56 protein-coding genes (1 of these 56 cut by a window edge) are annotated in these 55789 nt (G+C 61.1%); 23 read left to right on the top strand and 33 right to left on the bottom strand.

Annotation, left to right across the window (positions count from 1 at the left end):
* Positions 1–1350: the 3' portion of a sulfatase-like hydrolase/transferase gene (locus M2360_RS10390; protein WP_280775044.1), read on the top strand. 345 nt of this gene lie to the left of the window's left edge; only the last 1350 of its 1695 coding nucleotides appear in the window; the start codon falls outside the window, past its left edge; its stop codon occupies positions 1348–1350.
* Between the two features lie 6 nt (positions 1351–1356).
* Here the strand turns inward: M2360_RS10390 and speB are convergent, their stop codons facing one another.
* Both speB and M2360_RS10380 read right to left on the bottom strand, forming a co-directional pair.
* A complete protein-coding gene (speB, locus tag M2360_RS10385; protein ID WP_280775043.1) occupies positions 1357–2304 on the bottom strand; it encodes an agmatinase in 948 nt (315 codons plus the stop codon).
* A 54-nt stretch (positions 2305–2358) separates the two neighbouring features.
* Positions 2359–2712 (bottom strand): antibiotic biosynthesis monooxygenase, encoded by a 354-nt coding sequence (locus M2360_RS10380; protein WP_280775042.1) that lies wholly within the window; start codon positions 2710–2712, stop codon positions 2359–2361.
* Between the two features lie 169 nt (positions 2713–2881).
* Between M2360_RS10380 and M2360_RS10375 the strand changes: the two genes are divergently transcribed.
* Positions 2882–3184, top strand: a complete 303-nt coding sequence (locus tag M2360_RS10375) for a DUF982 domain-containing protein (RefSeq protein ID WP_280775040.1) — start codon at positions 2882–2884, stop codon at positions 3182–3184.
* A gap of 72 nt (positions 3185–3256) precedes the next feature.
* Here M2360_RS10375 and rpsI read toward each other — a convergent pair whose 3' ends face one another.
* Together rpsI and rplM are read right to left on the bottom strand one after the other, a co-directional pair.
* Positions 3257–3724 carry a 30S ribosomal protein S9 gene (gene rpsI / locus M2360_RS10370; protein WP_280775039.1) on the bottom strand — a complete coding sequence of 156 codons (468 nt, stop codon included), beginning with the start codon at positions 3722–3724 and terminating at the stop codon, positions 3257–3259.
* Positions 3725–3726: 2 nt separating this feature from the next.
* A complete protein-coding gene (rplM, locus tag M2360_RS10365; RefSeq protein ID WP_280775038.1) occupies positions 3727–4191 on the bottom strand; it encodes a 50S ribosomal protein L13 in 465 nt (154 codons plus the stop codon).
* Positions 4192–4629: 438 nt separating this feature from the next.
* Between rplM and M2360_RS10360 the strand changes: the two genes are divergently transcribed.
* On the top strand, positions 4630–6807 hold the full coding sequence (locus M2360_RS10360) for a TonB-dependent siderophore receptor (RefSeq protein WP_280775037.1): 2178 nt from the start codon (positions 4630–4632) through the stop codon (positions 6805–6807).
* 29 nt (positions 6808–6836) lie between these two features.
* On the opposite strand, the gene M2360_RS10355 is transcribed toward M2360_RS10360, so the two are convergent.
* From M2360_RS10355 to M2360_RS10345, 3 genes are all read right to left on the bottom strand, one after another.
* Positions 6837–7679 (bottom strand): DMT family transporter, encoded by an 843-nt coding sequence (locus M2360_RS10355; RefSeq protein ID WP_280775036.1) that lies wholly within the window; start codon positions 7677–7679, stop codon positions 6837–6839.
* Between the two features lie 216 nt (positions 7680–7895).
* The gene (locus M2360_RS10350) at positions 7896–8444 is read right to left on the bottom strand and encodes a DUF924 family protein (RefSeq protein WP_280775034.1); all 549 of its coding nucleotides are present in this window, start codon (positions 8442–8444) and stop codon (positions 7896–7898) included.
* A gap of 8 nt (positions 8445–8452) precedes the next feature.
* Positions 8453–11059 carry a PAS domain-containing sensor histidine kinase gene (locus M2360_RS10345; protein WP_280775032.1) on the bottom strand — a complete coding sequence of 869 codons (2607 nt, stop codon included), beginning with the start codon at positions 11057–11059 and terminating at the stop codon, positions 8453–8455.
* Positions 11060–11325: 266 nt separating this feature from the next.
* On the opposite strand from M2360_RS10345, the gene M2360_RS10340 reads away from it, so the two are divergent.
* The 3 genes from M2360_RS10340 (at position 11326) to M2360_RS10330 (ending at position 14039) form a co-directional block, all read left to right on the top strand.
* The gene (locus M2360_RS10340) at positions 11326–12471 is read left to right on the top strand and encodes a flagellar biosynthetic protein FliO (protein WP_280775030.1); all 1146 of its coding nucleotides are present in this window, start codon (positions 11326–11328) and stop codon (positions 12469–12471) included.
* 94 nt (positions 12472–12565) lie between these two features.
* Positions 12566–13519 carry a TIM barrel protein gene (locus tag M2360_RS10335; RefSeq protein WP_280775236.1) on the top strand — a complete coding sequence of 318 codons (954 nt, stop codon included), beginning with the start codon at positions 12566–12568 and terminating at the stop codon, positions 13517–13519.
* Between the two features lie 97 nt (positions 13520–13616).
* Complete coding sequence (locus M2360_RS10330) at positions 13617–14039, top strand: DUF6455 family protein (protein WP_280775029.1); 423 nt, start codon at positions 13617–13619, stop codon at positions 14037–14039.
* 22 nt (positions 14040–14061) lie between these two features.
* On the opposite strand, the gene M2360_RS10325 is transcribed toward M2360_RS10330, so the two are convergent.
* Positions 14062–14490 (bottom strand): CoA-binding protein, encoded by a 429-nt coding sequence (locus M2360_RS10325; protein ID WP_280775027.1) that lies wholly within the window; start codon positions 14488–14490, stop codon positions 14062–14064.
* Positions 14491–14555: 65 nt separating this feature from the next.
* Here M2360_RS10325 and M2360_RS10320 point away from each other — a divergent pair, with 65 nt between their 5' ends.
* Positions 14556–14873, top strand: a complete 318-nt coding sequence (locus M2360_RS10320) for a hypothetical protein (RefSeq protein ID WP_280775025.1) — start codon at positions 14556–14558, stop codon at positions 14871–14873.
* Positions 14874–14886: 13 nt separating this feature from the next.
* Here M2360_RS10320 and M2360_RS10315 read toward each other — a convergent pair whose 3' ends face one another.
* The 3 genes from M2360_RS10315 to M2360_RS10305 form a co-directional block, all read right to left on the bottom strand.
* On the bottom strand, positions 14887–15318 hold the full coding sequence (locus tag M2360_RS10315) for a VOC family protein (protein ID WP_280775023.1): 432 nt from the start codon (positions 15316–15318) through the stop codon (positions 14887–14889).
* A gap of 151 nt (positions 15319–15469) precedes the next feature.
* Positions 15470–16387, bottom strand: coding sequence for a pseudouridine-5'-phosphate glycosidase (locus M2360_RS10310; protein ID WP_280775021.1), 918 nt, complete (start codon positions 16385–16387; stop codon positions 15470–15472).
* Positions 16388–16417: 30 nt separating this feature from the next.
* Positions 16418–17359: a carbohydrate kinase family protein gene (locus M2360_RS10305; RefSeq protein WP_280775020.1), complete on the bottom strand. Its 942-nt coding sequence runs from the start codon at positions 17357–17359 to the stop codon at positions 16418–16420.
* Positions 17360–17581: 222 nt separating this feature from the next.
* On the opposite strand from M2360_RS10305, the gene recA reads away from it, so the two are divergent.
* The 3 genes from recA to M2360_RS10290 all read left to right on the top strand — a co-directional run bounded on the left by recA (position 17582) and on the right by M2360_RS10290 (position 22879).
* Positions 17582–18670 carry a recombinase RecA gene (recA, locus tag M2360_RS10300; protein WP_280775018.1) on the top strand — a complete coding sequence of 363 codons (1089 nt, stop codon included), beginning with the start codon at positions 17582–17584 and terminating at the stop codon, positions 18668–18670.
* A gap of 148 nt (positions 18671–18818) precedes the next feature.
* Complete coding sequence (alaS, locus tag M2360_RS10295) at positions 18819–21473, top strand: alanine--tRNA ligase (RefSeq protein WP_280775014.1); 2655 nt, start codon at positions 18819–18821, stop codon at positions 21471–21473.
* 143 nt (positions 21474–21616) lie between these two features.
* Complete coding sequence (locus tag M2360_RS10290; RefSeq protein ID WP_280775012.1) at positions 21617–22879, top strand: GGDEF domain-containing protein; 1263 nt, start codon at positions 21617–21619, stop codon at positions 22877–22879.
* A 7-nt stretch (positions 22880–22886) separates the two neighbouring features.
* On the opposite strand, the gene M2360_RS10285 is transcribed toward M2360_RS10290, so the two are convergent.
* From M2360_RS10285 to M2360_RS10250, 8 genes are all read right to left on the bottom strand, one after another.
* Positions 22887–24548: a SulP family inorganic anion transporter gene (locus M2360_RS10285; RefSeq protein WP_280775010.1), complete on the bottom strand. Its 1662-nt coding sequence runs from the start codon at positions 24546–24548 to the stop codon at positions 22887–22889.
* A gap of 99 nt (positions 24549–24647) precedes the next feature.
* Positions 24648–25412 (bottom strand): EAL domain-containing protein, encoded by a 765-nt coding sequence (locus M2360_RS10280; RefSeq protein ID WP_280775008.1) that lies wholly within the window; start codon positions 25410–25412, stop codon positions 24648–24650.
* 129 nt (positions 25413–25541) lie between these two features.
* On the bottom strand, positions 25542–25790 hold the full coding sequence (locus M2360_RS10275) for a hypothetical protein (protein WP_280775006.1): 249 nt from the start codon (positions 25788–25790) through the stop codon (positions 25542–25544).
* Between the two features lie 357 nt (positions 25791–26147).
* Entirely contained in the window at positions 26148–26939 is a 792-nt protein-coding gene (murI, locus tag M2360_RS10270; protein ID WP_280775004.1) for a glutamate racemase, read from the bottom strand.
* Complete coding sequence (locus M2360_RS10265) at positions 26932–27735, bottom strand: RNA methyltransferase (protein WP_280775002.1); 804 nt, start codon at positions 27733–27735, stop codon at positions 26932–26934. Before M2360_RS10265 ends, murI begins: the two co-directional genes overlap by 8 nt.
* A gap of 74 nt (positions 27736–27809) precedes the next feature.
* Positions 27810–28439, bottom strand: coding sequence for a hypothetical protein (locus M2360_RS10260; RefSeq protein ID WP_280775000.1), 630 nt, complete (start codon positions 28437–28439; stop codon positions 27810–27812).
* 155 nt (positions 28440–28594) lie between these two features.
* Positions 28595–29164, bottom strand: coding sequence for a hypothetical protein (locus tag M2360_RS10255; protein ID WP_280774998.1), 570 nt, complete (start codon positions 29162–29164; stop codon positions 28595–28597).
* Positions 29165–29247: 83 nt separating this feature from the next.
* Complete coding sequence (locus tag M2360_RS10250; protein WP_280774996.1) at positions 29248–30255, bottom strand: hypothetical protein; 1008 nt, start codon at positions 30253–30255, stop codon at positions 29248–29250.
* 253 nt (positions 30256–30508) lie between these two features.
* Between M2360_RS10250 and M2360_RS10245 the strand changes: the two genes are divergently transcribed.
* Both M2360_RS10245 and M2360_RS10240 read left to right on the top strand, forming a co-directional pair.
* Positions 30509–31723, top strand: a complete 1215-nt coding sequence (locus tag M2360_RS10245; RefSeq protein WP_280774994.1) for an NADP-dependent isocitrate dehydrogenase — start codon at positions 30509–30511, stop codon at positions 31721–31723.
* Between the two features lie 86 nt (positions 31724–31809).
* On the top strand, positions 31810–32250 hold the full coding sequence (locus tag M2360_RS10240) for a hypothetical protein (protein ID WP_280774992.1): 441 nt from the start codon (positions 31810–31812) through the stop codon (positions 32248–32250).
* Positions 32251–32264: 14 nt separating this feature from the next.
* Here the strand turns inward: M2360_RS10240 and M2360_RS10235 are convergent, their stop codons facing one another.
* The 3 genes from M2360_RS10235 to M2360_RS10225 form a co-directional block, all read right to left on the bottom strand.
* Complete coding sequence (locus tag M2360_RS10235; protein WP_280774990.1) at positions 32265–33221, bottom strand: flagellin; 957 nt, start codon at positions 33219–33221, stop codon at positions 32265–32267.
* Between the two features lie 173 nt (positions 33222–33394).
* On the bottom strand, positions 33395–33922 hold the full coding sequence (locus tag M2360_RS10230; protein ID WP_280774988.1) for a flavodoxin domain-containing protein: 528 nt from the start codon (positions 33920–33922) through the stop codon (positions 33395–33397).
* A 59-nt stretch (positions 33923–33981) separates the two neighbouring features.
* Positions 33982–34443 carry a hypothetical protein gene (locus M2360_RS10225; RefSeq protein WP_280774986.1) on the bottom strand — a complete coding sequence of 154 codons (462 nt, stop codon included), beginning with the start codon at positions 34441–34443 and terminating at the stop codon, positions 33982–33984.
* A gap of 164 nt (positions 34444–34607) precedes the next feature.
* Between M2360_RS10225 and M2360_RS10220 the strand changes: the two genes are divergently transcribed.
* Entirely contained in the window at positions 34608–36119 is a 1512-nt protein-coding gene (locus M2360_RS10220; protein WP_280774984.1) for an ATP-binding protein, read from the top strand.
* Between the two features lie 6 nt (positions 36120–36125).
* Here the strand turns inward: M2360_RS10220 and M2360_RS10215 are convergent, their stop codons facing one another.
* On the bottom strand, positions 36126–37058 hold the full coding sequence (locus M2360_RS10215) for a DMT family transporter (protein WP_280774982.1): 933 nt from the start codon (positions 37056–37058) through the stop codon (positions 36126–36128).
* 113 nt (positions 37059–37171) lie between these two features.
* Here M2360_RS10215 and M2360_RS10210 point away from each other — a divergent pair, with 113 nt between their 5' ends.
* A complete protein-coding gene (locus tag M2360_RS10210) occupies positions 37172–37627 on the top strand; it encodes an Lrp/AsnC family transcriptional regulator (protein ID WP_280774980.1) in 456 nt (151 codons plus the stop codon).
* 567 nt (positions 37628–38194) lie between these two features.
* On the opposite strand, the gene M2360_RS10205 is transcribed toward M2360_RS10210, so the two are convergent.
* Positions 38195–39133 (bottom strand): phosphatase PAP2 family protein, encoded by a 939-nt coding sequence (locus M2360_RS10205; protein WP_280774978.1) that lies wholly within the window; start codon positions 39131–39133, stop codon positions 38195–38197.
* An 87-nt stretch (positions 39134–39220) separates the two neighbouring features.
* Here M2360_RS10205 and M2360_RS10200 point away from each other — a divergent pair, with 87 nt between their 5' ends.
* Together M2360_RS10200 and M2360_RS10195 are read left to right on the top strand one after the other, a co-directional pair.
* Complete coding sequence (locus M2360_RS10200; RefSeq protein ID WP_280774976.1) at positions 39221–39934, top strand: response regulator transcription factor; 714 nt, start codon at positions 39221–39223, stop codon at positions 39932–39934.
* Positions 39931–41253 (top strand): ATP-binding protein, encoded by a 1323-nt coding sequence (locus M2360_RS10195; protein ID WP_280774974.1) that lies wholly within the window; start codon positions 39931–39933, stop codon positions 41251–41253. Before M2360_RS10200 ends, M2360_RS10195 begins: the two co-directional genes overlap by 4 nt.
* A 121-nt stretch (positions 41254–41374) precedes the next feature.
* Here the strand turns inward: M2360_RS10195 and M2360_RS10190 are convergent, their stop codons facing one another.
* Positions 41375–42358 (bottom strand): TerC family protein, encoded by a 984-nt coding sequence (locus M2360_RS10190; RefSeq protein ID WP_280774972.1) that lies wholly within the window; start codon positions 42356–42358, stop codon positions 41375–41377.
* 373 nt (positions 42359–42731) lie between these two features.
* Here M2360_RS10190 and rpsD point away from each other — a divergent pair, with 373 nt between their 5' ends.
* The 5 genes from rpsD (at position 42732) to M2360_RS10165 (ending at position 46255) form a co-directional block, all read left to right on the top strand.
* Entirely contained in the window at positions 42732–43349 is a 618-nt protein-coding gene (gene rpsD, locus M2360_RS10185) for a 30S ribosomal protein S4 (protein WP_280774970.1), read from the top strand.
* 81 nt (positions 43350–43430) lie between these two features.
* Positions 43431–43574 carry a hypothetical protein gene (locus M2360_RS10180; protein WP_280774969.1) on the top strand — a complete coding sequence of 48 codons (144 nt, stop codon included), beginning with the start codon at positions 43431–43433 and terminating at the stop codon, positions 43572–43574.
* Positions 43575–43709: 135 nt separating this feature from the next.
* On the top strand, positions 43710–44510 hold the full coding sequence (gene ttcA / locus M2360_RS10175; RefSeq protein ID WP_280775235.1) for a tRNA 2-thiocytidine(32) synthetase TtcA: 801 nt from the start codon (positions 43710–43712) through the stop codon (positions 44508–44510).
* On the top strand, positions 44507–45340 hold the full coding sequence (locus M2360_RS10170) for an inositol monophosphatase (protein WP_280774967.1): 834 nt from the start codon (positions 44507–44509) through the stop codon (positions 45338–45340). The genes ttcA and M2360_RS10170 overlap by 4 nt, the downstream gene beginning before the upstream one ends.
* Before the next feature lie 93 nt (positions 45341–45433).
* Positions 45434–46255: an inositol monophosphatase family protein gene (locus M2360_RS10165; RefSeq protein WP_280774965.1), complete on the top strand. Its 822-nt coding sequence runs from the start codon at positions 45434–45436 to the stop codon at positions 46253–46255.
* Between the two features lie 37 nt (positions 46256–46292).
* Here the strand turns inward: M2360_RS10165 and M2360_RS10160 are convergent, their stop codons facing one another.
* From M2360_RS10160 to grxD, 3 genes are all read right to left on the bottom strand, one after another.
* On the bottom strand, positions 46293–47519 hold the full coding sequence (locus tag M2360_RS10160) for a multidrug effflux MFS transporter (protein ID WP_280774963.1): 1227 nt from the start codon (positions 47517–47519) through the stop codon (positions 46293–46295).
* Between the two features lie 19 nt (positions 47520–47538).
* Positions 47539–48792, bottom strand: a complete 1254-nt coding sequence (locus M2360_RS10155) for a multidrug effflux MFS transporter (protein WP_280774961.1) — start codon at positions 48790–48792, stop codon at positions 47539–47541.
* 120 nt (positions 48793–48912) lie between these two features.
* Positions 48913–49251, bottom strand: a complete 339-nt coding sequence (grxD, locus tag M2360_RS10150; RefSeq protein WP_280774959.1) for a Grx4 family monothiol glutaredoxin — start codon at positions 49249–49251, stop codon at positions 48913–48915.
* Positions 49252–49380: 129 nt separating this feature from the next.
* Between grxD and M2360_RS10145 the strand changes: the two genes are divergently transcribed.
* Positions 49381–49827: an NUDIX domain-containing protein gene (locus M2360_RS10145; RefSeq protein WP_280774957.1), complete on the top strand. Its 447-nt coding sequence runs from the start codon at positions 49381–49383 to the stop codon at positions 49825–49827.
* A gap of 11 nt (positions 49828–49838) precedes the next feature.
* Here the strand turns inward: M2360_RS10145 and M2360_RS10140 are convergent, their stop codons facing one another.
* From M2360_RS10140 to purL, 4 genes are read right to left on the bottom strand one after another with little or no spacing between them, the layout of a single operon-like run.
* Positions 49839–50387, bottom strand: coding sequence for a hypothetical protein (locus M2360_RS10140; protein WP_280774955.1), 549 nt, complete (start codon positions 50385–50387; stop codon positions 49839–49841).
* Positions 50388–50399: 12 nt separating this feature from the next.
* The gene (locus M2360_RS10135; protein WP_280774953.1) at positions 50400–50681 is read right to left on the bottom strand and encodes a hypothetical protein; all 282 of its coding nucleotides are present in this window, start codon (positions 50679–50681) and stop codon (positions 50400–50402) included.
* Positions 50682–50704: 23 nt separating this feature from the next.
* A complete protein-coding gene (locus M2360_RS10130; protein ID WP_280774951.1) occupies positions 50705–50938 on the bottom strand; it encodes a BolA family transcriptional regulator in 234 nt (77 codons plus the stop codon).
* A gap of 14 nt (positions 50939–50952) precedes the next feature.
* On the bottom strand, positions 50953–53184 hold the full coding sequence (gene purL, locus M2360_RS10125; RefSeq protein ID WP_280774950.1) for a phosphoribosylformylglycinamidine synthase subunit PurL: 2232 nt from the start codon (positions 53182–53184) through the stop codon (positions 50953–50955).
* A gap of 236 nt (positions 53185–53420) precedes the next feature.
* On the opposite strand from purL, the gene M2360_RS10120 reads away from it, so the two are divergent.
* Positions 53421–53612 (top strand): CsbD family protein, encoded by a 192-nt coding sequence (locus tag M2360_RS10120; RefSeq protein ID WP_280774948.1) that lies wholly within the window; start codon positions 53421–53423, stop codon positions 53610–53612.
* A 57-nt stretch (positions 53613–53669) separates the two neighbouring features.
* On the opposite strand, the gene M2360_RS10115 is transcribed toward M2360_RS10120, so the two are convergent.
* On the bottom strand, positions 53670–55085 hold the full coding sequence (locus M2360_RS10115; protein ID WP_280774946.1) for a PLP-dependent aminotransferase family protein: 1416 nt from the start codon (positions 55083–55085) through the stop codon (positions 53670–53672).
* Positions 55086–55789: the final 704 nt, after the last annotated feature.

Genomic DNA, 55789 nt, shown 5'->3' with positions numbered 1-55789 from the left:
ATGCTCGGATTGGCTGCCCTTGTGGCGATCGGCTTGGCCGTCACAGGGCTCGTTGTCATCTACAGGCTGGAAAGGCCCGTTTGGATGGCGCCGCCGCTGCGTCTTTCGCTGCTGCCGCTTGCTATCGCCTTGAGTTCGGCCACCTATCCAAGGGCGCAGACCTTCGATTCCGATTATCTTCCCTTCACAGCGGGCTACAATGCCTCGGCGCTTTATTTTTCCCTGGGGCATATCCGCAACTTGACGGGGCCTGCGCCAATCCGGGAACATTTCATGTCGACCAAGCCGACGGAAGATCTCGCGGCAGCGCCTGTTTGCGGGCGTACCGACGACAAGTCTGACCTCTTCCTGGTCCTCTCCGAAAGCCAGGCTCCCGCAGCAATCGGTCCTGAAATTGCCCTTCCGGACGATGTGCGCGCCTCTTTCCGCTCCGGCGACGGGCGGGTTCGCGCGCTCCATGTCGAGACTTTCGGCGCTGGCACCTGGATGACCAATTTCTCCGTGCTGACGGGCCTTTCCACCGCCGACTTCGGCTGGCAGGCGCCTTATGTGAACGCCTTCATGGAAGGCCGCGTGCGGCATTCCCTGCCGCGTTTGCTTGCCGATTGCGGCTATCGCACAGTAGCGCTGATGACGCTGAAGTACCGCTCCGTGAACGAAGGCCCCTTTCTCAAATCGCTCGGTTTCGAAACCGTCTACGATGCGGACGCCATGAAGCTCGGCTCGTTCGGCACGCGCGACAGCGACTATTTCAATTTTGTAGAGAAACTGGTGGCGGACCATCGCAAGACCGACGGGCGTCCGTTGTTCGTCGCCATGCAGACCATGTTCACCCATGGGCCGTTCACGGCGCGCCTGCCGGCCGCGCAAGACGTCGGATCGGCGCCGCTGTCTTCAGATGCGGAACTGGATGAATATGCCCGCCGTGTGGTGGTCAGCCGGCGCGATATGACGGCATTTCTGGAGGGACGTCGTCGGGACCACGGTCCACGCGGCGCGATCGTGGCCGAATTCGGCGATCATCAGGCTACCGCCACCAAGCGCTTCGTCGATCCCGACAATCTCGGCCGGGAAACGACCGACTTCCGCGCCAAGATGTATGAGACATTCTTTGCCGTGCATGGCTTTGGCGCTGAGGTCGACTACGCCAAGCTCGGCGATCGGATCGATGCGGCTTATCTTCCCGCGCGGATCCTTGCGGCGACCAATCTGCCGAAATCTGCCGTTTTCGATGATCTCGCCGCGCTCAGTCAGCGCTGCGAGGGGCGCATGCATCTCTGCCTGGAGCGTGGAGCGGTCAATCAGCATCTCGCCGCCCGTCATCAGGCCGGTTTCCTGGTGGTCGACTGAGGCGTTTCAGCCTGCCGCCAGTTTTTCCGCTCTGAGACCCAGCAGATACATGGCGACGCTTGCGCCGGCGATGGCCGTGATCAAACCGTGATCGTAGGGAGGCGACACTTCCACGACGTCGCCGCCCTTGATGTCGAGGGTGGCGAGATTTCGGAGCACCGAGAGCATCTTGGCGCTCGAAGGGCCGCCAGACACCGGCGTCCCCGTACCCGGCGCATAGGCCGGGTCGAGGCAGTCGATGTCGAACGTCAGGTAACAGGGCCGGTCTCCGACGCGGGCGACGATTGCCTCGGCGATCTCGCGCGCCGTCATCTCTTCCACCTCATGGCCATAGACGATCTTTATCCCGCAATCGTCGGGCGCATGGGTGCGGATGCCGATCTGGATGGAATGGTCGACATCGATGATCCCATCGCGGGCGGCGCGGCCGACAAAGGATCCGTGGTCTATCCGTCGGTCCTCGTCGAACCATGTGTCCTGATGGGCGTCGAACTGCACCAGCGCCAGCGGACCATATTTGGCGGCATGCGCCTTGAGAAGCGGCCATGTGACGTAGTGATCGCCGCCGAGCGACAGCAGGAAGGCTCCCGATTTGAGGATCTTGGCGGCTTCCTTCTCGATCGTCGCGGGCGTCTTCTGATGATCGCCATAATCGAGCAGGCAATCGCCGTAATCAATCACCGCCATCGCCTCGAACAGGTCGCGGTGAAACGGATATTGCGGATCGTTGTCGAAGATCGACGACGCCTCGCGGATGGCGCGCGGCCCGAAGCGCGCGCCCGGACGATGCGAGACGGCTGCGTCGAACGGGATGCCCCAGACCACAGCGTCCACGCCCGTGAGGCTCTTGGTGTATTTGCGGCGCATGAAGGACAAAACGCCGGCATAGGTGGGGTCCGAGGCCGCGCCTTTCAGCGATCGGGCGGTGAAGGCGTTGTCGATGGTCTTTTTCACGAGGGGCCCTGGTTTTGAGAGATCGCGGCGACGGGATAAGGGTGGCTTGCCGGATCAGCCGTCAATCCTGGCTTCAAAGGAATAGGAGCGCTCCACCCGGGCGACGCGCACCTCGTAACGTTCATACCAATGTTGGCGTCCCTTGGTCTGGGCGTCGAGATGATCGACGTCGCGTTTCCAGGCCCGGATGCTGTCCTCATTGGCCCAAAAGGAATTGGTGATGCCGAAGCCATCGTCGCCAAGGGCGCTTTCCACGCCGAGATATCCCGGTTGCCGCGCCGCAAGATCCGCCATGCGTTGGGCCATGTCGCCATAGCCATTGTCGCCGGGACAGCGGCGCGACGAAAACATCACCACGAAATAGGGCGGCTTGGGCAGCGATGCGAAGGGGGAGAGCGTGTCGGACATCGGAGAATCTCGCTATGATTTTCTCAATATTGCAGGGAACCAGGCGACGGCCAAGGGGGTTACTGGTCCGCTCGCGCGGGCTGTGGGGATGGTCATCCGGAGAGGCGCGCGCGGCGAAAAAAAGACGATTGCGGCGGCGCGCCGAAAGCGCCTGTTTGGGAGAACAATCATGCAGGCCAACGATATTCCTTGGCGTCAACCGATCACCGTGCAGTTGCAAAACGGCGCGGCCCGGCATTTCTCCGGCGCCTATGACGCGCTGGATTTTCTCGAAAATGAATGGCCCTTGCGCAAGGGACGCCACTATCTGAATGCGCTGACGCAGTGCCGGGCTGCGCTTTGCCGCGCGGCGCCCGCCGAAGTCGCGCGCGAAGCCTTCATCGCCTCCTGCATCGAAGCGGCGCTGGTCTGCCATCCCCAGATCGGGCGCGCGCCCGCCAATGCGAACGGGGCCCCGGCGGAGGCGGCCTGAGGATGGGCCATCACAAACGACAAAGGCCGGGCGAAAGCCCGGCCTTTGCAATTTCCGCCAGTGGCGAAGCGCTTAGCGCTTCGAGAACTGGAACGAACGACGGGCCTTGGCGCGGCCGTACTTCTTGCGCTCGACGACGCGGCTGTCGCGGGTCAGGAAGCCGCCCTTCTTCAGGACCGGGCGCAGGCCAGGTTCGAAGTAGGTCATAGCCTTGGAAATGCCGTGACGCACAGCGCCGGCCTGACCAGACAGACCGCCGCCGGCGACGGTGGCGATGATGTCGAACTGGCCGTCGCGGGCAGCCGCGAAGATCGGCTGGCGAAGGATCATCTGCAGCACCGGACGGGCGAAATACGCCGTGTAGTCCTTGCCGTTGACGACGATCTTGCCGGAGCCGGCCTTGACCCAGACGCGGGCGACAGCGTTCTTGCGCTTGCCGGTCGCGTAGGAGCGGCCGAAGGTGTCGACCTTGCGGACATGAACCGGAGCAGCAGACTCGGAAGGAGTTGCGATGTCCTTGAGGGCGGAAAGGTCAGCCATGATCAGCCTCTTTTCGTGTTCTTGTCGTTCAGCTTGGCGATGTCAAGAACGACCGGCTGCTGAGCTTCGTGCGGATGGGTGGCGCTGGCGTAAACCTTGAGGTTCTTCATCTGGCGACGGCCGAGCGGGCCACGGGGAACCATGCGTTCCACGGCCTTCTCGAGCACGCGTTCCGGAAAACGACCTTCAAGGGTCTGGCGCATGGTGCGCTCCTTGATGCCGCCCGGATAGCCGGTGTGCCAGTAGAACTTCTTGTCGGTGTACTTCTTGCCGGTGAAGACGACCTTGTCGGCATTGATGACGATGACGTTGTCGCCATCATCGACATGCGGAGTGAAGGTCGGCTTATGCTTGCCGCGGAGACGATTGGCGATGATGGAAGCGAGGCGACCGACAACGAGGCCTTCGGCGTCGATGAGGATCCACTTCTTCTCGACGTCTGCCGGCTTCTGAACGAAGGTGGACATTTGTCTTGTCTTTCGTGTTTGATCCCCAATGCCCGAAGGCAAGGGGCGTTTTTTGTTGCTTGGTTTGCGGAAGTTTGGCCCGCAAAGGAAACGTCGCCGGGTTTCGGCGACGTTGGCCGGGCTTATACGGCAGCCATCCGTTGAAATCAAGATGACACATTTGGAAGATTGAAAATATTACCTATTAAAAACAATGGCATAACCATGTGGTAATATGGTGCCGCATCGTTTGTTGGCGCCAAATCGCCAATATGGGCGAAAAATCGTCGAAATTAAGTTGATATGTTGACTCATGTTAGAGTGAGTATCTATCTGGTGGAGGAACTTATGATTTTGTAAATCAACTTTGAAGAAACAGCGATGCGCCCCGCCGACACCCCGCTCTGTCTTTAGCCTCCTTTCCAAGGGAGGCGTTAAAAAAAGAGAAGAAGGGACGTCATGTCTAGAGAAAAATCAGTAGGACGCGGGCTTCGGCTTGCGAGCCGCACCTCCGTCCTGGCGCTGACCGCAGCGCTGGTTGCGCCCACCGCGCAGGCGCAGGATGCGGAGGCGCCGACCGTCCTGAAGAAAATCATCGTGTCGAGCGAAAGCAAGGGACCGCGCGCTGCGGCTGAGGCGCGCGCCAAGGACAATGACACGATTGCGGCGGAGGAGTCCGAGTCCGTCCTCAAGGACAGCGTGCCGCTTGCGCGCACGCCGCGCAGCGTCGCCGTGATCACCCGCAAGGAACTGGACGAGCGCGCCGTCAACGACATGGTCGACGCGGTCAATTACGCCGCCGGCGTGCAGACTGGACAATACGGCTTCGATCCGCGTTTTGACCAGATCAGCATTCGCGGCTACGCCACGGTCACGACAGGCGATTTTCGTGACGGCCTGCGCCAACCCTATATGAATTACGGCACCTTCCGCACCGATGTCTATGGCCTGGATCGTATCGAAGTGATCAAGGGCCCAGTCTCGGTGCTCTATGGTGGTTCCAGCGTCGCGGGCATCGTCAACCGCGTGTCGAAAATGGCCGACGGCCTGGAGCATGGCGAGGTCGAGGCGCAATGGGGCAGCTATGGCCGCACCCAGCTGGCGCTGGATTATGGCGATGTCTCCCAATCCAATGACGCCTTTTCCTGGCGTGTGGTGGGCGTCGCCCGCAGCGGCGACACAAGTTATCAGATCGGCGATGACCGGTTGATGCTGGCCCCGTCGTTCCAGTGGGCGCCCGATGACGCGACGTCGCTGACGGTCTACGCAATCGGCCAGAAAGACGAGACCGACACCAATGTGCAGGGTTTCAAATATAATGGCGAAATCCTGCGCTACAGCGACCCGGACTATGATTATCAAAAGGTCTCGCAGCTTCAGACCGGCTACAAGTTCGAGCATGAATTCGACAATGGGGTGAAGTTCAGCCAGCACCTGCGCTACAGCGTGATGGATCTCGAAAGCCGCTATCTCGAAGTCTTCTCGACCGACGAGGCGACCGGAATCATGAGCCGTTCTCCTGTCGCCGTCACCGATCACATGAATGTCTACCAGGCCGACAACCGGGTTTCCGGCGCGATCGACACCGGCCCGCTTGAGCACAAGCTGACCGCAGGTCTCGACGCCACCTGGATCAATTCCAGCTTCGGTCTCGGCTATGGGGATGTCGACTCGGCTTTCGACCTCGATCTCAACAATCCAACCACCGGCGTGTCGGGACCGACGGCTGAGCTGACGACGCTGAGCGGCAGCGACCAGCGCCAGATCGGCGTCTATGCGCAGGACCAGATCAACTTCGGCGGCTGGAGCGCGGTCCTCGGTCTCCGCAACGACTGGATCAAGCAGACGACCTGGGACGATGCAGCGGGCGTGAAGACCGGCGAGGGCAGCGACAGCGCCCTGTCATACCAGACCGGCCTTCTCTATCGTTTCGACAATGGTCTGGCGCCTTATGTCAGCTATGCGACGTCCTTCGTGCCGCAGTCCTATCGCGATGAAGGCGGCGCGCTGCTGACGCCGATGACCGGCGAACAGTTCGAAGCCGGCGTCAAATTTCGGCCGGACGGCGCCGATTACGCTGTCAATCTCGCCTATTACCATATGGTCCAGTCTGACGCGGCGACCTATGCGGGCTTTAACGACACGGTTGGCTACTACTACCGCGCTCTTGGCGAGGTCACCACCGATGGCGTCGAGATCGAGGCGAAGAAGGCGTTCGGAAACGGGTTCGACCTGATCGCCGGCTACAATTACAACGCCGCCGAAATCACGGAATCGGCCAATGCCGCCGAAGTCGGAAACCGGCCCTCGACCACGCCGCTGCACAGCGCGTCGCTCTGGGCCAATTACACGGTTCAGGAAGGCGACTTCATGGATGGGCTGAGCGGCGGTCTCGGCCTGCGCTATGCCGGAAAATCCTTCAAGGACACCACCAACACCACGGAAAACAGCGAGAGGATTTATCTCGACGCGGCGCTCAATTTCGACATCGGCAAGCAGTTCAAGCGCGCCGACGGATTAAAGGCCTCCTTCAGCGTCAAGAACGTCTTCGACAAGCGAGACGAAGTCTGCACCGACGGCTATTGCTATTACGCCCAGGGCCGCACGGTGCTCGGTTCGTTGAAGTATAGCTGGTAAATCCAATTACGGGATAGGCGGATAGCCGCCTATCCCAATTTCATGATCAGCGCGCCGAGCGCGATCACGCCGCCGGCGATGTAGCGCCAGACGCTCGCTCTCTCCTTGAGAAAAACCACCGAAATCACCAGAGCGAACAGGATCGACGTCTCCCGCAGCGCCGCCACCGCCGCGATCGGCGCTTTTGTCATCGCGTACAGCGCCAAACCATAGGAGGCGACCGAACCCGCGCCGCCAAACAGTCCGCGCCGCCATGTGCGGCGGGCATGATCGACGACCGGCCGCACCCCGCGCACGAAAAAGGCGAAGGAAAACAGCAAAAGCGGCGGCAGAATGCAGATCCAGATCGTATAGGTGATCGGATCGCCGGCCACACGGGCGCCGAGGCCGTCGACATAGGTATAGGCAGCGATGACGAAAGCGTTGAGGATCGCCACGCCCGCCGCCTTCATATTGCCGCTTCGCGCCTCCGCCGCCAGCGTCAGCACGCCGGCTGAAATGGCGATCACACCGGCATACATCATCGGCGACAGCGTTTCGGCAAGGATGGAGCCGCTCGTCGTCGCCACGATCAATGGCGCGACCCCGCGCATCAAGGGATAGACGAGCCCGATATCGCCAAGCCTGTAGGCGGCGCCGACCAGTTGGTAATAGGTGAAATGGATGCAGATCGAAGCGAGAATATACGGCCACGCCTCCGGATGCGGCAGCGTCATCGGCAGAAAGGGCAGGGCGCAAAGCGAGGCGACCGAGGCGCCGAGCGCGATCATGCTGGAATCGAGCTGCTTGTCGGAACCGGATTTGACAAGGGCGTTCCAGGTCGCGTGAAAGGCCGCGCCGACCAGGACGAGAAAGACGACATCCAAAGGCATGATGGGGAAGGGTCCGGTGAGTCTTGTGACGATTTTAAGACACTATCCCTGACCTGCCTCAGGATAAAGCGGATTTGGCGCAAAATATTTAGCGCCAGAGGCGCGTCTTGCGCTTAAAGCGTGGCGCGATCTTTCAGATTCGCTCCTTTCGCTTTATCTCTTTGTTTTGTCACAGCCGTCGTCCCGAAACCGGCGCCAACGTTCGGGCGACATGCTTTAGAACCCCTTATGCTCTTTCAGGAATTCTTGCTCTTCTTCGCTGCTCTCGCGCCCAAGCGTCGCATTGCGATGCGGAAATCGGCCGAAACGCTCGATAATGTCTCGATGCTCACGGGCGAATTTCAGCGCATCCTCATTGTCGATCGCCTCGTAAAGCGCGACGCATGTCTGCTGGTGGCTGGGATCTTCGCTGTGCATCAGGGGAAGGTAGAAAAACTGCCGTTCGCGGTCGGGAAATTCCTGATCCCAGCCCTCCGTCAATGCCGTCATCGTCAGCGACAGCGCCTTGTGGTCCTGGCCGAAGGCGCGTGGCGTGCCGCGATGCAGGTTGCGCGACAACTGGTCTAGCAGGATGACCAGCGCCAGAGCGCCCCGGGGCGCCTGCATCCAGCCATCCAATTCGCCCGCGCAGGCCAGATCATGCAGGACGCCGAACCGGTTTTGGAGCTCCTGGTCAAAATCCGTCCCGCCATTGTACCATTTCGCCTCCATGCCGTCTGAAAACCAGAAGGCGAGAAGATCGTCGATGCGTGCGTCTTGCGTCATGACGTCTCTCAACTGTCGAGCATTTCGCGCACGGTGGTGGCGAGTTGCTTGAGCGAGAAGGGTTTTGGCAGGAAGCCGAACTTCGAGCCTTCCGGAAGGTTCCGCGCAAATGCGTCTTCGGCGAAGCCCGAGACGAACACGAACTTCATGTCGGGCCAGCGAAGCCGAATTTCCTTGAGCAATGTCGGGCCGTCCATTTCCGGCATCACCACGTCGGAGACGACGACGTCGATCTGGCCGTCCAGTTCGTCGAGGATCTCGAGCGCCTCGACGCCGGAGCCGGCCTCATGCACCGTATAGCCGCGCGTTTCCAGCATGCGCTTGCCGCCGCGGCGCACCGCTTCCTCGTCTTCGACGAGCAGGACGACGGCGGAGTTGCCGGTCAGGTCTGGCTCTTCCTGAGGCGGCGGGGGAGGCGCAGCCATGCTGGGCGCCGCCGCTGCGGTGTTGGAGTTGGCCGCCGATTCGGAGAGAGGAACGTCCTGTGGAATATGCCGCGGCAGAAAAATGTGGAAGATCGTGCCTTTGCCGACCTCGGACTCCGGAAACACATAGCCGCCCGATTGCTTGATGATGCCATAGACCATCGACAGGCCGAGGCCGGTGCCCTTACCCACATCCTTGGTGGTGAAGAAGGGCTCGAAGATCTTGTCCATGATATCGGGGGCAATGCCCGTGCCGGTGTCGACCACGTCGATCACCACGTAATCCTCGACCGGCAGGCCGCGGAAAGGCGCGACTGCCGCCTCGGAGGCCGGCATGTTGCGGGTGCGGATCGTCAGTATGCCGCCGCCGGGCATCGCATCGCGGGCATTGACCGACAGGTTGACCATCACCTGTTCGAACTGCGAAAGATCGGTTTTCACCGGCCAGAGATCGCGGCCATAGTCGATCTCCAGCTTCACGTTGGTGCCCGACAGCATGCGCGTGACCAGCATGCGCAGGTCGCCGATGGCGTCCGTGAGATTGATGACAGCGGGCCTGAGCGTCTGCTTGCGCGAGAATGCCAGAAGCTGGCGCACCAGCACGGCGGCGCGATTGGCGTTGCGCTTGATCTCCATGAGATCGGCGAAGGAGGAATCCGATTGCCGCGCCTGCAAGAGAAGGTGATCCGACGACAGCAGGATGGCGGTCAGCACATTGTTGAAGTCATGCGCGATGCCGCCGGCCAGCGTGCCGACCGCATTCATCTTCTGGGTCTGGGCCATCTGGGTTTCCAGCGCCCGCTGCTGGGTGGTTTCCACGGCGTAGACGATGGCCGCCTCTTCCGGCGCTTCGTCCGACTGGTCGATCACGGCGTTGACATAGAAGCGGAAATAGCGGCTCTCGTCGGCCGGATGGCGCGCATCGACGGGTTCGATATCGGCCTTGAAATCCTTGGCTGCCTGCAGCGCTGCGGCCAGTTTGTCGCGTTCGCTTTCCGCCACCACCGAGAACAGGTCCTGACCATCCTCGCCTTCGGGCGTTCTGAGGCCGGCGAACAGCTTCATGAACTGCGTGTTGGTGCGCAGAATCCGGCCTGCGCCATCGACCGAGGCGATCGCCATCGGCGTGTTGTTGAAGAAGCGGTTGAAGCGCTGGGCCGCCGACGAATCCTCGGATGACGCCTCGTCCTGCACGCGCTTGAGCACGATGGTGCGGCTTTCGCCCGGCGCGCCGTCCTTTGCGGACGAGACGCGATGAATAATGCGCACCGGCGCCGTGCGGCCATCGAGCTTGCGGAAATCGAGATCCAGCGTTTCAGTCCGGTTCTGGCCGGGTTCCGGATGAATGGTTTCCAGTCGCGTCAACCCTTCGCCGGCGCAGATGTCGCGGATCGACAGAGAACCGGGGCGGAACCGGGTGAGGTCGATATCCAGCCATTCGGCGAGCGTAGCGTTGAGATAGAGGATCTCGCCCTTGCGGCCGGCCGAAAAGAAGCCGGCGGGCGCATGATCGAGATAGTCGATGGCGTTCTGCAATTCGCGGAAAAATTTTTCCTGTTCGCCGCGTTCGCCGGTCGTATCGGCGATTTCCCACAGGAAGAAAGGGCCGCCGGGCTCGTCGGATATCTCGACGGGTCGTGCTTTCAGCCGATACCACCAGGCGGGTTCATTGTCGGAAACAGTCTGTCCGAGTGGCCGCGCCAGGCGGAAGTCCTCGTAACCCGATTTGCCTTCGACCAGGCCATTGGTCAGCCGGTAGACGGCTTCGGTGGATTCGCGGCTGCGCGACAGAAGATGTTCGATAGTGACGGGCCCCGCCGCCGGATCGGCGCCGGTCAGTCGTCCATAGGCGGCGTTGGCGTAGATGGCCCGGCCTTTGCGGTCGGTGATCAGAACGCCGTCCGGCATGGTGTCCAGAACGGCGCGCGACACTGTATCGGTTCGGTTTTGCGGCATCACCTCGACAAAACCGACGATGCTCGACACCAGGAAAAATATGCCGGCCATGGCGAGAACGCCGAGTATGCCGAGCACCATTTCGTTTTCCAACTGGTCCCGAAACCACACGAAAGCCGCCGCCGCGACCAGCAGCGCAAGCGCCAGCAGCACGAGGCGGAGCGCCGTACCCGGTCGCTGTCCGTTCACCACCACCGGCCTGTATGGGTCGGCCGTCCCGTTCGCTTTTGTCATCCAGTCCTCGATATACGCCCCGGCGGACCGGCCGAGCCTGACAGCGCATTGCGCCGACTCATGTTTATCAAGTTGAAACAGTTCCACAAAGCGCGCACAGGAGTAATTCACCACTCTATTGCATCAGTTGATTGACGCCAGCGCCGTTCTGCCTCGTCTCGGGGTTGGATAAGATGGGATTTGTCTTGCCAAGCCAGAAAAATGCCTTCAATGACCCTTAGTGATATGCTCTTGTCGACATATCTCGGACGAAAAAGGAAAGCATGATGCTGGATGGATTGGCGCCGGATCTCGCGCCGCGACTGGTGATCGCCATTGGCGGCGTCGCCATCGCACTCGTCGCATTCATTGTTGTTCTGATATTTCTCAAGAAGCGTAATTCGCCCTTGTTCATCAAGGGCGGCCGCGCTCGCGAGCATCGCCTGCATGTTCTCGACGCCGCCGCCGTGGACGCCAAGCGCCGGCTGGTGCTGATTCGCCGCGACGATACCGAGCATCTGATCATGATCGGTGGTCCCACCGATATCGTCATCGAAACCGGCATCATTCCCGGCCGCCCCTTGTCAGGCGAAATCGCGCAGATCCCAGCGCCGGCGCCCGTGGCGATCGCCGCAGAGCCAAGGCCCAATCCGCAGATCCCGCCGCCGCAGCCGCAGCCGCAGCGCCGCGTTGAGCCGCCGCGTCAGCCAGAGCCGCCACGCGTCGCGGCCCCCGCCGCTCAGGCGGAGCGACCGCGCGAGACGCCCAAGGCCACGCCAGCCGTTGCGCCGCCCGTTCCGCCAGCGCCGCAGGCCCAGTCGCGCCCTGCGCAGGCCGAACAGCCATCCGCAAGACCCGTCGAGCCGCGCATCTCCAATATGGGCGCGATGCTCTATGACGAGGGGCGTGAACCTTTCGCTGGCGCCAATGCTCCTTTGTCCTCCATGAGCGCCGCGCAAGCGCAGAAGGCGCAGCAGATATCGGCTCCCGCCACTGCCAGCCAGGCGGACGCTATCCTCGAACAGGCCCGGGGGCGCGTCTTGCAATCGAGCCCGGCGGCTGAAACGCCGGCGCGGCGTATTGAACAGCCTCGGGCGGACTTCTCGGCGAGCGATGCGAGGCTTGAGGCAATGCGCGCGGAAGCGGCAGCCAAGCTCGAAGCCGCCCGTCAGGCGCAAATTACGCCAGCGCCGCGACCGGCGCAGCCGGCCGCGCGCCCGCAGGCGGGCCTTCCGGCGCCGTCATCCAGCCAGGATCGACTGGCCTCGGATTTCGCCAGTTTTCTCGAAGCCGAACTCGAAGCGGGCGGCGTGCTGGCCGAAGGCTCTCGCGCCCCCGGCGCGCCACAAAGCCAGCCCGGCGGCGGCAGCGCCGAACAGGCGGTAAACCGCCGCCTCGGAGAGATCAACGTCAACAAGACCGACCCCGCCTGACAGCGCAAAGCACTGACGGGGGCGCGCTGTCCGGGGAGGGGATATGCCCAGCACGAAGACAAGACTGTTCGCGGCGCGGCTCAACGCGTTCAAGATGGACGCCGCGCGCTATTGGCCCGGAAAGAACCGCGTCACCACGGTCGATCTCATCGAGCGCGCCGCGACCGTGAAGGGTCTCAACGCCGCCGACCTTAATTATCCCGATCATTTCGCCGACACGCCCGCCGCTGAGCTCAAAGCGCGAATGGACGATCTCGGCATGACCCTGAATGGCGCCGCCATGCGCTATTACACCGATCCCGGTTTCAAACTCGGCGCCTTCACGCATCCCGACAAGACGGTTCGCCGCGCGGCGATCGACCTGACCAAGCGCGGCATCGATGCCGCGCGCGAGATGGGCGGCAGCCTGATGACGCTGTGGATGGGCCAGGACGGGTTCGACTATTCCTTCCAGGGCGATTACCGCCGGATGTGGGACGACACGATTGCGGCCCTTGTCGAAGTCTGCGGCCATGACGGCGCTTGCGATATCGCCATCGAATACAAGCCGAACGAGCCGCGTTGTTATGCGCTGATGCCGGATATCGGCACGACGCTGCTGGCGATCCGCGAGGCCGGCGCCGCCAATCTCGGCGTGACGCTGGATTTCGCCCATGTGCTGTTCGCCGACGAGATGCCGGCGCATGCCGCGAGCCTCGCTGCGCGGCATTCCCGCATTCTCGGCGTGCATCTCAATGACGGCTATGGCAAACGCGACGACGGGCTGATGATCGGAACCGTGCATCCGGTGCAGACCGTCGAACTGCTGATCGAACTGTCTCGCATCGGCTATGACAAGGCCATCTATTTCGACACCTTCCCCGATCATGGCGGGCAGGATCCCGTCGAGGAATGCCGCACCAATATTCTGGCGGCCAACATGATGTTCGACATCGCCGAGCGACTGCGTTCTCACGCAGGTCTTGCGGACGCGATCGCGCGTCAGGATGCGGCGATCAGCCAGCGGATCATCATGCAGGAGCTTTACGGGCCGGGCCGCGGCTCCTGATTGCGCGCGCCACGGCGGCGGCTTGACCGATGTCAATGCGCCGTCCCGAAATCGGACGGATGATCGTCCCCATTACATTTTGTTATTGGGGGACGCTATGAACATGCCACTTGCCGCCCATGCGGTTATCGACACAGTCGCAACCTGGTGGCGCGACCGCATGCAGATTTCGGCTGAACTGGAAGAGATCGGCCGTCTCAGCTATGAGGATCTCGAAGAGGTCGCCAGCGACTGCGGCATGACCGCTTTGCAGCTGGTCGACGTCATCAAGGCCGGACCGCATGGCTCGGATGAAATGCTAGCGCTGATGAAGGCGCTGAATATCGACCCGGACGCGGTGCGCGAATTCAATCCCCGCAATTTTCGCGAAATGCAGGTGGCCTGCGCCCGTTGCGGTTCAAAAAGCGAGTGTCGTTCGCATCTCGCCGACGGCTCAATCGCCGGACAATATCGCGATTACTGCGAAAATGCCGATGTCATGAACGCCCTGCGCGCGCAGCCGATGATGCTGTCGGAATAAGCCCGCTTCGCAACGGAGCCCATCAGCCGATCAGCCGGGGATATTCGATCGCCGGGCATCGATCCATGATCACGGTCACGCCTTCGGACTCCGCCTTCTCTGCGGCCATGTCGTCGCGCACCGACAACTGGCCCCAGATGGCTTTCGGTCTGGGATCGAGGGCGAGAGCCTCGTCGATGACGCCAGCCAGTTGATCGGCGGCCCGGAACACATCGACCATATCGATGGCCTCAGGGATGTCTGCGAGGCGGGCATAAACGGGCTGTCCGAGAATTTCTCCTCCCGCATGGCCCGGGTTCACGGGAATGACGCGGTAGCCTTTCTCGATCAGGAAGCTCATGACGCCGAAACTGGGTCGCGCCGGATTGGCGGACGCGCCCACCACCGCGATCGTGTTTACGGAACCAAGCACATCCCGGATGGTTTTCGGATCGTAAGAATCGTGGTTCATGCCCGCTCCTCCGGATGTCGACGTTATGTCAGGACATAGGAGCCGGGATTGAAGGAGAAAAGACCATGCGCGCAACTATTGTCGCCGCTCTCTTGATTTTGCCCACATCGGCGCTGGCCGATCCGGTGCGGGTGAACGCGCTTGAGCATAGCTGCCGGAGCCTGCAAAGGATCGTGGCAGAGAATGGCGCGGCGATCATCCGCTATCCCTCGCGCAATAAGCCCGGGCTCACGCTGTATGATCGCTATATCAGCAATGTCACGTCTTGCGGCAACCGCCAGATGGTCGAGACAATGAGTATTCCGGCCGCCGATACGCAGCGCTGCCGCGTGCGCCATTGCGTGCCGTCGGATTGCGATCCGGGCGAGCCATTCTGCTTCTGAGAGCTGCCTCCTCTCAGGCGTCGAGGATGAGATGGCCTTCGGCGTCCATCGTGACGAAAGGATTGTAGGCCACTTCCCAGAGATGTCCGTCCGGGTCGGCGAAATAGCCGGAATAGCCGCCCCAGAACACTTTTTCCGGCGCCTTGACCGAGGTCGCGCCACAGGACAGCGCAAATTTATAGACGGCGTCGACGCCGCGTTCGCTGGTGACATTGTGGGCCAGCGTGACGCCGGAAAATCCCGGCGCGGAATTCTCGACATGGGCGTCTTCGGCCAGCGATTGCCGCGAAAACAGCGCTAGCACCACGCCCTTCAACTGGATGAAAGTGATGGCGTCCTGGCTGGCCTCGGCCTTGGCCCAGCCGAGCTTTTCATAGAAGGCGGTGGACCGCGCGACATCGTTCACGCCCAAGGTGATAAGGGAAATCCGGTGGTCGAGAGACATGCTGGCTCCGCTTGTTCGTGAAATGTTCCTTATCTGTACGCGAGCTTCAGCAAAGCGTCAACAAAGCTTCAATTTTTCTGATTGATCGATTGTGGCCGTGCGGTGGGCGAGGCAGCCGCACTTTGGCGCGGCTGCGTGAGAAGGGGGCCGTTCAGTCGTTCAGCGCCAGCGCGATGCGGGCGGCGAGGCGGGCATTGTTTTCCACCAGGGCGATATTGGTCTCCAGGCTGCGGCCCTCGGTGATGTCGAAAATGCTCGACAGCAGATAGGGCGTCACCGCCTTGCCGGCGATGCCATCGGCGTCGGCATTCTCCAGTGCGCGATGGATGTAGATCTCCATCTCCTCGCGCTCGATCTCCTTCTCTTCCGGCACCGGGTTGCCGATCAGCAATCCGCCATGGATGCCGAGTTCGTCGCGCATCTTCTGAAAGCGCGCAATCGCCGCAGGGCTGTCGAGGCGCAGCGGGCTCTTGAGGCCAGAACGGCGCGACCAGAAGGCCGGGAATTCGTCTTGCCCATAGGTGACCACCGGAACGCCCTTGGTTTCCAGGACTTCCAGCGTCTTCGGAACATCGAGTATGGCCTTGGCGCCGGCGCAGACGACGATCACGCCGGTGCGGGACAATTCTTCCAGATCCGCCGAAATATCGAATGTTTCCTCGGCTTTGCGATGCACGCCGCCGATACCGCCGGTGGCGAACACCTTGATGCCGGCGCCGGCCGCCGAGATCATCGTGGCGGCCACGGTGGTGGCGCCGGTGCGGCCTTCCGCCATGGCGAAAGCCAGATCGGCGCGCGACAGCTTCATCGCGTCCGGCGTCTGGGCGAGCTGTTCGAGTTCCTGCTCGTCGAGACCGACATGCAGCACGCCATTGAGAACGGCGATGGTTGCGGGAACCGCGCCTTCAGCGCGAATGATCGCCTCGACGCTGCGGGCCATGGCGAGATTGCCGGGATAGGGCATGCCATGGGTGATGATGGTGGATTCGAGCGCGACGAGCGCCCGGCCCTCGGACTTGGCGACGGCGACCTCCGCCGAATAGGTGATCGGGAGCTTGTGGCTGGACATGGGCGTTCCTGACTGGTTTCTAAAAGGGAGTTACAACAATATTTCCGCTTCCGGCACAAGGGCGAGGGTGGAGGCGAGCAACGCCCTGCTCAATTGTTCGGAGGCCGCCATCTCGCTTTCGAGCGCGATGCGCGCCGATGCGGTCGCGGATTTGAGGCAGTTCTCCAGGGCAGCCCCTGAGAGTGCGGCGTCAAGGAAACCCGCCGCGAAACCATCGCCCGCGCCTGTCACATCGCCGATCGAGACTAGGGCGGGGGGCGCAAGACAGGCGTTCCTTCCACCCATCCAGGCCACCGCCTCCTGCCCGCCGCGGGTGATCGCGCCACCCTTGAGCCCAAGCGCGGTCATCACCTCCGGCCAACGCCTGAAATCGTCGATCTCATGGCCTGACAGGGCTTTGGCTTCGGCCTCGTTCATGAACAAAAAATCGAGATCGGCGAGCGCATTTGATAAGCGGAGGACTTTAGCCGGCGAAATGCCGATCGCCGCTACCGGCTTTCCGAGCCGTTTTCCTGTTGCGGCGATGACATCCAGCGTCTCCTCCGGCAGGTTGGCGTCGGTGATGACAGCGTCGGCGGCTTGAAATGCGTCGCGCACTGCCCGAACCGACAGGCGGCGCGGCGAAAACAGTCGGTAAAGCTCCATATCAGCCATCGCGATCACCAGATTGCCGTCGCGCTCCAAAATGGCGGTATAACTCGGCGTGCGCCGGTCGAGAAAGGTGAAGGGGCGGTCGATGACGCCGGCGGCTTCCGCCGCAATCGCCACGGCGTCGCCTTCCGCATCGCCGCCGCGCGGCGAGATCAGCGTCACCTGATGGCCGAGTCTCGCGAGGTTGCGCGCCGCATTGAATACGCCGCCGCCGGCCTCTTGCCGCCAGGAGCCGGGATTGGACGCGCCAGGCGCGGTATCGCCTGAAATCCGGCCCCGCCGATCGATATGGGCGCCGCCCAGCGCCAGAATGGAAGTCATCCGCATCACCTTGTTTTTCGAATCATCTTAGCCGGGAGGCTGGCCTCGCCGCAAGCGCGACATCTGCGGGAAGCCCTTGATAAATCCCGTGAAAACAAAAAAAGAACACAGGTGTAAAAACTATTTTTCTTCAGGTGGTTGACGCCATCTTGAATATATAGAACAAAGCGTGTACATACACTGCATTGCTTCGCCAGCCCGGATAACCTAAAGGTGGATGACATGGCCCAGAACACATTGCGACTCGTAGAGGAAAAATCAGTGGATAAAAGCAAGGCACTGGACGCGGCCCTGTCCCAGATCGAGCGAGCCTTCGGCAAGGGCTCGATCATGCGCCTGGGCTCGAACGAAAATGTCGTCGAGATCGAAACCGTGTCCACAGGCTCGCTGAGCCTTGATATCGCGCTTGGCATTGGCGGTCTTCCCAAGGGCCGCATCGTCGAGATCTATGGGCCGGAAAGCTCTGGTAAGACGACGCTGGCGCTGCAGACTATTGCTGAAGCGCAGAAAAAGGGCGGCATTTGCGCCTTCGTCGACGCCGAGCATGCGCTCGATCCCGTCTATGCCCGCAAACTGGGCGTCGATCTCGAAAACCTGCTGATTTCGCAACCCGACACCGGCGAACAGGCGCTGGAAATCACCGACACGCTGGTGCGCTCGGGCGCGATCGACGTGCTGGTGGTCGACTCGGTCGCGGCGCTGACGCCGCGTGCGGAAATCGAAGGTGAAATGGGCGATAGCCTGCCAGGTCTGCAGGCCCGTCTGATGAGCCAGGCGCTGCGCAAGCTGACCGCCTCGATCTCGCGCTCGAACTGCATGGTCATCTTCATCAACCAGATCCGCATGAAGATCGGCGTGATGTTCGGCTCGCCCGAAACCACCACCGGCGGCAATGCGCTGAAATTCTACGCCTCCGTGCGCCTCGACATCAGGCGCATTGGCTCGGTTAAGGAGCGCGACGAGGTCGTCGGCAACCAGACCCGCGTCAAGGTGGTCAAGAATAAGATGGCCCCGCCCTTCAAGCAGGTCGAATTCGACATCATGTATGGCGAAGGCGTGTCCAAGACCGGCGAACTGGTCGATCTCGGCGTCAAGGCCGGCATTGTCGAAAAGTCGGGCGCCTGGTTCTCCTATAACAGCCAACGTCTCGGCCAGGGCCGTGAAAACGCCAAGGGTTTCCTGCGCGACAATCCCGATCTCGCCCGCGAAATCGAGCTGTCTTTGCGTCAGAATGCCGGGTTGATCGCCGACCGTTTCCTGGAGAATGGCGGGCCGGAGCCGGGCGAGAGCGACGACGCGCTGGAAGCCTGATCGTCCAAGTTTTTCAATTCGTCGACCGGCGTCGGGACATCTCCCGGCGCCGGTCTTGTTTTTCTGGACATGAGCTAGGTCGGGCGATAAAAGCCGGTGACCAAAAATCGGCCGGCAAGACCGGGCATACAAGCGCAAAGGGCATAAAATGAGTGGCGTGAACGAAATCCGCTCCGCATTTCTGGATTATTTCCGCAGGAACGGCCACGAAATCGTGTCGTCGTCTCCGCTGGTGCCCCGCAACGATCCGACGCTGATGTTCACCAATGCCGGCATGGTGCAGTTCAAGAACGTCTTCACCGGCCTGGAATCGCGCCCTTATTCGACGGCGGCAACCGCGCAGAAATGCGTGCGCGCCGGCGGCAAGCACAACGACCTCGACAATGTCGGCTACACCGCCCGCCACCACACCTTCTTTGAAATGCTCGGCAATTTTTCGTTTGGCGACTATTTCAAGGAGCGCGCCATCGAGCTCGCCTGGAACCTGATCACCAAGGAATATGGCATCGACGCCAAACGCCTGCTGGTCACGGTCTACCACACCGACGACGAAGCCTTCGGCTTGTGGAAGAAGATCGCCGGTCTGTCGGATGATCGCATCATCCGCATTCCCACCTCCGACAATTTCTGGGCGATGGGCGATACCGGCCCCTGCGGTCCGTGCTCGGAAATCTTCTATGACCATGGCGACCATATCTGGGGCGGCCCTCCCGGCTCCGCCGATGAAGACGGCGACCGTTTCATCGAGATCTGGAATCTCGTCTTCATGCAATATGAGCAGGTGACCAAGGAAGAGCGCGTCAATCTTCCGCGTCCGTCGATCGACACCGGCATGGGCCTCGAGCGCATCTCCGCGCTGCTGCAGGGCAAGCACGACAATTACGACACAGATCTGTTCCGCGCGCTGATCGAGGCCTCGATGCAGGCGACGGGGACCGATGACAAGGATGAGCGCCGCGCCAGCCATCGCGTGATCGCAGATCACCTGCGCTCCACCGCCTTCCTGATCGCCGACGGCGTGCTGCCGATGAACGAAGGCCGCGGCTATGTGCTCCGCCGCATCATGCGCCGCGCCATGCGTCACGGCCAGTTGCTCGGCGCCCGTGATCCCTTGATGTACAAGCTCGTTCCGGCGCTGGTGAAGGAAATGGGCGCCGCCTATCCGGAGCTCGTCCGCGCCGAGGCGCTGATCACCGAGACGTTGAAGCTTGAAGAAACCCGTTTCCGCAAGACGCTGGAGCGTGGCCTCGGCCTGCTCAACGACGCGGTGTCCGGTCTGGGCGATGGTTCGGAGCTCGATGGCGAGACCGCGTTCAAACTCTACGACACCTATGGTTTCCCGCTCGACCTGACCCAGGACGCATTGCGCCAGAAGAATATCGGCGTCGACACAGACGGTTTCTCAAAGGCCATGGCGCGGCAGAAAGCGGAAGCGCGCGCCAACTGGTCTGGATCCGGTGATCTGGCCACCGAAACCGTGTGGTTCGAAATCAAGGAAGAAATGGGCGCGACTGAATTCCTCGGCTATGACGCCGAGCGCGCCGAAGGCGTGGTTCAGGCGCTGGTGCGCGATGGCGCTCGCATCGAGGCGGCCTCTGCAGGCGAAAGCGTGCAGATCGTTGTCAACCAGACGCCGTTTTATGGCGAATCCGGCGGCCAGATGGGCGATGCCGGCGAAATCATCTTCGAAGGCGGCAAGGCTGTTGTTTCCGAGACGCTGAAGAAGGGCGACGGGCTGTTCGTTCATTACGCCACGATTGAAAGCGGCGTCTTGAAGCCCGGCGCTGCAGTTGTGCTTGAAGTGGATCATGCCCGCCGCGGCCGGCTGCGCTCCAACCATTCCGCCACCCACCTCATCCATGAGGCGCTGCGCGAGGTGTTGGGCACGCATGTGGCGCAGAAGGGCTCGCTGGTCGCGCCCGAGCGCCTGCGTTTCGACGTTTCGCATCCCAAGCCGATGAGCGCCGAAGAAATTCGCGTCGTCGAGACGATGGCCAATGAGATCGTCGTGCAAAACGCGCCGGTTACCACCCGTCTGATGAGCGTGGACGACGCCATTGCCGAGGGCGCGATGGCGCTGTTCGGCGAAAAGTATGGCGAGGAAGTTCGCGTCGTCGCCATGGGCACTGCCAAGCGCGGTGAAAAGGCGGGCAAGCCTTATTCGGTTGAACTTTGCGGCGGCACGCATGTGCGCGAAACCGGCGACATCGGCCTGATCCGCATTCTCTCTGACACCGCCGTCGGCGCAGGCGTGCGTCGTATCGAGGCGCTCACCGGCGAGGCGGCGCGTGATTACCTGTCGCAGCAGGATGAGCGGGTCAAGCAGATCGCCGGCGTGCTGAAAACCCAGCCGGACGATATCATCGCTCGAATCGAACAGCTGATGGACGAGCGCAAAAAACTGGAGCGCGAGCTCTCCGACGCCAAGAAGAAGCTTGCCCTTGGCGGTGGAGCGGGCGGCGGCGATGGCCTGCGCGAGGTCAACGGCGTCAAGTTCCTCGGACGGGTCGTCACCGGCGTCGAACCGAAGGATCTCAAGAGCCTCGCCGACGAAGGCAAGAAGACGGCCGGATCCGGCGTCGTCGTGTTCATCGGCGTCTCTGAAGACGGCAAGGCGAGCGCCGTCGTGGCGGTGACCGAGGACATGGTGTCCCGTTTCAGTGCAGTCGATCTGGTGCGCGTCGCCTCCCAGGCGTTGGGCGGCAAAGGCGGCGGCGGCCGTGCCGATATGGCGCAGGCTGGCGGCCCGGATGGCGATAAGGCCGAGGCGGCGTTGGAGGCCGTGGCGGCCGCGCTCGCATGAATTGATTAACCATTCTTGGCGAATAAGGGGCCGGTGCAATGCGTCGGCCCCATTGCTTTTGCGGCGATGCGGAAAATTCCCCGTTTTTTAAGGCTTTTGGATCTAGCTAGCGGCAGAGATCAACCAAAGAGGCTCCGCCTTTGTTGAACCTGCCAACAATGATGCTCTGCACCGGCCTGATGACTTTGTCGGTGTCGATTATCCTGACTTACGCGCTGTTTTATGAACGGCGCGAAAAAGCGCTCGTCTGGTGGTGCGCGGCGATGTGGTGCGTCTGCGTCGGCTGCTTCCTGTTGATGTTTCGCGCCTGGGAAAGCACGTTCTGGTTCTCCATCGTTCTCGGAAATGCCGCCATTATTCTTGGTTATGGCTTTGTCTGGGCCGGCTTTGCTCAATTCCACGGCCATCCAGTGCGTCCGGCCTTCGTGCCGGTGGGCGCGTTGATTTGGGTGGTCGTCTGCTGCGCCTCCGATGAATTCCGAAACGACTTCAATTCCCGCACCATGGTCATTTCCGCAATCGGCGCGGTCTATTCCGGGTTTTGCGCGCAACTTGCCTATGCGATCCACAAGGAAGAGCGACTGCCGTCGGCGCTGTTCACTTTCGGCGTCTATTTCGTCCACTGTATCACCTTCATGGTGCGGGTTGTTCTTTGCTATCTGTTGCCGATCGAAGGGGCCATGAATCCGGTCGCTGGCGGCTGGTTGTCGCTGATGATGCTGGAAGCCTTCGTGCAAGGGGCTTTCAGCACTTTCATCTTCGTGTTGCTGGTGCGCGAACGTTCGGAGCGCCGCTATCGGCTCGCTGCTGAAATCGACGGATTGACCGGCGCCGCCACCCGCCGGCATTTCGTCGAAAATGCGAACGCCGTGCTGGCCGCCAAACCCAAAGCCGCCTGTCTGGCGGTGCTAGACCTGGACTATTTCAAAAGGGTCAACGACACGTTCGGTCATCTGGCGGGGGACGCCGTGTTGCGGGCTTTTGGCGCGCATGTCGAAAAGCGGCTGGAGCCCGGCATGTTGTTGGGGCGCATGGGCGGCGAAGAATTCGCCTTGCTGATGCCGGATATGGATCAGCAGCGCGCTAAGGACTATCTTGAGCGGTTGCGGGCTTCCGTGGAGGCCATGACCACCCAATTCAACGGCAATGGCTTGAAAGTCACCACCAGCATCGGGTTGGCGGCCACCGAAGAGGTCGGCTATCTGTTCGACCATCTCCTGGCGGGCGCCGATCACGCGCTGTATGTCAGCAAGGAGCAGGGACGCAATGCGGTATCCGCCTTCACGCCGGCGATGCAGCTTCGCGCCGTGCTGGAGGATGATGGCAGCCAGACGCGTGTGAGTTTGCGCAAGAAGCGCGTCAGTCGCGTGTCCGTGCGCGCGAAGATGGCGCGCGACAGAGCGTGACGCCCCATTACGCCTGACCTTGGTTGGCGTTGGCAAGCGTAAAGGCGGCTTCGACGGAGGGGGCAAACGCGATCAGCGGCGGCGCCGCGTGATGGGCGCGGAGAATGGCTTCCACATCTGCGCGCGCCCCGGCGATGATCACCCTTACGCCGCGTCTGTTGGCCTTGCGCGCCATGCCTTCGATGACATTGGCGGCGGTTGAATCGATATAGGCGGCAGCGGCGACATCGAGGATGAATATTTTCGCCCCGTCGGATATACGGTCAAGCACGGCGCCCATCGAGGCGGCCGCGCCGAAGAAGAACACGCCTTCCAGCCTGTAGGCGATGATATCGGGATTGTCTGACGGCAGCGGCGCATCCTCATCCTCTGGCGTTTTGGGTCCCTGTTCGGCGATCGCCACGCGCGCCTGCTTGCTCATGCGGTCAATGAACAGCACGGAGCCGATCAGGAAGCCGGCGAGAATTCCTTCTGTCAGATCCCGGAACACCACGAGCAGAAACGTGACCGTCAACACCAGCGCGTCGCCGAGCGAAGAGCGGAGAAGCGCGACGACCGCAGGCTTCTCGATCATGTTCCAGGCGACGGAGGCCAGCACTCCGGCCAGCGCCGCCAGCGGAATATAGGCGGCGAGCGGCGCGAGCATCGCCATGAAACCAAGCAGAAACAGCGCATGCGCCATGCCGGCGATCGGACTTGTCGCGCCGGCCCGCACATTGGTGGCGGTGCGCGCGATCGTGCCGGTGACGCAGAAGCCGCCAAAAAGTGCCGAACCGATATTGGCGACGCCCTGACCCACCAATTCTATGTTCGATCTGTGTCTGCGTCCGGTCATGCCATCCGCCACGACGGCCGACAAAAGCGATTCGATGGCGCCCAGCAGGGCGAAGGAGGCGGCGTCCGGCAATACGGCGAGGATTTTGTCGAGCGCCAGATTGGGCAGGGCAGGCGCAGGCAGGTTGCGGGGAATGCCCCCGAAGCGCGAACCGATAGTGGCGATGGGAAGATCGAACGCGTAGCCGATCAGCGTAGCGGCGGCCACGGCAATCAGCAGATTGGGCGCGCGGGGCGCCAGACGTTTCAAGAGCGCGATCGCAGCGATGACGCCGAGCGAGATCGCCATGGCGGCGCCATTCACCGCGTCGCTGGCGGCGCCAAACGCTGCGAACTTGCCGAGGATGTCGCCGGGTTCGGGCCCAGCCAGCGTCAGGCCGAGAAGATCCTTCACCTGGCTCGCGAAAATGATCACCGCGATGCCGGCGGTAAAGCCGATTGTGACGGGGTAGGGGATGTATTTGACGAAGCCGCCAAGCCGCAGCCAGCCGGCCGCGATCAGCATCAGGCCGGAAAGGGCGGTGGCGAGGATCAAGCCATCGACGCCATGGCGCGCGGCAGTGGCTGCGACCAGCACGATGAAGGCGCCGGCGGGACCGCCGATCTGGTGGCGACTGCCGGAGAGAGCCGAGACGAGAAAGCCGCCGGCCACCGCTGTATAGAGCCCCATGGCGGGCGTGACGCCCGAAGCGATGGCGATGGCCATGGAGAGCGGCAGGGCCACGATCGCCACCGTAAGGCCCGCGATCAGGTCGGCGCGCAACCGGTCGACGCCATAGCCCTCCTGAAACATGCTCCATAGTTTGGGGGCGAAAACTTCACCATCCGTCCGCATGTCCACCGTCTCCCCGCGCCATTCCGAACGGTTGAGACTGTGCGCCTGCTGAATGGGCTGCGGCAATGACGAAGATCAAGTTTGGGCGCGGGAGACGCGTCAATTCATCCGCAAGCGCGGCACATCCGGGGTGGAAAGCGCCGCGAGCGACGGCTTGGAGAAGAAATAGCCCTGCATCAGCGTCACGCCAAGATCAGCCAGCACCCGATACTCTTCTACAGTCTCGACGCCTTCGCAGACCGGCGTCACGCCGAGATCGCGCAGCATGGCGAGCGTGTGGGAGACGATCTTGCGCCGCTGGCCGTCCTTGTCGATTCCGCGGATCAGATCCATGTCGAGTTTGACGATATCGGGCTGAAACTCGGCAAGAAGCCCCAGGCCGGCAAAGCCTGCGCCGAAATCGTCGATCGCCGTCTTGAAGCCCATGGCGCGATAGGCGTTGAGAATGTTGAGCAGATGGCCGGTGTCGAGGCGCTCCGCTTCGGTGAACTCGAAAATGATGTTTTCGATCGGGAAGGTCGCCCGCTTCGCCGCCGCCAGCGTTTGCCGGATGCAGGCCGAGGGTTCGTAGACGGCGTTGGGCAGAAAGTTGATCGACAGCAGCGCGCCGGTATTCGCAAGGCCAAGACCTGCGGCGAGATCAATCGCCTTGACGCGGCAGAGCTGGTCGAAGGCGTAGCGATTGTCGTCGTTCAAGCTGGACAGGACAACGCCGGCGCTTTCGCCGCTTTCGCCGCGCACCAGCGCTTCATGCGCGAAAACACGACCGGCGCCGGTATCCACGATCGGCTGGAAGGCCATGGTGATGGCGATTGGAAAATTCGCACCGCTGGCGCAGGCCGAGCACTGTGTCTTGTCGTTCATTCTCTTCCTCTAAATCCGCACGGCCATCAGCGTCGGCGCGGGCCTAATAAAGCATGAACGTTGTTAAGGTTTCGTCTGCGTCGTGTATTCGGCGCGCGCCGCCAGAGCGGAACGCGCCGAATCTGTGGTTCATATCTTGATCTTGAAGATGTCGATCGGCGCGCCGCGGGGATCGGAAGCCTCTTCCGGCAGGCCCATGTCGCGCCGCATCCTGTCGCTCAGGTTCATGAGCGCGATATCGACGGCGTTTTTGCGTCTGCGCCGCTCGCGCGCCGCCAGCCACACGGCCAGAATGATGCGCAGGGGATGGTGCTTTTCGATCAGCGCTGCGGCAATCCGATCGATGTTGCTTTCGTCCAGGGGTTGTCTTGCAATCATGGTTCATCAGCCCGCCGCTCCGCGCGGGGGTCCTCGCAATGGGGCGCGGACAGCGGACGGCGCATATCGGCGGACAAAGCCGAGATGCGGCGTTGCGAAGCGCCGAAATGGATTTAAGTTAGGGAAATGCTGGAATCCGGCCTCAAAGGGCGCAGAAAAACGACGGTCGTTTATTCATCATGCCTGAGCGCACGAAACCAGCGAATGCGTAATGCACGACAGAAAATCTATTCATCACGCCCTCCTGCGCTGGTGTTGACCTGCCGAGACTGTCTCACGGCTTTTTGAATCTGGCAAGCGGGCGCAATCGGCAATTGCGCAAAAGAGGCGCCGATGTTGCCTGGGCGCCACAGGCCGTCAAACAGCGAGACCGAAGCCTTGCAGCAGGCGACGGGTGGAAAAATCTAGTTTTCCGGAGGTGAACACGGCGCGATCATGATGGGTGTCAGGATGCAGGTGATGCAACACCGGAACCAGCCGCCGCGCCTGCCGCGCGATCGCCTCTGCTGGATCGAGCCAATCCACCGGCCAGGGCGCCAGCTTGCGGAAGAGATTGGCCATGAAGGGGTAATGGGTGCAGGCGAGCACCACGATATCCGTCTTGCGGCCCTCCTTCTCCTGGAAGCAGTGGCTGATCTCGGCTGTGACCGCCTCGGGATCGAGCGTCTCGCCGCGAATATAAGCCTCGGCCATCCGGGCGAGATGCTCGGAGCCGACCAGGCGCACATCGCATTGGCTGGCGAAGGACTGGATGAGATCGCGTGTATAGGCGCGCTTCACCGTGCCGGGCGTGGCGAGCACCGAGACAAGACCGGAACGCGTGCGTTCGGCCGCAGGCTTGATGGCCGGCACGGTGCCGACAAATGTATGGTCGGGGAAGGCGGCGCGCAGGTCCGCGCCGGCTAGCGTAAAGGCGGTGTTGCAGGCGATCACGGAGATTTCGGGCTTGTATTCAGCGATAATGTTCTTGAACAAATCGAGAAGCCGCGCCTTCAACTCCGGTTCACCCCAGCCACCATAGGGAAAGCCCGCGTCATCGGCGACATAGATGAAATTGCGCTCAGGCATCAGCACCCGCAGTTCCCTGAGCACGGTCAGACCGCCGATGCCGGAGTCGAAAACAAGGATCGGCCTGTCCAGTTCAGTCATCGCTGTCGTCCGGTTTGCCGGCGCCGCGCGGTTTCTTGCGGCTGAACCGGTCGAGAGAGGATACCACGCCCCTGAGCACCTTGATCTCTTCCGATGTCAAAGCGCGGCGGGACCACACGGCGCGGAGATTCTCCACCATTCTCGGCTTTTTGGCGGCGGGGCGGAAATATCCGCGCGAATCCAGCGCCTCCTCGATATGTTCGTGGAAGCCGAACAATTCTTCCTTGGTGGCGGGCGTCTGCTCGACCGCCGTAAACAGCGTCTCGTCCTCGCTTGCCATCCGCGTCTTCATCCACTCGTAAGACATCAGCAACACGGCCTGGGCGATGTTGAGCGAGGCGAAGGCGGGATTGACTGGGAAGGTGACGACTTCGTCGGCCAGCGCGACTTCCTCATTGGATAGTCCGGATTTTTCTCGCCCATAGAGCACGCCGACCTTTTCGCCGGCGTCATATTTCGCCCTGAGCGTCTTTGAGGCGACGATGGGCGAGCGGACCGGCTTGAAGCCGTCGCGCATGCGGGCGGTGGTGGCGTAGACGAAGTTGAGGTCGGCGATCGCCTCTTCCAGCGTGTCGAACACCTGAACGGCGTCGATGACGTGATCGGCCTTGGAGGCGGCGGCGCGCGCCTTCTCACTCGGCCAGCCGTCGCGCGGATTGACCAGCCGCAATTCGGACAGGCCGAAATTGGCCATGGCGCGGGCGACCATGCCGATGTTTTCGCCGAGTTGCGGTTCGACGAGCACGACCACCGGGCCGCCCGTGAGGAGTTCGAGTTCAGAATTTGTGCCGGACATGCCTGTAACCTGGGAAATTTCTCAGGCGAATAGCGCGTTTCCGCAAGCGAGTCATGCGCTTTCCAACCTTCGCGTTATTCGGGCTGGCTGAGAATGATTTTCGGCTTGTCGTTGGCGGGTGGGGTTGTCTGGCTTTCGTCCGGCTGCGGCGCTTCGGGGCCGACATCCTGTCCATTCTTGGCGATATCGAGCATTTCCGTCATCAGCGAATCGAGCTTGCCCTCGTCATCCTTGCGCCTGATGTCGTCGATCACGGGCTTGCCGTTCTCGGTGATCATCGAGAAATGCACTTCGTTGACGCTGTTCTTGTCGACCGAGCCGTCATCGACGCAGGTCCACAGCTTGAAGGTGACCGTGACGTCGGTCACGCCATTGGCGTCTGTGCCGGGCGCGATCGCCACATCCTTGAGCGGGCAGCCGTCCTGGCCGTTGGTGATCACGTCATAGCCGAAAGGACCGCTGGCGTCGTCATAGATCGGAAACTTCGCCGCCGCGCGATAGGCGTGGGCAAAACGCTTGCTGTAGAGCGTGTCGAGCCGCGAGGCGTCGAAATAGTCCTGCCCTTGGACCTTGGGATCGTCGCTCCACAGTCCCTCGGCCAGATCCATCAAGTTTTTGACGGGATCAGCGGCGGTCTGGGCAAGGGCGGATGTCGCCAGTGGAAACAGCAGAAACAGGGCGCAGGCGACTTTTCTCACAGACATGGCGATCATCCCGAAGGGTTGGCGGCGAGAGACGAGCCTCTGCTGCAGAATATTGGGCTCCAATGCCGGGTCGTGACCCGCAATGAATGCCTCACGCTTCTATCGTGATTCTGGCTGGAGACTGCGGCCAATTTGGGATCGGTGGGCGTATCGGCCTACTGCTGCGTCTCCCAATAATCCAGCACCTCTCTCACGCTGGCCTCGACCTTGTCGCCGGCCAGATGCTGGATGTCGTCGATCTTGTAAGCGCCGTCTTCCAGAGTTGTGACGAAGCGCACGCGCGACACCTGCGCCCTGGCGGCCTCGTCGCTGCCGTCGAAACACCACATCATCCGATAACTGGCATCGACGAGGATATGGGACGCGTCCTGTTTCTTCGTCTCGAAGGAAACATCCTTGGGATCGCAGCCGTCCTGCCCGCCGAGAACCACGTCCCAATCAAACATCGGCTCCTCAAATGCGCGCGCCGCATAAGTTTGGGACGCAGAGCGATAGAGGCGGGTGAAGCTCTTGGTGTAGAGGCGCTTCAGACGGCTCTTGCTGAAATAGTTATCGTCAGCTGCAGCGGCCTTCTGCTCGGGCGTCGTCGCGTCGTCCGCGCTGCTCGCCGCCCACATCAATTCTCGGGGTCCGATGATGGCCTTGTCCGATGACGCGGAGGTTGTCTCGGCCAGAGCGGAAAGCGGGGCGGCCAGCATCATCGCCGCGATCAAAAGTTTCAGCATGGTGTCGCCTCCAGTTACAGCGCGGGATGGACGTCGATCGAGTGGCGGCCCCTGCCGGCGCCGCGTCGCACATCGCCAAATGTTTACTTCGCCAGTTCGGTCAGGTCGCCCTTTACCGACGAGATCACCTTGTCGCCGTCGAGATGCACGATGTCGTCGATCTTGAACACCCCGTCTTCCAGGATCGTCACGAAATTCACCGTGGTCACCCGCTTGTCGTCGCCGGGGTTGCCGAAGCAATAGGAGGCGCGAAACCGGGCAACGACATACACATAGATGAAATGCGGATCCATCGTCTCGACCGTCAGGTCCTTGAACGGGCAACTGTCCTGACCGCCCACGATCGGGTCGGCGCCGAGCAGGTAGCCGCCATTCTCGCCGGCCTCCTGTTTGGTCCAGGCGGCGCGGTAGGCATTGACGAAACTCTGTGTGTACAAGCGCGCAAGACGCTTTTCGCTGAAATAGTCGGAATCCTGCTCGTCAGGCTTCTTCGTCGCCGCAATATCCTCCGAGGAGCCGGCCGCCGCTTCGAGCAATTCCTTCGGACCGGCTGACGCCTTTTTCGGCGTAAAGACGGCGGCGGTTGTCACCGCGTTGAATTCGTCGCTGACGGAGATGACTTCGTTGCCCTTTACCGTGCGGAAGATCTCGTCGATTTTGTAGACGCCGTCATACTCGCCCATCATGAACAGCACCTGCATCAGCATATTCTGCTTGGGATTGCCCTTGAGGCAGGTGAAAGGCTTGAATTCGACAAAGACCGGGATGAAATCCACTTCCGGCTTCTTCTGCGTGATTTTCAGACCTTTCAAGGGGCAGCCGTCATTGGAGCCGGTGAGCATGTCGTAGCCCAGCACGGTGTCCTTGTTCTGCCGCGACGCGTGGCCGACAGCCTCCTCGATGACGCTCGCCATGCTTGGCGCATAGAGCCTGCTCATGCGGTCTTCGCTGGTATAGTCCTCGTCGCCGCCTTCCTCCGACCAGTTGATCGTTGCGGCCTTCATCAGTTCGCGGACGGGGCCGGTGACGTCGACGGCAAAAGCCGGCGAAGCTGCGCCGACGAGTAGGGCGGCGAGTATGACTTTGAACATGGTTTTCCCCCTTCGAGACATCCAGTTTTCATCAGATTCGAAGCAGAGCGACGGGCGGGGGTCAACGGGGCGGGCCGCTATTCATAGTTCAAGGCGCCCTGACTGGTTTCGGATGGCCCCGTTAAAGGGCGTAGGAATTTCGTCGAATTCGGCGCTTCCTGTTTGCCTCGCGCGCGGCGGGTGTTATAGGCATTTGCATTCACAGCCGAACGTCGCCGGCTGCCCCCGGCGATGACACCAAGAGGACGAATTCATGAAGAAGATCAAGGTAGCCAATCCAGTCGCCGATCTCGACGGCGATGAGATGACTCGCATCATCTGGCAGCTTATCAAGGACAAGCTGATCCATCCCTATCTTGATCTCGATATCGATTACTTTGACCTCTCGGTCGAAAACCGCGACGCCACCAACGACCAGGTGACGGTCGACGCCGCAAACGCCATCAACAAGTATGGCGTCGGCATCAAATGCGCGACGATCACGCCCGACGAAGCCCGCGTCAAGGAATTCAACCTCAAGCAGATGTGGAAGAGCCCGAACGGCACGATCCGCAACATTCTCGGCGGCGTGATCTTCCGCGAGCCGATCATCTGCAAGAATGTGCCGCGCCTGGTTCCGGGCTGGACGCAGCCGATCGTCGTCGGCCGTCACGCTTTCGGCGACCAGTATCGCGCCACCGATTTCAAATTCCCCGGCAAGGGCAAGCTGACCATCAAGTTCGTCGGCGAAGACGGCCAGGTGATCGAGAAGGAAGTGTTCGACGCTCCGGGCGCCGGCGTCGCCATGGCGATGTACAATCTTGACGATTCGATCCGCGATTTCGCCCGCGCTTCGCTGAACTATGGCCTGATGCGCAAGTGGCCGGTCTACCTGTCGACCAAGAACACCATCCTGAAGGCCTATGACGGCCGCTTCAAGGATATCTTCGAGGAAGTCTATCAGAACGAGTTCAAGGCGCAGTTCGACGAACTGAAGATCACCTATGAGCACCGCCTGATCGACGACATGGTGGCGTCCGCGCTGAAGTGGTCCGGCGGTTATGTCTGGGCCTGCAAGAACTATGACGGCGACGTGCAGTCGGACATCGTGGCGCAGGGCTTTGGCTCGCTCGGTCTGATGACCTCGGTTCTGCTGAGCCCCGATGGCAAGACCGTCGAAGCCGAAGCCGCCCACGGCACCGTGACCCGTCACTACCGCCAGCACCAGAAGGGTCAGGAAACCTCGACCAACTCGATCGCCTCGATCTTCGCCTGGACCCGCGGCCTCGCCCATCGCGCCAAGCTCGACGACAACGCCGAACTCGCCAAGTTCTGCGACACGCTCGAAAAGGTTTGCGTCGCCACCGTCGAAGCCGGCTTCATGACCAAGGATCTGGCGCTGCTGATCGGTCCGGATCAGCCCTGGCTCTCCACCACCGGCTTCCTCGACAAGATCGACGAGAACCTGCAGAAGGCCATGGCCGCCTGAGGTCATAGACTTTGTTGAAATGAGCGGGCCCGGCGTCAATCGACGTCGGGCCTTTTCCTTAGCTGAGATGGGAATGGATCTGCCGCATGGCGCGCGTGATGGTGATTCTGATGGCGCATTATTTCGCCTGTCTGGCGGCGTTCTCGTGCGGTTATTTCTTGCTGACGGGATTGAATGTACTCGAGGGCTCTCAAGAACCTAGAGCATTGTTGGGCATTTTCAGCCCCATGATGCTTCTCGGAGCCCTGTTCGTGGCAGGTGGGCAATTCATCCCGATTTGCCTGATCGTTCTCGTCGCCGAATGGCGGTCTTTCCGGGGCGCGCGATACTACCTCGTCTCGGGCCTCGCGCTCGGTCTCCTGGCCTCGATCGCCGGCATTCAATATGGCAAGGCGAGTGGCGAGGACCTGCTTGGTGTCGTGGCGCTGATCTATGTCGTGAGTGGAATAGTCTGGGGGCTGATCTACTGGCGGATGGCCGGCAGAACCGCCGGCGCCTGGCGCGATGCGCTGCCGCCGGAAACCTGACGGCGCGAGAGTTGCTATTGCAGCAGCCTCAACGTCGTCAGCGGCTGCGAATTGGCGATGGACAAGGCCGAGATCGTTAGGCTGCGCTGCGCTTCCACGGCCCTGAGGCGCGAGGAGGCGAGATTGAGGTCGCTGTCGACCATGCGTCCCACGCCGCGATCCTGGGTATCCTGCAGATCCTTGACGAAATCGTTCTGCATTTCGATGCGCTTGTTAAGCGCGCCGAGATTGGAGGAGGCGTCGATCATCGCTTCGAGCATATTGTCTGCCACCTCCATCATTTCGGTGATGTCGACATCCGTGGTCGCTTGGCTGACGGCGAATTCGGTATGGGCGTTAGGGTCATTGGTCCCGTTTAGCATGACCCAGTCCGTGCCGGCGCCGATCGCTGCGGCATAGCCCGGATTGGTCAGAATGCCGAGTTGACTGTCTTCATCGATCAAGTGATTGGTTCCGAGCGCGTTGGACATGGAATAGCGCAGGATCTTGACCTCCACCGAGCCATTGGAGGCGCGCTGGAAGGAGCCGACCAGCTCGCGGTCCTTGTCGTCGCTCGCGTCGTCGCGCACCAGCCAATTCTCGCCATTGAAGGAGGATTGCTCGGCGACGGTGCGCAATTGCGTCCGCAACTCCTGGATTTCGTCGTTGATCTTGTTGATTTCGGCGCCTGCCCCCAGCGCTGTGAGCAGTTTGTTGCGTATATCCCTGATGACGTCGATCGCCTGGTTGAGCCCGGTATAGGCGACATCGACGGCCGCAGCGCCAAAGGCGAGAGAATCCTCGGCAGCCGACAAGGCCTTGTTGTCGGATTTCATCTGGGTCGCGATGGACCAGTATGCGGCGTTGTCGCTCGCATCCTTGACCCGATAGCCCGTCGCGACCTCCTGTTGCGCGTTGAGCACCTGGGTGCCCTGCGCGCGCAGGATGTCGACAGCGGCAATCGCGCTGGCGTTGGTGTTGATACTTGTCACGGCAACTTCCGAACTCAATACATGGACGATACAAATGCCTGGCCACGTTCCTCGAACACACTCGAACTCGTCATGAACTCGTGAAGAACTATGGCAAACCAACCGTAAACGCCTATGCTTAACGCCGGGTTTACGGGCGCTCTCCATGAAGCGCCCTGTTGCCGATGGACCCCTCAGGCGAGGTCGAGAAAGGCGTCGACGAAATCGTCAAGCAGCCGCCAGTCAGTGAATTCCACGTCGCCGCGATCGGTGGGAGCGCCTTCGGCCTCGGCGATGCGGCGCATCATCCAGCGCTTGAAGAAATCATATTCGGTGAAGCGCAGAGCGCCGGCCGCGTTGTGAACCGCTTTGGGCCGCCAGCCTGTTTCGGCCTTGAGCGCTTCGGGGAAATTGGCCGCCGCCGCGCGCTCGTCGTCATGCTCGCTATCAATCGACAGCGTCACCGATACGAAAGCCGAGGGCAGGGCGTTGAGCCAGTCCTTCTCGCGATGGACGAAATCGACGAAAGGCGTCGGATAGCGCGCCGCATGGATGGGTGCGGCAAGAATCACGGCGTCGGGCTTCTCCAGCCCGAATTCCTGGGCGGCGTTGACATTCATCAACGCGGCGGCATGGCCCTTTTCCTCGGCATGCGCGGCGATGCGTTCGGCGATCTTGCGGGTCTGCCCCTCGATCGTGGCGTAGATGATCATCAGTTTCATGGCGCGTCCTCCGTTTGAGGCAGACTGCGCTCGTCACGCGGCGCGCGCTTTGTGCAGGATCAAGCAGGCGTCGGCGCGGCGCTATTTTCCTTCAAGGCGCGCAGTTGAATGGCGATGTCCTCAGGAGGGAGGCTCAGCCCCGACAGGCAGAGGTCGACGCTTCGCATCTTGCCGGGTTGACCAGACGCAGCATAGCGAAGGCGGAGATAGGTGATCATCATCTCCCGACGGACGGTGAATTCCCTGACGTCGCGCCATTCAATCCGGTTCGCGCCGCCCCGGTAAGAGATCCCCGCGATATCGGCGACCAATGCTGGTTTTGACGGGGTCAGCAGGCGACGAAGGATATAGAGAATGCCCACAGCCGTGAACATCAAAAGCAGGAGGGAGGCGATGGGCGTCGCGCCCAGCCGGAGCGATTGGAGCGCCTGCGCGCCGATCACCGTAAACCCTCCCAAGAGCAGCAACAGCCAGACGATCAGCAGTCCGGGTCGATAAAAGAGCTCGAGAGATTTGGTCATGGCGGGGATATCCGGTTGGTCTGCTGTGATAGCAGCCAAACTTTTCCGATCGGTTTCCAGAATGGCCATTGAAGCATGCGCAAAATCTGTGGGGAAGATCGATTTGATTGCCCGCCGGTCAGAATCGTTGCTAGGAGAGGGATTGGCGGACGACGAGGATTGGCATGACGGCAGGCATCGACATGGGAACCGGCGTGGGCGGCACGCGCGCGACGCTCGACCTTGAGGAATTGCTGGCGACCCGCCTTCTGGTTCAGGGCAATTCCGGTTCAGGAAAATCGCATCTTCTGCGCCGACTGCTCGAACAATCGGCCGGCTGGGTGCAGCAGGTCATCATCGATCCCGAAGGCGATTTCGTCACCCTCGGCGACCGCTACGGCCATGTCGCCATCGAGGGCGACCGCACTGAGGCCGAACTGCTCGGCATTGCCGCCCGCGTGCGCCAGCATCGCGTTTCCTGCGTCCTCTCTCTCGAAGGTCTAGACGCCGAAGACCAGATGCGCAACGCCGCCATCTTCCTGAACGGCATGTTCGACGCCGATCGCGACTTTTGGTATCCGGTGCTGGTCGTGGTCGACGAAGCCCAGCTTTTCGCCCCCGCCGCCGCCGGCGAAGTCAATGACGAGGTTCGTCGCCTGTCGCTCGGCGCCATGACCAATCTGATGTGCCGCGGCCGCAAGCGCGGACTGGCCGGCGTCATAGCCACCCAGCGCCTGGCGAAACTCGCCAAGAACGTCGCTGCCGAAGCCTCCAACTTCCTGATGGGCCGCACCTTTCTCGACATCGACATGGCCCGCGCCTCCGATCTTCTCGGGCTTGAACGCCGTCAGGCGGAAATGTTCCGCGACCTGCCGCGCGGCAATTTCGTGGCGCTCGGCCCTGCGCTCAGCCGCAAGCCGTTGAAGGTCGAGATTGGCAAGGTAGAGACGTCAGCGCGCTCCTCCAGCCCCAAGCTGATGCCGCTGCCCGAAGCCAATGTCGACGCCGCCGATCTTATCCTGACGCCCGATCCGCAGGAATTGACGCGGCCGATCCCGCGCTATGTGCAGCCGGCGCCGCGGCCGTCGACCGATATTCTCGCCGAACTCTCCAAGGCGCGCGACATTGAGCCGGTGGAGATGCGCGAGGCGAGGCCAAAGCGCGTCGAGCTCACCGAGGAAGAGCGCGAGCAACTGGTGCAGGCGGCGCTCGAGGATGTGCTGAGCCAGGGCGATTCCGCCTTCCGGCCCGACGCCGAATTGTTTCAGGAATTCCTCGTCCGCTGCCGCATCCGGCGCCTGACCGGCGCCACTGTGGCGCTGCCGGAATTCCGCCAAAGGCTGGCGATCATTCGCTCCGGCGTCGACGAGGAGACCCGCTCCAGCGAAACCTGGACCAAGGCGCTTGATCTTTCGCGCAACGTGACCGACGATCTGAAGGCGGTGTTCCTGCTGATCGCCAACGCCGCCATCACCGGCCAGCCCTGTCCGTCCGATCAGGCGATCGCGCGCGCCTATGGCACCCATTCCGCCCGCCGCGCCCGCCGACTTCTCTCTTACTTCGAGGAACAGGGCCTGATCGTGTTGCATCAGGACCGTCTGGGCGCCCGCATCGCCGCCTTCCCGGATCTCGACGCTGAGACGGCGCCGGGCAATGCTGATCACCTTGAGACGGACAGCCGTTCGGCGGCGGAGTAGGGCGCTCTAGGTTGCACATCGCGCCTGTAGTTTGCTGGCGCGGCCGAGCCGGGCAAGCGTCAGGCTGACGCCTGCAACTTGGAGCGCAATCCCCGCAGCTTCCAATGTTGTTGGAAAACGGCTTTCCCACACAAAACCGTAGAGAAGCCCGAAGATCGTTTCGGCGACAATCAGTTGCGCGGCGAAGGTGAGCGGCAAGCGCGTTGACGCGATGGCCCAGAACCAGGTCGCAAGCCATGAACCTGCCAGTCCCATAACGAGCGCCCAGACGAGAAGGGGCGCCGGGTCTGCCCCTGAAATGAGCTGCGGCGCAAACAAGGACGACATCGGCACAAAGGCAAGCGCTCCAAGGCCTGCCCCAAGCCCCTGCAGGCCGGTCCAGACGAGAATGTCCGGCGGCGCCGGGCCCCTCAGAATGCGCGAGTTCACCAGTCCGTATGCGACCCAGATCGCCAGGGATAACAGGGCCCAAGCCAATCCTGCGCCGGATGTCGTGGAGTCCTCCGACGCAACGTGAGATGTGATGTCGGCGTTGACGACGACAATTCCCAACGCGATTAGCGCCAGAGGCAAGGCGAGATGTGTCCACGCGATGGATCTTTCACCCGCATTGCCGATTAGAGCCAGGATCACTGGCATCGTTCCGATAATCAGCGGCGGCAGCGTGGCGCCCGCGCTTTTCACAGCAAAAGACGCGCTCAGGAAATATCCGATATAGCCCACTCCGCCGAGACAGAGGCCTATCGCCTTCTGGGCAAAACTAAGACCTTGTGGCCGAAATCTCGGCGAAGCCAGCAGGAGCCCGGAGGCTGCGCCAAACACCAGATAGCGGGCTATGGTAAGGTCCCACACGGTAAATGGCTCGACCGCGCGGGGCGCGATGAATGTCAGCCCCCAAAGGGCGCAGGTGGCGAGACCCGCGAGCACGCCAAGCAACATGAATGTCTCCTTTCAATCGAGCCGATATTATGAAAGGAGATTTTGGTGAATTATATCGATGATCGAAGGATGAGTTGCGGAATCGTCGAATAGGATGAGGGGAAGCCGCTAAAATGCCTACGAATGAAAGTTTTCGGCCGGATGATGTCGATCGGAGGATCATCGACCTATTGGATCGGGAGGGACGGCTTCCCATGAGCGAACTTGCGCGCGCGGTGGGCATGTCGGCGCCGAGTGTTGCCGAACGGGTCCGTCACCTGCAGGAGAGCGGGGTCATCCGGAATTTCACCATTGACGTGGATGCGCGCGCGCTCGGCTATCAGATCCAGGCGCTGGTGCGCATCCGGCCTCTGCCGGGAAAGCTGCATCTGGTCGAAAGACTCATCCAGGAGGAACCGCATTTCATCGAATGCGACAAGGTCACAGGCGACGATCCGTTTCTGGCGCGTCTGGTGGTGCGGTCGGTCGAGGAGCTCGATGACGTGTTGGAAGGCTTATCTGATCATGCCGTTACCAGCACGGCCGTTGTAAAGGGAAAGTCCATAAGAAAAAGGCTGCCGCCATTATAGCGACAGCCTGATCAGTTTGGTGTGAAACCGTTCCGTTACGCCTTATGCGTCTCTTCGTTGCGCGTCGCCCAGAGCGAGCCGAGAATGCCGGCGGCGAGGATGGCGACGGTGACGCCCAGCAACATGGCCGGCGGCCGGCGCGAGATCTACTCAAGTATCCGTTGCGCGAGCGGCTGAAAATAGACGCTCGCAATCATGCTCAGTCCGAACAAAAATCCGGCAAGCAACCGTCTTCTCCACGAAGGTCTCTCTTCGCGCCCCTGGTCGGAATGCGCTGAAGCGGTCGGTATTTCCCGAAATTCCGACAGCGATGCAACTGGGGTTTTGCCTGTTTCCTGCATGTGATCGCGTTTGCTTTCCTCCTGCCCTCTTCGGTCTGGTTTGCGTCGTGCTGAATGTTGGTCCACAATAGCTTCCTCCCGACCTGAGATGCGGGTGTGTATGCTATGCCCGCGACTGGCAAAATGTCTTGACGGGCGGGCATTTCGACTTCCGCCAAGGGCGGAAGATGTTTGCTGACGAGACTTCTGGAAGGCTTCGGAGCACCGCAAGACAGGCTTGCCGCCCTCACGGGGCAGGATCGAGCCCCATTTTTCGGTAGAGCCAAAGCATAAGCCATAGTACGATCAGCCATCCGAGCACGGCGTCGGACAGGAAATGGGCGCCAAAAGCGACACGGTTCAGAGCGACGATTATCGACAGCGGAACCAACGGCGCTGCGACGACCATTCGGTAGGGGCGGGACACGAACACCAGGATAGCGAGAAATGCGGCTGCCGATGCTGCTTCCCCGGACAGGAACGAACAATTGCGCTCGCACACCGATGCGAATTGCCATGCCGGCGTAAACTCCAAGGTCCCGCCAAACTCAATCACATCTCGAGGTCTGGCCCGGGAGAAGAAGTTCTTGAACACCTGAACCGTGATCGCCGATCCCAGAACATAGCTCAATACGACGAACAAGGCGCGTCTTGTCATCGAACGAAGGGAACTATGAAGTGGTCGCGCCGCGAGCAGGACGATCATGATGGGCAATACAATGTAGGGAAGCATGCGGTTAGCGTCGCGGATCCACAGCAGTAGTGGATTTTCAGACAGATAAAACCGCGTTCCGAAGGTGGAGAACCTCGAAACGCCCATGTCGATTTGTGGAAACATGACGAACAGCATGCTGCAGAGCAGGATCACGATTCCCAGCGCAGCCAGCGGATTCAAGGAGACATAAACGCTCACAGGGTTCCAATGTCGGCGAACTGTTTCGTTGAGGCGCCGGATATAAGAAATCTTCTTGAATGACAGTTGACCGTCGTCCTTCGAGACCGAAGATGAATTTTGCACTGGGAACATCCGCTTAAAAAGGTCCTGGCCTTCACGAAATTTTGCCAGGGGCTGGATTGAAGAGGGCGCTTTCGAGGCCTCTTTTTCTGCCACGGCGTTGACAGGCGGAATGTTTGATTGTGTGAAGATTTGTTTCAGGCTGGCCGGAAAAGGCGAGATCTGAAACAAATCTTAATATTCGCGCGGGCCAAAGACCGGCGCCGTCGTGCTACGGAAATCGGAAAGTGTGATGCGGACGGTATAGGGAGCCAGGGCTTGTCGGAGGCTGCTCGAATTCTGATTGTCGAAGACGACGTGGTGATAGCCGCCATGCTGCGCGATAGTCTCAATGAAAGTGGAATGAACGCGGAGATCGCCCAGAACGGCGTTGCAATGGATGCGCGGATGCGGGGATCCGGTTTCGACCTCGTGATCCTCGATGTTATGTTGCCTGGCGAAAATGGGCTCAGTCTGTGTCGGCGTCTTCGGGCTACGACGGACATACCCATCCTTATGCTGACCGCCGCCGATGCGGAAATTGACAGGATCATCGGTCTCGAAATTGGTGCCGACGATTATGTCACGAAACCGTTCAGCTTGCGGGAGCTGATCGCGCGCATACGCGGTCTGCTGCGGCGCGCCGCCTTGCCTTCGTTAAGGGATATGCGGCCAAAGCAACTGCGTTTTGACGGGTGGTTCGTGGATCCCATTCGACGGCAGCTCTATGATCCGACCAACGCACGAGTCGGATTGACGACGCATGAGTTCGATATCCTGCTCGCCTTTTGCCGAAACCCGGGACGCGTTTTGACGCGCGAGGAGCTCCTGGGCGTCACCCATGCCGGTTTGGCCGGCCCGATCGAACGCAGCATCGATGTGCACATCAGTCGGTTGAGGCAGAAGATCGAGCAAGATTCACGCGACCCCGTTGTCATCAAAACTGTGCGGCTTGGCGGCTACGTGTTTACGGCGAATGTCGAGGAAGTATGAGGCTGAAGCGACTCCTGCCCGGCACCATAAGAGGCCAGATCACGCTGATCATTGTGATGGCGCTGCTCGTTGTCGGCATTGTCGGCAGAGCATTGGAGCAATGGGCCGGAGATGCTGCGCCGGACATAGAAGAAATCGCCACGCGCGTCGACATGGTGGCTGAACTGCTCAAAACGGCTTCACCGGGCGCACGCGAAACAATCCTCGCGTCATCGCGCGCCGCCGGCTGGCGTTTCTCGTTGGAACCCGTTTCGGTGAGCGAAAGCTTCACCGGGCCGCCGGAACTTGACGGCGCACTGAGCCTGATCATCGATTCGATCTTTCCAACCGACAACACTCCCCACCCGCCAGTGGGAGGTTGGCGCACTTTCTGGAGGGGCGAGAGAGTCATCGCAGCAAAGGTCGACAGCGCCACGCTCCTTATCCTTTCCGGCTTTCCAGATACAATCCTGAACAGTGCGGTCGTGAACGAGGCGCCCTACTACTCTGTCGCTATCTTGGTATTGATCGCGTTCTTTTTTCTATTCGCCATTCGGGTCATCACGGAACCAATCAAGCGGATATCAGAAGCCGCCACCCATTCGGACATCGCAAACAGCGCGGAGATTTTTGAAGAACGCGGACCTGCTGAAATCGTGGCGCTCGCTCATGCGCTAAACTTGATGCGAAGCCGGATACAGCTGATGGTCGGAACGAGGACGCGAATGCTGCGTGGCATCAGCCACGATCTTCGAACCCCGTTGACCCGGTTGCGGCTTCGCGCCGATCGAATGGAGGAAGGACCGGTGCGCGAGGGCCTGCTATCGGACATCATCCGCATTGACGGTCTCTTGAACGAAGTCCTGAAATATCTGAGGGACGATTACGCGTCTGAACCGATACAGCGCGCGGATGTTGCTAGCCTGCTGCAAACGACTTGCGCTGAGTTCACCGATGTCGGCTACCAAGTGCGGTTCGAGGGTCCCAATCGGATGATCATCGACTGCAAGCCACTGGCCATCATGCGCGCAGTCACCAACCTTTGCGACAACAGCGTCAAATTTGCGACTGAGGTTATTGTCTGTTTACGGGAATGCAAAACAGGCTGCGAGATAACGGTTATTGATAACGGACCGGGAATTCCTGAACATTTAAGAACACAGGTTTTCGAGCCCTTCTTCAAGGGAGATGATGCGCGAACGCAGGGGCAGGACGGGTTCGGGCTCGGCCTTTCGATTGTCGCCGATATTGTTCATGCCCATCACGGCGCCTTATCTCTGGCGAACAACGCGCCGAACGGCCTTGTTTTTAAGATCTTTATTCCAGGTCCAGTCGGTTGACCTGAGGCTGCTGCGCAAATGCTCTCGAAACACACGCAGCGCCCCCCCGTGACTGTCACCACCGAAACAAAAAAAGCCGCCGCTTTGCAGCGACGGCCTCAAAAGCTTCGATGTCCGCGCGTTACGCCTTATGCGTCTCTTCGTTGCGCGTAGCCCAGAGCGAGCCGAGGATGCCGGCCGCCAGGATGGCGACGGTGACGCTGAGTGAGACGGCGGGCGGGATCTTGGCGAGGCCGAACATGTCGGCGATGAAGATCTTGGAGCCGACGAACACCAGCACCGCAGCCAGGGCGTATTTCAGATAGGCGAAGCGGTGGATCAGGGCGGCAAGCGCGAAGTAGAGGGCGCGCAGGCCGAGGATCGCGAAGATGTTGGAGGTGTAGACGATATAGGGGTCGGTGGTGATCGCGAAGATTGCCGGGATCGAGTCGACGGCGAAGACGAGGTCGGCCAGTTCCACCATGATCAGCGCCAGGAAGAGCGGCGTGATCAGCGTCTTCAGCTTGCCGGTCTTGGCGTCGGTTTCGCGGATGATGAAGCGCTCGCCATGCAGTTTGTCGGACACCGGCAGATGCTTGCGCAGGAATTTCAGCACTGGATTATTGCCGATATCGTTTTCGTCATGACCCGACGAGAACAGCATCTTGATCCCGGTGATGACCAGGAAGGCCGCGAAGAGATAGAGCACCCAGTGGAAGTTCTCGACGATCGCCGCGCCCGCTGCGATCATGATGCCGCGCAGCACGATCACGCCGAGAATGCCCCACAGCAGCACGCGATGCTGATATTCACGGGGGATGGCGAAATAGGAGAAGATCATCGCGATGATGAAGATATTGTCCATCGCCAGCGATTTTTCGACCACGAAGCCGGTCAGATATTCAAGTGCGGGCTGTTCGCCGGATTGATACCAGATCCAGCCGCCAAAAGCGACGCCCATGCTGATATAGAAGGCGGACATCAGAAGGCTCTCGCGGATGCCGATCTCACGAGAGCCTTTATGCAGTACGCCCAGGTCGAGAATGAGAAGCCCGAGCACGACAACGATGAAGACAGCCCACATCCACAGGGGCTTGCCGAGAAAGTCGATAAGTAGAAGGTCCATAAGTCAACCTAAGCCGGACGCGGTTGGCTAGGAGGATCCGACATCACGCGCTGTCCGGAAAGCGCGTCAGAGGGGCCCGGCTCCCAATTGCGAATTGGCAAATGGGGCAAGTCGAGAAAGTTTTCAAGTCCCTTTGATTGACTTTTCCGGAATCCCCGTCTAGAAGCCGCTCAACTCCGGGCGGAAACGTCCGGGGTTTCGTTTTTGCTGACGTGAAATCGCGGCAAAAGTGAGAGCATGTCCCGTGGTTTCTCCGTCTCGCGGCGTGAGAAGCCTGTCGGAGGCCGTCGCAAATGGCGGTTTTCAGAGGAGGGCGTGTTTCCTTAACCATAAAGGCGGGTTCTCTCCGCCGGATAACAAGAAAGGAAATGCGATGAGCAAGCGCGCATCGTCTAAGTACAAAATTGACCGCCGTATGGGCGAGAACATCTGGGGCCGTCCGAAGTCCCCGGTGAACCGTCGCGAATACGGTCCTGGCCAGCACGGCCAGCGCCGCAAGGGCAAGCTTTCGGACTTCGGCGTTCAGCTGAAGGCCAAGCAGAAGCTCAAGGGCTATTACGGCGACATTTCCGAAAAGCAGTTCCGCGCCATCCATGACGAAGCTGCCCGTCGCAAGGGCGACACCCCGGAAAACCTCATCGGTCTTCTGGAATCGCGTCTGGACGCCATCGTCTACCGCGCCAAGTTCGTTCCGACCATCTTCGCTGCCCGTCAGTTCGTCAACCACGGCCACGTGACCGTGAACGGCGTCCGCGTCAACATCGGTTCCTACCGTTGCAAGGCCGGCGACGTGATCGAAGTGCGTGAGCGCTCCAAGCAGCTCGCCATCGTTCTCGAAGCCGTGTCTCTCGCCGAGCGCGACGTTCCGGATTACATCGAAGCCGATCACTCCAAGATGAAGGCGACCTTCGGTCGCGTTCCCGGCCTGGCCGACGTGCCGTATCCGGTCATCATGGAACCGCATCTGGTCATCGAATTCTACTCGCGCTAATTTCTGGCGGGACTGGATTTTTGGAAAGCCGCTCGCAAGGGCGGCTTTTCTGCTTTTGGGGATGTCGAGGAGACGTTGATCATGAGAAATCTGTTGTTCGGCGCAGCGTTTGCAGCGGTGGTCATCGCCGCAGGCCTCAGCCTGTTCGCCAGCATCCGCCTGCTCGGCGCCCAGAAACCCGAGCCGTCGGCCCAGCAGACGCAGCCGTCCACGCCGGCGCAATAAGCGAGGTTTGGCTTGACCCTCCGGCGCAATCCGTTATTGCCTCGGAGGACGATTTCAGGCGGGACCGGACCCATGCTCACCACCAATCCCGAGGCGCGAGACGAGGACGACGGCGCATTCGCCGGCGACGCCACGATGGAGGCGCTCTATCGGCATGCGCCGCAATCGGGCAACTTCAACAAGCTCCGCAAGCGCCTGCTGCGCAATGTCCGGCAGGCAATCGATGATTTCGGCATGCTGAACGACCAGAAGCGCTGGCTCGTTTGCCTTTCGGGCGGCAAGGATTCCTATGGTCTCCTGGCCCTGCTCCTGGAACTGCGCTGGCGCGGGCTCCTGCCGGTCGAGTTGATGGTCTGCAATCTCGATCAGGGCCAGCCGAATTTCCCCAAGCATATCCTGCCGGATTACCTGACGGGCCTCGGCGTGCCGCACCGGATCGAATATCGCGACACCTATTCGATCGTGAAGGAGAAGGTGCCTGAAGGCGCGACCTATTGCTCGCTCTGTTCGCGTCTTCGCCGCGGCAATCTCTACCGCATCGCCCGCGAAGAAGGCTGCGACGCCGTCATCCTCGGCCATCATCGCGAAGATATTCTCGAAACCTTCTTCATGAATTTCTTCCATGGCGGACGGCTGGCTGCCATGCCGCCGAAACTGATGAATGACGAGGGCGATCTGATGCTGATGCGTCCTCTGGCCTTCTGCGCCGAGGACGAGCTTGCCCGCTTCGCAACGGCCATGCAGTTCCCCATTATCCCCTGCGATCTCTGCGGCTCGCAGGATGGCTTGCAGCGCAACGCCATGAAGGCAATGCTCGCCGACATCGAAACCCGCATGCCCGGCCGCAAAGACACGATGTTGCGGGCGCTTGGCCATATCAATCCATCCCATCTCCTTGACCCGAAATTGTTCGATTTTGCAGGCCTGACCCGATGACCTCCTTTCGCGACCATGATCTCGACCTCATCCGCAATATTCTCATCGAAGCGGGCGAGGCGGAGATCATGCCGCGCTTCCGCGCGCTCGCAGATGGCGACGTCACCGAAAAGAAGTCCTCCATCGATCTCGTCACCGACGCGGATCTGCTGACTGAAAAGCGGGTGACAGAGGCTCTGCTGCAGATCTATCCCGACGCGCTCGTCGTCGGCGAGGAAGCCTGCGAGCAAAATCCTCGCCTGATCGACCGGCTTGTCGACGCTGATCTCGCTTTCGTCATCGATCCCGTCGACGGCACGTTCAATTTCTCTGCCGGACTGCCGGTGTTCGGCACGATCCTGGCTGTGGTTGAAAAGGGCGAGACGGTCGCCGGCCTGATCCATGACCCGGTCAATGGCGACACGCTGATCGCCGCCCGCGGCGCGGGCGCCTTCGTGCATAGCGGGGCAGGACGCAGGGTCGCAGCCAAAGTTATTGCGCCGCGTCCGCTCGACAGTATGGTCGGCACGATCTCCATCAACGACATCGACCGAGACAGGCGCCAGCGCATCGCCGGCAATCTAGCCAAGACCAAGATGGCCTTCGGCTACAATTGCTCTGCCTATGAATATTGGCTGGCCGCGACCGGCAAGGTCGATTTCATCGGTCATTTCAAGCTGATGCCCTGGGATCATCTCGCCGGCCTGCTGATCCATGCCGAAGCGGGCGGCTATAGCGCCCATCACGACGGCGAGCTTTTCCGAATCGGACAGCTGAGCGGCGGCATTCTCTCCGCGCCAGACCGTGACAGTTGGGAGATGATCGCCCGGGAGATTCTCTGTGCCGGTTGAACCGGGTTTCGCCAAAGGCGTTGAATCAGCATCTGAAGTCGCGGACTCAGTCTCTCAACCGTTTCTCCCAAGCCTCTGAAAGGAATCGAATTTATGGCCGTCGTTGACATCGAAGCGCTTGCAAATCTTCTCCGTGAAGCCGCGAAAGCCGAAATCATGCCCCGTTTCCGCAAGCTCGGCTCCGGAGACATCCGCATTAAGACCGAGGCGTCTGATCTCGTCACCGAAGGCGATGAAGCCGCCGAGCGTTTCATCAAGGCGCGGCTCGACAGCGTGCTGCCGGGCGCCTTGTTCGTGGGCGAGGAGAGTGTCGCGGCCGAACCCGCGTTGTTGGCGAAGCTGGCGGACGCCGATCTCGCGCTGGTGGTCGATCCGATCGACGGGACCTTCAACTTCGCCTCGGGCATTCCGCTGTTTGCGGTGATGGCCTCGGTGGTCTCCAAGGGCGAGACGGTCGCCGGCGTGATCTACGATCCCATGGGCGACGACTGGATCCTGGCGGAGAAGGGCTCAGGCGCCTATCAGGTCGCGCCGGACGGCATCCGGACAAAGCTGAAGGTGCGCGCGCGCGCGCCGCTTGCCGATATGTACGGCATGGCCTCCACGGGCTTTGTCGGGCCGGAGAAACGCGCTTTGTTGCTGGCCAACTTCGCCAAGGTCCGCTTCCTGATGAATTACCGTTGCGCCGGCCACGAATATCGCGCCTTCACAGGCGGGCATGTCCATTATCTCATGTACAATAAGCTGATGCCCTGGGACCATCTGGTTGGCGCGCTCATTTCGCAGGAAGCCGGCGCCTATGCCGCCCGTCTCGACGGTTCGCCCTATCTGCCAAGCCACACCGAAGGCGGCCTGGTGCTGACCACCGACAAGGACACCTGGGACGAGTTGAAGCGCGAGATCTTCGACATCTGATCCTTGGGGAGGATCGAGCGATTGAAGGCGGGGCGGCTCAGGCCGCTCCGCCATATTTTTTGCCGACGCCGAACAGTCGGCCTTTCTCGGCCACCAGCACCGCGGCGATGGCGCAAAGGCTGAGGCCGAAGAACCCTGCCGCGACGGGCACGACGCTGCCGTCATAGAGCGTTCCAATCACCGCGCCCAGCGCCGCGCCGCCCACCGTCTGCATGAAGCCGAAGACGGAGGAAGCGGTGCCGGCGACTGCGCCGAGCGGCTCCATCGACAGGGTGTTCATGTTCGAGCCGAGCAGGCCGAAAGTGAACATGATCACCGTGAACACCCCCAGAAAAGCCAAGAAGGGCAGGTGTCCGGCATAACCGAGCGCCAGCCAGATGCCGCTCATACCCATGAAGAACAAGAGCGCCGAATGAGCGACGCGGCGCATGCCAAGCGCGCCGACGATGCGCGAATTGGTGAATGACGACACCGCCATCATCGTCGCCACGAAACCGAAGGCGAGGGGAAATTTGTCGCCCAGGCCATAGATGTCGACATAGATGGGCTGGGCGGTGTTGATGAAGCCGAACAAGCCGCCAAGCACGAAGGTCGAGGCGATGCCGTAGAAGAAGGCGGAGCGGTTGGAAATCACCAGCCGGAAACCGTCGAAAATGACCGCTGGCTTCAACGGTCGGCGATTTTCCTCGGCGAGCGTCTCGTCCATACGGAGAAACGCCCACAGGCCGATCACGGCGGCGAGGCCGGACATGAACAGGAAGATCAGTTCCCAATGGCCGCTGAACAGCAACAACTGCCCGATAGACGGCGCGAAAACCGGAATGACCATGAACACCATGAAAATCAGTGACGACACTTCCGCCATCTGCCGTCCTTCAAAGCGATCGCGGACCACCGATTGCGCCACGACGCGGGTGCCGGCGGCGCCCAGCCCCTGAATGAAGCGAAGCGCGAGAAGCGTTTCGAAACTTGGTGCGACCACCGCGAGCGCTGCCGCGGCGACATAAACCACGAGACCCCACATCAGCGGCGCGCGACGGCCGAACCGATCCGAAATCGGACCGAAGAACAGTTGTGCAAAGCCGAAGCCGACCAGATAGGCCGTCAGCACGAATTGCCGGTGATTGTCCTCGACGATAGCGAGCGCATCCGCCATCGCCGGCAGCGCCGGCAACATGATGTCGATGGCGAGCGCGTTGAGCGCCATCAGCGCCGCCATCATGGCGATGAATTCTGGTTTTGAGATACTGGTTTTCGACGTCATCAAAAGTCTCTTGTTTATATCAGGCGGTTGGACCGATGGCGCGGAACAGACGCCCTTTCCGGGTCCAGAGAACGGCCAGGGTCGCGATTGCGCCGCCGAGGCCGAAAGCGAGTGCGAGCGGTGTCGGCGTGCCGTCATAAGCCTGTCCGACGAGACCGCCGCCAATCGAGCCCACTGTCATCGTGACAACGCCATAGAGGGAAGAGGCGACGCCGGCGATGTGGCCCTGCGGCTCAAGCGCCATGGCGTTGAAATTGCCCTGCAGCACGCCGAAGGTCATCATACAGACAGACAGGAGCAGGAAGCAGAGCCAGAAAGGCGGGATCGAGACCAGCGACAGCGCCGCCAGCGACAGGCCCGACGCGGTGAACAGCAGCAGCGCGCCATGAGCGACCATGCGGATGCCGAACAAACGCACCAGCCGCGCGCTGCCGAGCGCCGAGGCCGCGACGCCGATCGACGACGCGCCGAAAGCCAACGCGAAAAGTTCTCCCAGCCCATAGAGTTCGCCATACACCTGCTGCACAGAAACCACATAGGCGAACAGACCGACGAAAGTGGCCATGCTCGCCACCGCATAGCCGGCGGTGATGCGGTTGGTCGCGATCTGGCGCAGCGCGTCGAACAGATTGGCGATGGAAAGCGCTCGGCGCGCATCCGGTGACAGGGTCTCTTCCAGGCGCAAATAGGCCCATGCGAACAGGCCGAATCCCGCGATCGTGTTGAACACGAACACGCCGCGCCAGCCGCTGACATATTGGATCGCCTGGCCGATGCTGGGAGCGATGATCGGCACGATCATGAAGGTGGTGAAAACGAAGGTCAGCACCCGCCCCATCGCCTGCCCCGAAAAGCAGTCGCGGATGACAGCCATGACCACGACCTGCAGCGCCGCGGTGCCGACCCCTTGGACGACCCGCATGGAGAGGAGCATTTCGAAACTGGAGGAAAACATCGCGACGATGCTGCCCGCGAGATAGAGGGCCAGCCCGAAGATCAGGAAAGGACGCCGCCCATAGCGATCCGTCAGCAAGCCGAAAAACAGTTGCGACATCGAAAACGTCACGACATAGACGAGGATGACCAACTGACGGCTATTGGCGTCGGCGATGCCGAAAGTCTCGCCGATGGCGGGCAATGCCGGCAGCAAAATGTCGATCGACATGGCGGCTACGGCCGCCAGCGACGCCGCCAGGGCGATGAACTCCGCCATGCCCAGCTTGAGCCTGTGGCCGGGCGCAGTCGACGCCTCCGGCATGATGACGTCATGCATAGTGTAACCTCGGAAATGAATGAGTAGGCGCGCAAGAAAACGCCGGAACAGCAATGCGCGAAGACTTAAAAAGTTACGGGCCGGAAAATCCGGCCCGCGTGGAAAACCTGTCTGGCTGGATCAGGCCGCTTGGCCCTTGTGCGGAATGCCGCTGTCGGTGAACAACTGCTGCAATTCGCCAGCCTGGAACATTTCGGTGATGATGTCGCAACCGCCGACGAACTCGCCCTTCACATAGAGCTGCGGGATGGTCGGCCAGTTCGAATAATCCTTGATGCCCTGGCGCAGATCGGCGTCGGCCAGCACATTGTGGCCCTTGTAGTTGACGCCGACATAGTCGAGAATCTGGACCACGCGGCCCGAGAAACCACACTGCGGAAAATCGGGCGTGCCCTTCATGAAGACAACGACGTCGTTGCTCTTCACTTCATTGTCGATGAAATCGTTGATGCCGCTCATGAAATTATCCTCTTTGACATGCCGGGTTCAAGGTCCGACCGCTTTTGTCTATCTATAGTCAACCGGCAGCCATTTTTAAAGAAGCGGCAGGTTTTTTTTCAGCGCATATCGACAGGGAGGAAAGACTTGATGGCGACCTGGCGACCGGTCCAAAACATTCGGGTGATCGTCATAGGCATTCTTCGGCAGGGGAACCGCATTTTTGCGGCCGAAGTGAAAGCCGACAATGGCCTCGTCGTCGGCGTTCGCCCACTCGGAGGCGGCATTGAATTCGGAGAAACGCGAGAAGAGGCCCTGCGCCGCGAGTTCCGCGAAGAACTGGGCGTCGACATCGAAATCCTTGGTCCGTGGAATGTGATGGAAAACCTCTATACGCATGAAGGGCAGGCCGGACATGAGATCGTCTTTTTCGCCGATATCGCGATCACCGACGCGGATAACGTCGCCAAAGACCGGATTGTCTTCTTTGAGCACGAAGGCTCGGAGCAGACAGCGGGCTGGTTCGATCTCGATGAGCTCGAACAATCAGCCATCGCTCTCTATCCGATCGGTCTTTCCTGCTTTCTGCGCGGCTGACAGGACGGCGCTTATTGCGTCGCCGCGCATTTGCGCTCGCCGGCCTTTTGTATAGTTCCCGTCTCGACGTTCAACGTCTTGAGCGCAACGATCGTCGATCCCATGCCATTCGCTTCGTTTTCCGCGAAGGTGGGGCAAGTCTTGGCGGTGGCCTTGACGGTTGTGCGCTCCCAGTAGGAGAGCGTCTTGCCCTTCAGCTCATATTCGTCGGCAGGCGCGTCGAGAATCGCTTCACCGGAGCTGAGATCATAGACAACCAGATCGCCTTGCGGGCCGGTTGAGCGCGTCAGCACCAGCGTCGAGCCCGACAATTCGCCGAACCAGAGCGGATCGCCTTCGCCGCCGATCACGTAGTCAGCGGCGGACTCGTCGAAGGCGCATTCCGACGGCGCGGCCTGGCCGGAGAGTTTGGTCACGGCGAAGCGGGCGCCTGGTTCTTCATCGAAGGCCTGTTCGGCCACGTGATAGGCTTTGCTGGTGTGGCATTGCGTTTCGGCCATGCTGACGGAAGCGAGCGACACGCAGCCGCACGTAAAGAGAAGCAATATTGGATTGAACATGGAAGAGCCCTGTTAGGATCGACGCTTGGTTTTGGAGCGCGCAGCGCTCGTTCGGCGCTTGCTGACTTGTTTTTTCGCGACGGTTCTTGCGCCGTCGTCGCGGGCGTTGCGCCCCACCGAGCCGGAGCCCGAGCCGGATTTTTCCGCGACTCGTTTCGTCCTACGGCTCGACGTCGAGGCGGTCGTGCTGCGGGTCTTGCGTCGGGTCCGTTTTGTGGGGCTCGGCTTCAGGCCGCTTTTCTTGAGGATTTCGGACACCGCGCTTTTGACGATGCCCGAGATGACGGCGTCCATGACATTCGACATGGCCGCCTCCTTCAATCCGGAGCCGATGTCTGCAATGCGAGCGCGTGCAAGACGCCGCCCATTTTGCCCTGCAGGGCGTCATAGACCATTTTGTGCTGCTGCACCCGGCTCTTGCCGCGGAAGGCTTCCGACACGACCTCAGCGGCGTAGTGATCGCCATCGCCGGCGAGATCCCGGATCACGACGCGCGCGCCGGGAATGCCCTCTTTGATCATGTCTTCGATGTCGCCGGGATTCATGGCCATGGTCAGTCTCCTGCTTACTCGGCGGCCTCTTTGCGGCCATCCATGAAAGCAGGGAACCATGATTCATGCGCCTTTTGCAATTCTTCAATTGCTATGGGTCTTGCGGCGCCCAATGTCACGGTCGCGCCGCCGGTCACGCCGATGAAGGGCGCGAAGACGCCGCGCGTCTCGGCCATTTCCCGCACGGAACTCAGGTCGTCGCGCGACACGGTCACCACATAGCGGCCCTGATCCTCGCCGAAGAACACCGGAATGGGGTTGGCGCCGTCAACCGCGTTGATCGTTGCGCCGATGCCGGACGCCATCGACATCTCGGCGATCGCCAGCGCCAGACCGCCCGAGGAGCAATCATGCACTGCAGTCGCGGTGCGGTCGCGGATCAGTTCGCGGACGAAATCGCCGACCTTGCGCTCATGGGCGAGATCGACCGCCGGCGGCGGGCCGTCTGTGCGGCCATGAATGTCGCGCATATAGACCGACTGGGCGAGATGCGTTCCCCAAGAGGCCGGTGCGCCGATCAGCAGAATGCATTCGTTTTCTTCCGAAAAGGCGATCCGCGCCATCGCCGTCCAGTCATGGATCAGGCCCACGCCGCCGATGGTCGGCGTCGGCATGATCGCCTGACCATTCGTCTCGTTGTAGAGCGACACATTGCCCGACACGATGGGGAAATCGAGCGCCGTGCAGGCCTCGCCGATGCCCTTGATTGCGTGCACCAACTGGCTCATGATCTCCGGCTTTTCTGGATTGCCGAAGTTGAGATTGTCGGTGGCGGCCAGAGGCAAAGCGCCGGTGGCGGTGATGTTGCGCCAGCATTCGGCCACCGCCTGCTTGCCGCCTTCAAACGCATCAGCCTCGACATAGCGCGGCGTGACGTCGGACGAGAAAGCGAGCGCCTTGGTCTTGTGGCCTTCGACGCGCACGACGCCGGCGTCGCCGCCCGGAAGCTGCAGCGAATTGCCCTGGATGAGCGTGTCATACTGTTCCCACACCCAGCGGCGCGAGGAGTTATTGGCCGAGCCTGCGAGTTTGACCAGCGCGTCGGCGATGTCCGCCTGCGGCACGTCATTTGCGGCCAGCGGCGCAGGCTTGACGGCCGGCGTCCAGGGACGGTCATATTCCGGCGCCTGATCGCCGAGATCCTTGATCGGCAGATTGGCGACTTCGACGCCCTGATGCTTGACGCGGAAGCGCAGATCGTCGGTCGTCTTGCCGACGATGGCGAAATCGAGACCCCATTTGACGAAGATCGCCTTGGCGACCTCTTCCTTGGAGGGTTCGAGCACCATGAGCATGCGCTCCTGGCTTTCCGACAGCATCATTTCATAAGCTGTCATATTGACCTCGCGCACCGGTACGGTGTCGAGATCAAGCTCGATGCCGAGATCGCCCTTGGCGCCCATTTCCACCGCCGAGCAGGTGAGGCCGGCAGCGCCCATATCCTGAATGGCGATGACGGCGCCGGTCTGCATGAGTTCGAGGCAGGCTTCCAGAAGGCACTTTTCGGTGAAGGGGTCGCCGACTTGCACGGTCGGGCGCTTCTCCTCGATCGACTCGTCGAATTCGGCTGACGCCATGGTCGCGCCGCCGACGCCGTCACGGCCGGTCTTGGCGCCGAGATAGACGACGGGCAGGCCCACGCCCTTGGCTTCCGACAGGAAGATGGCGTTGGACTTGGCAAGACCTGCGGCAAAAGCGTTGACGAGGATATTGCCGTTATAGCGCGCATCGAACTCGACTTCGCCGCCCACGGTGGGGACGCCGAAGGAATTGCCATAGCCGCCAACGCCGGCGACGACGCCCGCCACCAGATGCCGCGTCTTCGGATGATCTGGCGCGCCGAAGCGCAGCGCGTTCATCGCCGCCACCGGACGCGCGCCCATGGTGAAGACATCGCGCAGGATGCCGCCGACGCCGGTCGCAGCGCCCTGATACGGCTCGATATAGGAGGGGTGATTGTGGCTCTCCATCTTGAAGACCACCACGTCGCCGTCATCGATATCGACCACGCCGGCGTTTTCGCCCGGGCCTTGGATGACGCGCGGCCCTTTGGTCGGCAGCGTCTTCAGCCACTTCTTGGAGGATTTGTAGGAGCAATGCTCGTTCCACATCGCCGAGAAAATGCCGAGTTCGGTGAAGCTTGGTTCGCGGCCGATGAGATCGAGAATGCGCTGATATTCGTCGGGCTTCAGGCCATGGCTGGCGATCAGGTCCGGGGTGATCGGGCGGTCATTGGAAACGGTCATCGGGCTCTCAAGAACAGTTGGAGGGCGGCGTTTGCCTGCCTATAGCCGATGGGGGCCGTTGATGCGACTGGAAAATGCGGGATCAACAGGCGCAAATCGTCAGCAAATCGCCTCCAAGCGGCTGCCGCCGTATCACTGTGACGCCGATTATGGACGATCTGTAACCTGGCCTCACGGAACCGCGACGGGGCCAACGCGTTTTACCGATGTCACAAGCAAACAAAAGGAGCTTCGACATGGGTTCTGTAGCAGACAAGGTCAAAGGCGCCGCCAATGAAGCTGTTGGTAAGGGCAAGCAGGCAGTCGGCCGCGCCACCGACAATCGCCGGCTGGAAGGCGAGGGCGCAGCCCAGGAACTGAAGGGCAAGACCCAGAAGACCGTGGGCGAGGCCAAGGACGCCGTCAAAAATGGCGTAGACCGGCTCTAGCCTTTGTGGAGCTTCGATTTCGAAAGCCGTCGGCGTCCGCGCTGGCGGCTTTTTTCGTTAAATGATCGCATTTTCGCCAGATGGCGTCTGGTCCAGGATGCGACTGATTCTTTTTAGCCCGTCGAGAGAAATCGCCCGGTCGCGGCCTTCGCTGAAGCCGATCCGCACATGGTGGAAAACCCGGTCCGACCGCGCCGCTTTGAACTCGTCTTCGTCGTCGATCAGGACATCCTGATCAAGCGCCGCCTGCTTGAAAGTGCCCGACAGCCAGGGCTCCGGGAGTTTCAGCCAGAGGAAGGGCAGGCGGGGATGCGAGCGAAACTCCCGGCCTGCCAGCAGTGTTCTGGCCGCCTGTTCCCGGGTCGCGAGTTCGTCGAGAACGCGGGTCCGGATTTCGTCAGCCGCGCCGGACAGCACCAGCCGCGCCGACAGTTCAGCGAGCAGGAACGGCAGGCCGCCGCTCACCAGTTTCTGTGTCAGGCGCACGCGTTGGGCCATATGCGGCGGGCAGGCGACCCAGGCGCCGCGCACGCCGGCCGCCACGCTTTTCGACAGGCCGTTCAGGATGAAGGTTCGGTCGGGAGCGAGCTCAGCCAGCGTCGGGACGCCGTCGGCGATCATGCCGCCATAGAGATAATCCTCGATCAGCCAGACATTATGTCGCCGGGCGATCTCGACGATGTCCTTGCGCCGCGACAGCGGCAGGCACGAGGTGGTCGGATTCTGTCCCGACGACATGATGAAAGCGGCTTTCGGATGTTCGCGGGCGCAGACGCGCTCGAAATCCTCCGGCAGCACGCCATGCTCGTCCATATCCGCCAATACGACGCGGCGGCCCATCAGGGTCGCGCTGCGGGCCACCTGCGAGTAAGTCAGATGTTCGCAGAGCAGACGGTCGCCCGGCGCCGTGACCGCGGCCATGACCGCGTTGACGCCAGCGTGAACGCCAAGCTGCGGCAGGATGTTTTCGGGCTCCGGGGCCCAATTGCCTTGTGTGAGCCAGCGCCGTCCCGCCTCAGCCCAATCCGGCGAAATGGTCCGCGTATAGCTCGAAATCTCGCTCGGATGCTCTGTCGCGATCTCCATCATCGCCCGGCCGATGATCTCCGCCTGACCGACATCCACCGCCGCCGTCGTGTCGAAGCGCAGCTTGCCAGACGGCGGCACGAGCGCGCGGGTGCCGCCGAGCGCTGACGTTACCGGATCGGCGGCGGGCGTCAAATCGCGCCGTCCGCCCTGCACATAGGTGCCGCGGCCGACTTCGCCGGAGACCAGGCCCCGTTCTTTCAGCAGAGCATAGGCCCGCGTAATTGTCCCGATTGTGACCTTCAGGTCAAAAGCAAGATCCCGATGCGGCGGCAACTTGGCTCCATCCACGAGAGTTCCGGTTTTGATTGCCGCTTCTGTCGCATCCGCGATGCGCATGTAGAGCGGCCCTGTGCCTGTTGTGAGATCTGGAAGCCAATGTGTCATGGTGACAATTATCTATATTGTCTCAAATAAACGGTCAAGGCATAGAGGTGTATAGAGACAATGTTGCCGTATTTGGGCTGATTATGATGACAATAGAGACAATTTCACCGGCTGATGCCGCCGATCTTTCGTTGGTTCGTCGCGCCTTGAGCTTTTTGCGGAACATGCGCCGCAATCGCAGGACCCGCCTTCATCTCGCAGACCTCTCGGATGCGGCGCTGGAGGATATCGGGCTCAGTCGACGCGAGGCCGAGGCTGAAGCGCGGCGCTGGATTTGGCCGTGATGTCGATCATGACAGCGGAGGCATTTCGCCCCCACAACATTCTCGCCCGAGGACGAGGTTTTAGAGCGTGTCTCAGCTTATCCGCCTCATTCTGTTGGTCCAAACCGGGATGATCCGCAAGGAGAAGGGCGCAGGTCGTAGCTGATGCTACGGCCAAGCTCTTCGACGACGCGGGCGCCCGGTTTCGACCAACCCTTCGGGCCGGATGAATTTCGGCCACTATCTTCGGCTTTTGGCTCTGCCGTACATCTGGGTACGCCCTCGCCAAAAGCCTTGATCCTGACCGAAATTGATCCGGCAGAATGAGGCGGATAAGCTGAGATACGCTTGTCTTATGATTTTCGTGCTTCTTGGTGAGATAAAGAAGCGCCGGAGAGGACGGCCATCCTCTTCCGGCGATGGGGGACGGATCGCGAATAC

Source organism: Rhizobium sp. SG_E_25_P2, from assembly GCF_029892285.1.
Lineage (GTDB): Bacteria > Pseudomonadota > Alphaproteobacteria > Rhizobiales > Rhizobiaceae > Rhizobium_E.
The sequence above is the reverse complement of the archived record's forward strand: the minus strand, read 5'-3'. Positions and strand labels throughout refer to the sequence as shown.

Coding starts and splice junctions, on each gene's coding strand:
- M2360_RS10280 (WP_280775008.1), bottom strand. CDS start 25,412: ATGAACGACAAGACACAGTGCTCGGCCTGCGCCAGCGGTGCGAATTTT.
- M2360_RS10135 (WP_280774953.1), bottom strand. CDS start 50,681: ATGGACGCCGTCATCTCGGGCATCGTCAAAAGCGCGGTGTCCGAAATC.
- M2360_RS10245 (WP_280774994.1), top strand. CDS start 30,509: ATGAAGAAGATCAAGGTAGCCAATCCAGTCGCCGATCTCGACGGCGAT.
- M2360_RS10115 (WP_280774946.1), bottom strand. CDS start 55,085: ATGACACATTGGCTTCCAGATCTCACAACAGGCACAGGGCCGCTCTAC.
- M2360_RS10165 (WP_280774965.1), top strand. CDS start 45,434: ATGGCCGTCGTTGACATCGAAGCGCTTGCAAATCTTCTCCGTGAAGCC.
- M2360_RS10145 (WP_280774957.1), top strand. CDS start 49,381: ATGGCGACCTGGCGACCGGTCCAAAACATTCGGGTGATCGTCATAGGC.
- M2360_RS10375 (WP_280775040.1), top strand. CDS start 2,882: ATGCAGGCCAACGATATTCCTTGGCGTCAACCGATCACCGTGCAGTTG.
- M2360_RS10255 (WP_280774998.1), bottom strand. CDS start 29,164: ATGCTGAAACTTTTGATCGCGGCGATGATGCTGGCCGCCCCGCTTTCC.
- M2360_RS10260 (WP_280775000.1), bottom strand. CDS start 28,439: ATGTCTGTGAGAAAAGTCGCCTGCGCCCTGTTTCTGCTGTTTCCACTG.
- rplM (WP_280775038.1), bottom strand. CDS start 4,191: ATGTCCACCTTCGTTCAGAAGCCGGCAGACGTCGAGAAGAAGTGGATC.
- ttcA (WP_280775235.1), top strand. CDS start 43,710: ATGGAGGCGCTCTATCGGCATGCGCCGCAATCGGGCAACTTCAACAAG.
- M2360_RS10160 (WP_280774963.1), bottom strand. CDS start 47,519: ATGACGTCGAAAACCAGTATCTCAAAACCAGAATTCATCGCCATGATG.
- M2360_RS10310 (WP_280775021.1), bottom strand. CDS start 16,387: ATGTCCAGCCACAAGCTCCCGATCACCTATTCGGCGGAGGTCGCCGTC.
- M2360_RS10180 (WP_280774969.1), top strand. CDS start 43,431: ATGAGAAATCTGTTGTTCGGCGCAGCGTTTGCAGCGGTGGTCATCGCC.
- M2360_RS10335 (WP_280775236.1), top strand. CDS start 12,566: ATGGACGCCGCGCGCTATTGGCCCGGAAAGAACCGCGTCACCACGGTC.
- M2360_RS10220 (WP_280774984.1), top strand. CDS start 34,608: ATGACGGCAGGCATCGACATGGGAACCGGCGTGGGCGGCACGCGCGCG.
- M2360_RS10320 (WP_280775025.1), top strand. CDS start 14,556: ATGCGCGCAACTATTGTCGCCGCTCTCTTGATTTTGCCCACATCGGCG.
- M2360_RS10285 (WP_280775010.1), bottom strand. CDS start 24,548: ATGCGGACGGATGGTGAAGTTTTCGCCCCCAAACTATGGAGCATGTTT.
- M2360_RS10215 (WP_280774982.1), bottom strand. CDS start 37,058: ATGTTGCTTGGCGTGCTCGCGGGTCTCGCCACCTGCGCCCTTTGGGGG.
- rpsI (WP_280775039.1), bottom strand. CDS start 3,724: ATGGCTGACCTTTCCGCCCTCAAGGACATCGCAACTCCTTCCGAGTCT.
- M2360_RS10250 (WP_280774996.1), bottom strand. CDS start 30,255: ATGTTCAAAGTCATACTCGCCGCCCTACTCGTCGGCGCAGCTTCGCCG.
- purL (WP_280774950.1), bottom strand. CDS start 53,184: ATGACCGTTTCCAATGACCGCCCGATCACCCCGGACCTGATCGCCAGC.
- M2360_RS10120 (WP_280774948.1), top strand. CDS start 53,421: ATGGGTTCTGTAGCAGACAAGGTCAAAGGCGCCGCCAATGAAGCTGTT.
- M2360_RS10210 (WP_280774980.1), top strand. CDS start 37,172: ATGCCTACGAATGAAAGTTTTCGGCCGGATGATGTCGATCGGAGGATC.
- M2360_RS10275 (WP_280775006.1), bottom strand. CDS start 25,790: ATGATTGCAAGACAACCCCTGGACGAAAGCAACATCGATCGGATTGCC.
- M2360_RS10345 (WP_280775032.1), bottom strand. CDS start 11,059: ATGACAAAAGCGAACGGGACGGCCGACCCATACAGGCCGGTGGTGGTG.
- M2360_RS10380 (WP_280775042.1), bottom strand. CDS start 2,712: ATGTCCGACACGCTCTCCCCCTTCGCATCGCTGCCCAAGCCGCCCTAT.
- M2360_RS10140 (WP_280774955.1), bottom strand. CDS start 50,387: ATGTTCAATCCAATATTGCTTCTCTTTACGTGCGGCTGCGTGTCGCTC.
- M2360_RS10230 (WP_280774988.1), bottom strand. CDS start 33,922: ATGAAACTGATGATCATCTACGCCACGATCGAGGGGCAGACCCGCAAG.
- M2360_RS10355 (WP_280775036.1), bottom strand. CDS start 7,679: ATGCCTTTGGATGTCGTCTTTCTCGTCCTGGTCGGCGCGGCCTTTCAC.
- M2360_RS10360 (WP_280775037.1), top strand. CDS start 4,630: ATGTCTAGAGAAAAATCAGTAGGACGCGGGCTTCGGCTTGCGAGCCGC.
- M2360_RS10155 (WP_280774961.1), bottom strand. CDS start 48,792: ATGCATGACGTCATCATGCCGGAGGCGTCGACTGCGCCCGGCCACAGG.
- recA (WP_280775018.1), top strand. CDS start 17,582: ATGGCCCAGAACACATTGCGACTCGTAGAGGAAAAATCAGTGGATAAA.
- M2360_RS10305 (WP_280775020.1), bottom strand. CDS start 17,359: ATGACTTCCATTCTGGCGCTGGGCGGCGCCCATATCGATCGGCGGGGC.
- murI (WP_280775004.1), bottom strand. CDS start 26,939: ATGACTGAACTGGACAGGCCGATCCTTGTTTTCGACTCCGGCATCGGC.
- M2360_RS10340 (WP_280775030.1), top strand. CDS start 11,326: ATGCTGGATGGATTGGCGCCGGATCTCGCGCCGCGACTGGTGATCGCC.
- grxD (WP_280774959.1), bottom strand. CDS start 49,251: ATGAGCGGCATCAACGATTTCATCGACAATGAAGTGAAGAGCAACGAC.
- M2360_RS10190 (WP_280774972.1), bottom strand. CDS start 42,358: ATGGACCTTCTACTTATCGACTTTCTCGGCAAGCCCCTGTGGATGTGG.
- alaS (WP_280775014.1), top strand. CDS start 18,819: ATGAGTGGCGTGAACGAAATCCGCTCCGCATTTCTGGATTATTTCCGC.
- M2360_RS10130 (WP_280774951.1), bottom strand. CDS start 50,938: ATGGCCATGAATCCCGGCGACATCGAAGACATGATCAAAGAGGGCATT.
- M2360_RS10225 (WP_280774986.1), bottom strand. CDS start 34,443: ATGACCAAATCTCTCGAGCTCTTTTATCGACCCGGACTGCTGATCGTC.
- M2360_RS10195 (WP_280774974.1), top strand. CDS start 39,931: ATGAGGCTGAAGCGACTCCTGCCCGGCACCATAAGAGGCCAGATCACG.
- M2360_RS10240 (WP_280774992.1), top strand. CDS start 31,810: ATGGCGCGCGTGATGGTGATTCTGATGGCGCATTATTTCGCCTGTCTG.
- M2360_RS10170 (WP_280774967.1), top strand. CDS start 44,507: ATGACCTCCTTTCGCGACCATGATCTCGACCTCATCCGCAATATTCTC.
- M2360_RS10325 (WP_280775027.1), bottom strand. CDS start 14,490: ATGAACCACGATTCTTACGATCCGAAAACCATCCGGGATGTGCTTGGT.
- M2360_RS10315 (WP_280775023.1), bottom strand. CDS start 15,318: ATGTCTCTCGACCACCGGATTTCCCTTATCACCTTGGGCGTGAACGAT.
- M2360_RS10330 (WP_280775029.1), top strand. CDS start 13,617: ATGAACATGCCACTTGCCGCCCATGCGGTTATCGACACAGTCGCAACC.
- M2360_RS10350 (WP_280775034.1), bottom strand. CDS start 8,444: ATGACGCAAGACGCACGCATCGACGATCTTCTCGCCTTCTGGTTTTCA.
- rpsD (WP_280774970.1), top strand. CDS start 42,732: ATGAGCAAGCGCGCATCGTCTAAGTACAAAATTGACCGCCGTATGGGC.
- M2360_RS10265 (WP_280775002.1), bottom strand. CDS start 27,735: ATGTCCGGCACAAATTCTGAACTCGAACTCCTCACGGGCGGCCCGGTG.